The sequence below is a fragment of the Nocardioides sp. genome (genome assembly GCF_050699375.1).
Classification (GTDB): domain Bacteria; phylum Actinomycetota; class Actinomycetes; order Propionibacteriales; family Nocardioidaceae; genus Nocardioides.
The window spans coordinates 1-56,338 of record NZ_JBOHDN010000104.1 but is presented as its reverse complement, the minus strand read 5'-3'; the positions used below and the strand labels follow the sequence as shown (position 1 = coordinate 56,338).

The following is a 56,338-nucleotide window of genomic DNA, read 5'->3' as shown; positions in this document are numbered from 1 at the left end:
CGCCCGTCTGTCGTGCTGGCCGACGAACCCACCGGCGCGCTCGACGTCGAGACCGGGGAGCTGGTGATGAACCTGCTGGACAAGGCGACCTACGACTCCGGCGCCGCGCTCATCACGATCACCCACGATCCCAGCGTCGCCGCGATGGCCCGACGGCACTACCGGCTGGCCGAGGGCGAGCTGCACGTCCTCGACGAGGTAACGGCATGAAGCGGGCTTTCGGCGACGGGTTCTCGGGCTTCGCCGCAGCCACGGTCGAGGCCTGGCAGGAGCTGCGCATCCACCGTCTCCGGGTGCTGCTCTCCCTGATCGGGGTCGCGGTCGCGGTCGCCTCCATCACCGCGACGGTCGCGGTTGCGACCATCGGCGAGCAGGTGCTCGTCGAGCAGTACGAGCGCGAGGGCCGGCCCGCCCGGATCGTCGTCCACGGCTACGACGACCGAACCGGCAACCCCATCCCGTCCGAGCGGATCCGCCCCGCGTTCGAGAAGGTCGTGGAGGACTTCGACATCACGTACGCCTCGATGCGGATCTCCGAATACGAGTTCAAGGCGACGTACGCCGGGCAGCAGATGAACCTCGACCTGGCCGCCGTCGACCCGGACTATGCGGCGATCCACCGGGTGGTCGTACCCGAGGGGCGGTGGCTGACCGAGGCCGATGGTGAGAACCTCTCACCGACCGTGGTGGTCAGCCCGTCGCTGGTGAAGAAGCTCGGCCTGACCGATACCCCGCTGCCGTTCACGATCGACCTGACCGGCAGGGGCACGACCGTGACCGCGACCGTGGTGGGGATCGCCTCGCGCGGCGGCGACTCCCGGCGTGGGCAGGTCTACCTGCACCCGGACGTGCACGAGCGGTGGTTCGGGACGACGGCTCCGGAAGTGTCGTACGAGATGTGGGTGCCGGTCAAGGGTGCCAACCAGCTCGCGGAGGAGATCAGCCGAGCGATGCGGGCGGAGCTGCCTGGACTGAGCGTGAACGCCGGTCGCGAGGACTATCTCGCCTGGGGCGGAGAGGACCCGCTCGGCCCGGTCAAGTGGATCGTCATCGGGATCGCCGGGATCATCCTGCTCCTCGGCGCGCTCAGCCTGCTCAACATCGCGCTGGTGACCATCCAGCAGCGGATCCGCGAGATCGGCATCCGGCGCAGCTTCGGCGCCACCACCGGCCGCGTCTTCTTCTCGGTGATGATGGAGAGCGTGGTCGCGACCTTCGTCGCCGGTGTCGTCGGCGTGATGCTCGCCGTCGCCGCCATCAAGAACCCGTGGGTCGAGAAGTTGGTCCTCCAAGGCATCGACGACGTCCCACCCTTCCCTCTCTCCGCCGCCTTCCTCGGTCTCGCGGTCGCCCTCGCCGTCGGTGCGCTCGCCGGCATCCTCCCGGCGATGATCGCCGCCCGCGTACGGATCATCGACGCGATCCGCTTCTGAGGACGCGACCGGACATGCGACTGCCCCGGGTGCCAGGCACCCGGGGCAGGTCAGCGGCAGAGGGTCACTCGCCTCTGATGAACGCCTCCAGCTGGACGCGACCCTCGGTGTCCTCGATCTGCACCGGCGGGCTCTTCATGAGGTAGGCCGAGGCCGGGATGATCGGGCCGCCGATGCCACGGTCCTTGGCGATCTTGGCGGCACGCACGGCGTCGATGATGATGCCCGCGGAGTTTGGCGAGTCCCAGACCTCGAGCTTGTACTCCAGGTTGAGCGGGACATCACCGAACGCGCGACCCTCGAGCCGGACGTACGCCCACTTGCGGTCGTCGAGCCACTGCACATAGTCCGAGGGACCGATGTGTACGTTGCGATCGTCGATCTTGTCGGCCAGCTCGCCCTTGAGGTTCGAGGTGACGGCCTGGGTCTTGGAGACCTTCTTGGACTCCAGGCGCTCACGCTCGAGCATGTTCTTGAAGTCCATGTTGCCGCCGACGTTGAGCTGGTACGTGCGGTCCAGCGCGACGCCACGATCCTCGAACAGCTTGGCCATGACGCGGTGGGTGATGGTGGCACCGACCTGCGACTTGATGTCGTCACCGACGATCGGGACGCCCGCGGCCTCGAACTTCGCGGCCCACTCGGGGTCGGAGGCGATGAAGACCGGCAGCGCGTTGACGAAGGCGACGTCCGCGTCGATCGCGCACTGCGCGTAGAACTTGTCCGCCTCCTCCGAGCCCACCGGAAGGTAGGAGACGAGGACGTCGACCTCCTTCTCACGGAGCACCGAGACCACGTCCACGGGGTCGAGGCCCGACTCGGAGATGGTCTGCCGGTAGTACTTGCCCAGACCGTCGAGCGTGGGACCACGCTGGACCTCGATGCCCTTGAACGGGACGTCGGCGATCTTGATGGTGTTGTTCTCGGAGGCGTCGATCGCTTCGGAGAGGTCCTTGCCGACCTTCTTGTCGTCGACGTCGAAGGCAGCGACGAACTCGACGTCAGAGACGTGGTAGTCGCCGAACTTGACGTGCATCAGGCCCGGGATGCTGCCCGCCGGGTCGGCGTCCCTGTAGTACTCCACACCCTGGACCAGGGAGCTGGCGCAGTTGCCGACTCCCGCGATTGCTACACGAACCGAACCCATCGGGGCTCCTTCCAATTCTCCTGACCGGCTCACCGGTGAGGAGGTCATTTCTCATCCTCTTGGCTGCTGTGCGCTGCACCCTTGCGTGTTCCGTACTGCGGCGCGGTGCGCGAGACGTCCGCTTCGTCGCGGACGTCATCGTCATTCCCCAGACCCCTGCGTCCCGTTGCCCGCTCGTCGTTCGCAGGCTTGGGGTTGCGCTCGGCATCGATCAGCGAGGAGAGCCATCTGACCTCTCGCTCGACTGACTCGACACCGTGGCGCTGAAGCTCGCGGGCGTAGGAGTCGACCTCTTTCTGGGTCATGGCAAGCTCGCGCTGGACTCGGTCGAGGCGCTCCTGGAGCCGGCTGCGTCGTCCCTCGAGGACTCGCAGCCTGATCTCCATGTCGGTGCGACCGAAGAACGCGAACCTGATGTCGAAGTTGTCGTCCTCCCAAGCCATCGGTCCGACCTCGGACATGAGCTGGGTGAACTCACGCTCGCCGGCAGGCGTCAGCTGGTAGACGATCCGCGGCCGCCGGGTCACCGGCGTCACGGTCTGCGCCTCCTCTTCGATGAGGTGCTTGCGCAGCATCTTCTTCAGGGCGGGGTAGAGCGAGCCGTACGACAGCACCCGACCCCAGCCGAGCATCAGGTTGAGCCGCTTGCGCAGCTCGTAGCCATGCATAGGCGTCTCGTGCAGCAGCCCAAGGACTGCGAGCTCGATCGTCTCTGCGCGACGTGCCATGCGACCTATCGTACCGATATATCCATGACGGCAAATAGAGACCAAAGTCTTGTCTGAATACGCCCGAAATGGCCACTTCGATGCAACCGTCACCGAACTGTTGACGTCGGGTGACTTGGGGCGCGCTGGGCGTGGATGCATGGGCGCTAGCGTCGATTGCGTACGCTGATGGCTGCCGTTCGCCCACCCGTGGATCCACCGCGGGGAACGTCCGGCAAGCGTCGCGTCAGGTTGATGGGATCTCTTCGGGGGGATCCAGCGACGTCGGGGGATTGTCAGTGTCAGCCCGTCCGGTCACGTGCCGGGCAGTCACAGGAGCAGTGCAAACCCGTGAGCGACCCAACCGGCGGCGGCTTTTCGCAAAGGCCCAACCCGCGCAGGCCCAGCCCCCGCAGATCCGATCTCGGTGGGCTCCAAGGACGACCCCGGGGTGGACCGCGCCCTCCGCAGGGTGGTCCGTCCGGCGGTGCCGGTCGTCCACCTGCCCCACGCCGACCGCAGGGCGGCCCCCAAGGTGGCCCCCAGGGCGGTCCCCGAGGTGGGCCCCAAGGTGGGCCTCAGGGTGCTCCGCAGGGCCCGCGTCCCGGCGGCCGCCCGCAGCCCCCGCCCCGAGGCTCGGCCCAGCCGCCGATGCCCCCCGGTGGCGGCCGTCCCGGTCAGCGCCCGCCCTATCCGGGACCTCGCCGTCCCGGTGAGCCCCCGGTCGACCGGCTCGGTCAGCGACCCGCCGGCCCCCGTCCGAACGGCCCCGGCCGTCACGGCAGCCGGCTCGACGGGCTGAAGGACCGGTTCAGCGACCCCGACCGGGACAAGAAGGGCCTGGCGGTCAGGATCGGGAAGGTCGCGGCGATCTTCGCCCTGGTCATGGCGCTGATCGGCAGCGCCGCGGTGATCATCTCCTACAACATGATCTCGGTCCCCAGCGCCAACGAGGCGTTCCAGGCCGAGTCGAGCTTCGTCTACTACGCCGGCGGCAAGAAGGAGGTCGGCCGCTTCCAGGCGGGCGACCAGAACCGTGACGCGCTGAGCGTGGACGAGATGCCGGACCTCGTGAAGGACGCCGCTGTGGCGGCCGAGGACCGCAGCTTCTACGAGAACAACGGCATCGACCTCAAGGGCATCGCCCGCACCCTCTTCTCCAACGCCACCACCGGCAGCCAGGGCGGCGCCTCGACGATCACCCAGCAGTACGTCAAGAACCTCTACCTGACTCAGGAGCGCACCTACTCCCGCAAGGTCAAGGAAGCGGTCATCTCGCTCAAGATCAGCCGGCAGGAGTCCAAGGACGAGATCCTCACCGGCTATCTCAACACCGTCTACTTCGGCCGCGGTGCGTACGGCGTCCAGGCCGCGGCGAAGACCTACTTCCGCAAGTCGGCCAAGGACCTCAACATCAAGGAGGCCGCGGCGCTCACCGCGATCCTCAACAACCCGAACGGGTTCGACCCGGAGAAGTCCGGCAAGGACGCCGGCGGCACCGAGCTGCTGGGTCGCTACCAGTACGTCCTCAAGGGCATGGCCGACCTGAAGGCGCAGGGTAAGGCGCTCAGCGAGTACGACGAGGCCACCCTGGAGAAGTCCAAGGCAGCGCTGCCCAAGTTCCCCAAGCCGCGCGCCGACAGCCGCCTCGGTGGCCAGAAGGGTCACGCGCTCACGCTGGTGAAGACCGAGCTGAAGTCCCTGAAGAACGAGAAGGGCGAGCCCCTCTTCACCGAGGAGGAGATCGACAGCAAGGGTCTGAAGGTCACCACCACGCTCAGCTCGAAGGCCATGAAGACCGCGGAGAACGCCGTCAACGACGTACGTCCCGGTGACAAGAAGTCGGTCAACGAGAAGAACGAGAAGAACGCCCTTCACGTCGGAGCAGCGACCGTCGACGTGAAGACCGGCGCCCTGAAGGGCTTCTACGGCGGCCAGGACTACCTCAAGTCCCAGATCAACTGGGCGGCCAACGGTGGCATGGCGGGCTCGACGATGAAGCCGTTCACCATGGCGGCGGCACTCGACGCCGGCTACTCGTTGAAGGACACCTGGACCGGTGAGGGCGGTATGGAGATCCCCGGCACCGAGCTGGTCGTCCGAAACTCCGGTCAGTCCGACGCGGACCCGACCGGTCACTCGTATGGCGAGTACGTGACCGGGATCAAGGCGATGGAGGAGTCGATCAACACCTCCTTCGTCGAGATGTCGCAGGCGCTGCCCAACAACCACAAGGACGTATGGGAGCAGGCCGTCAAGGCCGGCATCCCCCCGATGGAGCAGTCGGCGAACGACGCACCCGCCGACTACCGCTCGATGCCGGCTTACTCGCCCGACATGGACCCGACCGACTACCTGGTCACCCTGGGCAAGGCGCAGGTCAGCCCGGTCAACATGGCCAACGCGTTCGCGACCATCGCCAACGGCGGCGTACGCAACACCGTGCACGTCGTCTCGAAGGTCGTCGACGCCGAGGGCGAGGTCGTCTACGAGTGGAACCAGCGCGACGGCGAGGAGCGGGCGATGTCCGAGGACGCTGCCGACGACACCTCGTACTCGCTCCAGGAGGTCGTCAAGAACGGCACCGGAAAGTCGGCCGGGGTGATCGCGCAACCTGCTGCCGGCAAGACGGGCACCGCGACCATGGGTTCGGGCGACGAGTCGTACGTCTCCTCGGCCTGGTTCGCCGGCTACACGCCGCAGCTCTCAACCGCCGTGATGTATGTCCGCGGCTCCGGTAACGGCCGGCTGGACGGTTGGCTCGACTCCTACTACGGCGCCAGCTATCCGGCTGAGACCTGGGCGGAGATCATGGGCACCTTGACCGATGACATGGACATCGAGGAGTTCCCCGAGCCCGCTTGGATGGATGGCGAGGCCCCGGAGGACGGCCACGCTCCGTCGCTGACCGCGACGCCGGACCCGACTCCCACGCCGTCGAAGGACTGCTCCAAGAAGGACGAGCGCAAGGGCCTCTGCATCCCGATCGAGGAGCCCGAGGAGAGCGACGAGCCGACTGGCGAGCCGACAGATGGTTGGCCGGGCCAGGACCCGTCGACGCCGGACGAGTCCGAGTCGACCGAGCCCAATCCCACCGAGACCGCCTGCGACTGGTTCGGCGATTGTGAGTCGTCCTCGCCGCCCGCTGATGGCAATAATGGCGGTGGCAACAACCCAGCCACCGAAGAGGGCACTACGCAGTGACTGATGGTCCAGTGACCGCCCCGGCGGCGGAGGATCCGGTCGTCAAGACCGCTTCCACCGCCGTGGGCGGTCCGCTCGGGGGACTCGCACACGGCCGACGGCGCTGGTTCAGCGCCGTCGGCCTGTTGCTGCTTCTGACCGCACTCACCTTCGCGATCGGGATGGTGTCCAAACAGACCTGCTACAACGCCACCTGGACCAACGGCGAGAGCAGATACACCAACTTCTGCTACTCCGACCTGCCCTATCTCTACGTCGACCGCGGTCTGGCCGAGAAGGAATGGCCCTACGCCTCCGATCCTGAGGTCCGGGCGCGCTACCCACAGGTGATGGAGTATCCGGTCGGCATCTCCTACTACGCCTGGGCGACGTCGTACGTCACCGATTGGCTCAGCGACACCCCGGACGAGGACGAGCGCCATCTCGAGGAGACCTCGGGCTTCTGGGACCTGGACGGCATGCACCACGAGATCCGGGTCTTCATGATCGTCAACGTGGTCGGGTTCGCGGTCGCGGCCCTGCTCTCCGTCTGGCTCCTGGCCCGTACGCATCCCCGACGGCCCTGGGACGCGGCCGCGTTCGCGCTCGCTCCCGTGCTGGCGGCGACCGGGGTCATCAACTGGGACATGCTGGCCGTGGTCTTCGTCGCCGGTGCGCTCTGGGCGTGGTCGCGCGACCGGCCGCTGCTGACCGGCATCCTGATCGGGCTCGGCTGCGCGACCAAGCTCTATCCGCTCTTCCTGCTCGGCGGGCTGGTCGTGATCTGCGTCCGGCGCCGCCGCTACTACGACCTGGCGGTCGCGTCCTTGGCGACGATCCTCGCCTGGGTGCTGGCCAACATGCCCGCGATGGCGACCGGGCTGGAGCAGTGGAAGGTCTTCTGGAGCTTCAACTCCGAGCGCGGCCCCGACCTCGGCTCGCTGTGGCTGGTGGCCCAGCAGGCCACCGACGCGACGATCTCGGCCCAGACGGTCAACCTCGTCTCCTGGGCCTTCTTCATCGCCTGGTGCAGCGGCGTACTCATCATCGGTCTGACCGCCCGCGAGACACCGCGGCTGGCGCAGCTCGGCTTCCTGATCGTCGCCGGGTTCCTGCTTGTCAACAAGGTGTATTCACCGCAGTACGTCCTCTGGCTGCTGCCGCTGGCCGTCCTCGCCGTGCCGCGCTGGCGTGACCAGCTCATCTGGCAGGCCGGTGAGCTCTTCTACTTCGTCGCGGTCTGGTGGTATCTCGCGGATCTGCTGGCCAGCGGGGCCGGTGACCAGCCGGCGTACTGGTTCGCGATCCTCGCCCGGGTGGCGGCGGAGGTCTACCTGGTCTCGGTCGTGGTGCGCGAGATCTACGAGCCGTGGCGCGACCCGGTCCGGTGGACCGAGGCGAGAGTGGGTCAGGACTCCAGGACGATCTCGTCGAACGAGGTCGCGGTGTAGCGCACCCGCACCTCGAGCTCCTCGCCGACCTCGGGCACGCGTGCGCCGGAGGGAAGCATGAGCATCGACTCCTGCATGTGCGGCGGCTCGGCGAACCAGAGCGCCTTGCCGTCGAGCGTGTAGGGCGAGCGGGACTGGCCGATGGCGTCGAGGCCGCCCCGGGCGACGGCGACGGCGCGTGAGCGCAGGTGGGTGTCGCCCAGCGGAGCCTCGAGCCCGATCCCGTGGGCGGTGCCACCGGTGGCGACCACCAGGTGGCCGGCGCGCATCGACGTGCGGCCGCGGTAGCCGTAGGAATAGCCACGCTCCAGCGGGTGCACGTCCTCGACGGTCGCGGTCACGTGGAGCGCGTCGCGGTCGCCGAGCCACAGCGCGGTGCCGACCCGTGGGCGGAAGGTGATGTCGCCGTAGGAGGCACGCAGCTGGGCCAGCTCGTTGGCGCTCAGGTGGGAGACCCAGACCGCCTTGGCCTCGGCGCCGACGACGGCGTCCATCTGGGCGCGTACCTCGGCGAGGCTCCCGCCGTCGAGGCCGAAGTGCATGGTGATGCCCTCGAAGCGAGCGTGCTCGCGGGCGATGGTGGCGCTCGGCCACAGGTCGCTCGGCGTCATGCCATGACGGCGCATCGAGGTGACCAGCTCGAGGATCACCCGTGCGTTCGGCTGCCGCTCGAGCAGCAGCGGCAGGTCCTCGGGGCGGCTGATCGTGTGGATCACCCGGTCGGCGATCTCCGGGTTGATCTCGGGGGAGTAGGGACGCCACGGGGTGAGGACGTAGATCGAGCCGCTGAACCTGGTCGCCACCTCCCACACCTCGTTGTAGGTGCCCACCGCGAGCGTTTCGACGCCGGTGCCGAGGCCATTGAGCCACTCGGTCTGGTGGGCGAGCTTGCGCAGGGTGAGGCCGTAGCCGTTGCCCTTCGCGACCGGGACCAGGCCGGGGGTCGCCTCGGCGAAGGTCTGGACGTGCTTGCGCCAACGGTCGGCGTCAACGGTCAGTTTCAGCGGCATCGGTCAGCGCCTCTTCATGTAGACATCGAAGGCCGTGTAGATCGGCTTGTTCAGCGGCAGGTCCCACTCGCCGGCGTACTCCACGGCCTGGCCACCGGTGCCGACCTTGAACTGGATCAGCCCCACGTGGGAGTCGTCGGTGGAGAGCGTCGGGGTGATGCCGCGCAGGTCGTAGCTGGTCGCTCCGGCGGCCATCGCGTCCTGGATCATCGCCCACTGGAGGGCGTTGGAGCCACGTACGTCCCGCTTCTCGGTGGAGGAGGCGCCGTAGGAGTACCAGGCGTACTGACCGACGCGCACCATGATCGTGGCCGCGACCACATCGCCCTCGTGGCGGGCGATGAAGAGCTTGATCCGCTCGGGGTCCTCCGCCGACATCGCCGCGAACATGGTCTTGAAGTAGTCGCGGCGGCGCGGGGTGAAGTGGTCGCGCTCGGCGGTGTGGACGTAGAGCTCGTGGAAGGCGCTCAGGTCCGAGTCGAACTCGCCACCGGCGGGCTTGGCCGGGGTCGCGACGGCGACCTCGACGCCCATCTTGGCGGACTTCTTGATGTTGCGGCGCCAGAGCTGGTTCATCCCCTTGAGGACCTCGTCCTCGGTCTTCGGGGTGCCGTCCTCGTGGGCCAACGGGATGACGAAGTTGTATTGCGGCTGGCCGGCGCCGAAGCCGTCCTCGGGGCTCTGCGGCTTCCAGCCGGCGGCCCGGAGCTGGCTGACCACGCGGGCGCCGGTGGCGTCGCGGTGGCTCGGGGTGAGCTGATTGAGCCGCTGGACGGTCTCGTCGGCGATGCCGTCCTTGACCTGCCCGGCACTCCAGACCGCGGTCGTGACCGGCGGTCCGATCCGGATGCCGAAGGCGCGGTTCTTCTTGAGGTACGTCGCCAGCGGCGTCAACCATGGCTGGAGGTCGCCAGACCAGTCGATGCTCGGGCCCTCGGGGAGGTAGGCGAGCGTGTAGCGCTCCAGCTTCGGCACCGGCCGGTGCAGCACCAGCGCGGCCCCGACGAGCGCACCGCCGCTGGTGCTGTCGAACCAGCCGATCGACTCCGAGCGCCACTCGGTCTTGACCCGCGCCCAGGAGGGGGTCTGGAGGAAGCTCACGCTGGGCTGCTTCTCGATGTAAGCGAGATGCTCCGCAGCGGTGATGGGGCGCACGGTGAGACTCACCCGCCGAAGGCTACCCGCTTCGACCACCGAGCTCGAACCGATGGTCGAAGCGGGTATCCGAGCCTGTCCAGAGCTCGCCGGGGACCCCTTCGCGTCGCCGAATATGGGCACGGTTGCTGCGAACACCTAGTGAGTCTGTTGCGTAGAGACGCTATTGTCGGCGGGCAGATGTATCACGGCCGGAGCGAGGGGCTCCTTCAAGGCGTGACAGCAACTATGACCACCACGATGGCGCGCCCGCGTGCCATCTGGCCCCCCACCGGCTCGGCGCCGATCCGGAGGCCGCCGGTCGAGGAGGAGACTGTGACACGGGTAGGCCGCGGGGTGGGTCACGCTGACGCGCCCGCGACCGTATGGTCCCGGGCCACCGCCGACTTCGACCGCTGGCTCAGCGGCGACTCCGCCGCCCTGGACGAGCTGGTCGCCACGATGACTCCGGTCCTGTGGCAGGTCGCCCGCTCCTACCGGCTCTCCCAGGAGCAGGCCGAGGATGTCGTCCAGAACACCTGGCTCTCCTTCGTACGCAAGCACTCCTCGATCCTCGACACCGCCGCCGTCGGCGCCTGGCTCACGCTCACCACGCGCCGAGAGGCGTGGCGCGTCGCGAAGCGATCTGCCCGCGACGTACCCGTGGAGGACGACGCCCTCGAGTCCAGGGTCCCGACACAGCGATCGGCGGAGTCCGTCGTCGTCGAAGGCGACCGCAACTCACGCATCTGGGCGGCCGTGGAGGGCCTGCCCGAGCGGTGCCGACGGCTGTTGCGCGTGGTCGCCTTCGACCACCGGCCCGACTATGCCGGTCTGGCCGAAGAGCTCGAGATGCCCATCGGCAGCATCGGCCCCACCCGCGGCCGCTGTCTCGGGAAGCTGCGGGACGCACTGCTCGACGAAGGGGAGGTGTCGTGATGGGTCGCTCGGAGGAGCCCACTCGCGATGAGTTGTTGGGTCTGGTCCGGCAGGCGTACGCATCGGGCGACCCTGTTCCCGGAGGCCTGATCTCCCGGATGCAGGCTGCCGCCGCCGGCGCCGCGGAGGAGTCCGGCCTCGGGCTCGATCTGGAGCTGATGCTCCTGGTCGAGTCTTCGTCGGGTGCCGAGGCCGCCGGCGTACGCTCCGCCGCCCCCGCCTCCGCCCGCTCGGCCTACACGCTGCGCTTCGCGCAGTCCGGCGTCGACGTGCTCGTGCGCGTCGCCTCCGACTCCGACACCACCGCCCGCCTCGACGGCTGGGTCGTCCCCGGCGCCCCAATGACCGTCCGCGCCATACGCGCCGACGACGTCCGTACGCCGATCGTCGCCGTCACTCTCGGAGCCTCGGGTCGCTTCGAGCTCACCTCGTTGCCCGCCGGCCTCATCCGGCTCCGCTTCGAGCCCGCCGACGGCACCTCGGCCTTCCTCACCCCCACGTTCGAGATCTGAGGAGAAGTTGTGAGTACAGCCCCCAAGCCTGGGCATCGCTGGCGAGAACCATTGCTGGAGATCACCTACGGCTCCCGCGAAGCTCGTGTGCTGAACCCGTCCCATGCGATAGCCGTCGACGGAGTGACAGCACATTCGACGGTGTACTCCTCGGCTGCTCTTCTCGTCTCGAAGTCCGCGAATCTAAAAGGCAGGTTCAGCCGCATAGAAAAGGCAGCTCGACGTCTGGGATGGCGGGCCGAACTCGAACCTGAGCCGGAGTGCGCAACCGGCCTACGATTCGGTGTCCGAAGGGTCCGGCTCGGGGTCATTCCCGGTCAAGCAGTCCAAGCCCCGGATGCGTGGACAGTTCTGCAGGTCCTGCGCGCTGACGGCCCAGACGGCGCGTACGGGGTCAGCTTGGAGCACGTGTTGACGCCGGATCCGACAGTCGGGTCAGATCCTCACAATCGCGGCACTCCTCACAACATTGGCACTCCTCACAACATAGGCACTCCGCATAACCGCGGTACAGGTGACGACGACTATGACCCCCTCGGCACAGGTGGGCGCCAACCCGTCGCGTTTGTAGGTCTGCCGCCTCGTCGTCGGAGCGATGATGAGCTGGATGGAGACCTCCGTCCGGTGGTGGCGGTTCTCGACACTGGATGCGGCCCTCATCCATGGCTCGATTTCGTCGAGTCCGATGCGCGCCTTGACGGTCATCCGATTGGTTGGCCCAGCTCCGCACCAGACTCGGAGATCGACGAGGATCAGGTCGGTCCCCTCGACGGTGTCATCGACGCGATGGCGGGCCACGGGACGTTCATCGCGGGGCTGATTCATCAGGCCTGTCCGGATGCCGAGATTTTGTCCTGGCGTATCGTGCCTCCGGACGGGCCGATCGCCGAGATGGACTGGATCACTGCGCTCGCTCAGATCGCAGAGCTCGTCCACCTCTATCGGGTCGGTGACCCACGCGGTCGACGCATCGACATCTTGAATCTATCGATGGGCTACTACCACGAGACGCCGGAGGACGCCCTCTTTGATCCCACGTTGTATGAGATCTTGGCCGATCTGTCCGCCAACGGGACGCTGGTCGTCTGTTCCGCGGGCAATGAGGCGACCGCCCGTCCGCTGTTTCCTGCCGCGTTCGCTCCTTGGAGTGACGGCCGTGGACCAGTCGATCCGCAGGCCGATGTTCTGCCCATCGTCTCGGTTGGGGCGCTCAATCCAAATCGGCGTACTGACGCGCTCTTCTCGAACGCGGGACCGTGGATCCGGGCACATGAGATCGGAGCAGGCGTGGTGAGTACCTTGCCGACTACCTTCGACGGCGGATATCAACCCGGTAAGGAGATCGAGCACATCGGTCGTGTCCGAGCGTCGCTCGATCCTGACGACTTCACCGGTGGCTTCGGCACTTGGAGTGGAACGTCCTTCGCGGCGCCATTGCTTGCTGGTCGAATTGCGCAGCACCTCCTCGAGAACGGACATCCCGGCGATCTGGAGCAGGATATGGGGCGCGCGTGGTCGGCGTTGGAGATGCTGACCACGCTCCGGCCAGTTACCGAGTAGTAACCATGGTTGAGGCAGAGGAACTGCATCGGCGGGCCGTTGAGGCCATGAACGCCGGCAATCTCAGCGAGGCGGTCGGCCTCCTAGAGGACGCACGTGCCACCGCGAACCAGCGTGCTGACCCTGTGCTTTCGGCACGCGTGGAGTCGACTCTTGCCTACATCGAAGCTGATCAGTCCGATGTCGATGAGGCGCTGGGAATGCTTGATCGGGCACTCGGATCCGATGGCCTTGCAGCATCGACCAAGGCGGCCCTTCTGCAACAGCGAGCCACCTTGCTAAGACGAGCAGGCAGAGCTGCCGAGGCTCTGGCCGTATTTACCAAGGTTATTGACGGCCTGACCGATAGCCCAGTTGATCTCGGGGCCGCGTATCTCAATCGGGGAACCGTCTACCTGGACCAACACGATCCTGCGATGGCCGCGGCTGACTTTTCCGCGGCTGCTGAGACCTATCGCACTATCGGAAACGATCTGGCGGCGGCCCAGGCCGAGCACAATGGGGCCTACGCGCTGTTCCTCTCCGGCGATCTGGTCGGTGCACTGGCGCTGATGGAGTCGTCGTACGATCTTCAGGCCGAAGCGGGGCCGCTGGTGAAGGCGGTGTGCGACGCCGACCGGGCAGAGGTGCTGATGGCGGCGGGCCTGACGCGGCAGGGTGGCGAGATGCTGCGGCAGGCGGCGGAGGCGTACGGATCGAAGGCTCAGCGGCAGCGGCAGGGGGAGGCGGAGCTCGTGCTCGCCTCGCATCTGGTGGCGACCGACCCGACCGAAGCGGAACGGGTGGCGCGCTCGGCGCTGGGGTGGTTCGAAGAAGCCAAGGCGCCGGGGCTGGCCCTGCGGGCGCGGGCGGTGGCGTTCGAGGCGGCGGTTACGGCCGGTGGTGCACCGTCCGACGACGGCGAAGAGTTGGCCGTCCCGCTCGAGGAGCAAGGCCTGAGCTGGCCGGCGTTGCGCGTGCGGATGCAGGCGCGCCTCGCGCGGATCCGGTCGGCGGAGACCGCCGGGCCGCCGAGAAGCAAGGCCGGGGGCAGGGTCATCGGCCCCGTGCCGCCGGAGGCTCCGATCGACGTCCGCCTCCTGGAGCGAGAGCTGCGCGCCGAGCTGGCAATGGCGTCCGGTCGACCCGCATCCGGCCTGCGCGAGCTCCGAGCGGGACTGGACGACTTCCATCTGTGGCAGAGCTCGTTCGGCAGTCTGGACCTCCAGACCAACGTGACCGGGCACGGCCGCACTCTGGCCAGGCGTGGCCTGGACCTGGCCGTCGAATCCGGTGAGACCGAGGTGCTCTTCGAATGGTCGGAGCGCGCGCGGATGCTGGCCTCGCGGGTCCAGCCCGTGCGTCCGCCGTCCGACCCCCAGCTCGCCGCCGACCTGGCCGAGCTCCGTGGTGAGGTGACACCCGAGCGTGAGAACGAGCTGCGTGAGCAGATCCGACAGCGTGCCTGGCGGGTCAAGGGGTCCGGCGAGGTCTCGGATCCCGTGACGCTTCCGGATCTGCGTGAACGCATCGGAGGTCATGCTCTCGTTGCCTATGTCGTGGCCGCCGGCCGGATCGTCGCCGTCGTCGCGACCGACGACGCCGCCACCCGGATCGACCTCGGCGACCATGCCGCACTCGGATCACTGCTGGGCGGCCTGCTGCCGGATCTCGATGTCGCCGCTACCGATCTCCCAGGCCCGCTCGGTGCTGCCGTACGCGGCGATCTGACCGCGAGACTCCGACACCTGTCGGCACTGCTCGTCGCACCGATCATGGAGCGGATCGGCGACCGGCCTGTCGTGCTGACTCCTTCTGCCGTATTGGCGACGGTGCCGTGGACGCTGCTCCCCGGATTCACCGGCCGCCCCGTGACGGTTGCCCAGAGCGCCACGGCCTGGCTGGACCGCGCCGAAGCTCCGTTGCGTACCAAGTCAGCCGGGTTCGTCGCCGGCCCACGAGTAATGCGCGCCGCAGACGAGGTCACCAAGAGCGCCACCGCCTGGCTCGGCGCGCTCACGCTCACCGGCGCCGACGCCACCGCAGCGGCCGTCTCTGCGCTGGCAGCCGAGGTCGACGTACTCCACCTGGCCGCCCACGGCCACCACTCCGCCGACAACCCACTCTTCTCCGGCCTCGAGCTCGCCGACGGGACCTGGTACGGCTACGACATCGACGGCCTCGCCTCCGTCCCCGACGTCGTGCTTCTCTCCGCCTGCGAGGTCGGACGGTCGAACGTCCGCTGGGGCGAGGAGCTGATCGGCCTGGTCGGCGCCTGGCTCCACGCCGGAGCCCGTGCCGTCATCGCCTCGCCCGCAGTGGTGGCGGACGAGGCCGCACACAACGTGTTCAGCCGTCTCCATGACGCCCTCGCGAAGGGCCTCGCGCCAGCCGAAGCACTCGCCGAGGCCCTCCCCGCGGCGACCGCGGACGCGCCCCCAGCGCCGTTCGTCTGCTTCTCGTAGTTCTGGCGAGGTGTGGTCGGCCACGCCGGCGACGCCCTGCGAGCAGCTCGACCCCTAGGAGCGCCAGTCACCGCATGCGTGCGTAGCGCTCCTAGGGTCGGTGCGCCGATTCGGCCGGGCACGAAAACCTTTCGAAGTCGGTGTATCAAGCCGCCCGCGGCGTACTCCTTGGGGCTGTCCGGGCCGGTATTCGGGGGAAAATCGGTTCGGACGCTTGCGCCGCAGTCTTTGGGGGAGGGCTGGCGGTTCCGGGCCGCGGCGCGGGACGGGCACGAGGGGGATGCCCGACCTGCGCCGAGCGGCCCGAGGCGTGGGCCGGGTGGGGCGGTGAGGGGATGCTGCCCCACCCGGCAACATTCGATTCTCCCGCTCGGCACCCGCTACGGCAATGGCTGGGGAGAGCGGGTCTCGGCAGTTCCGGGTCTCGACAAACTCGGGCCCCGACACGCTCGACCACCGGCGGCGCCGGGTTCTAGGCGGGACGGTCCAGGCGGCCGAGGCGGTGGCCGAGCGCCGGAGTGACCCGGTTGACCCAGGTCGCGGTGATGTGCGAGTCGTCGTAGTAGGTGACGGTGTCGCCGACCACGAGCGGGCAGCGCTCGGTGCAGACCAGATCGACGATGTCGACGTACGCCGCCCGGGTCCCCTCGAGCGCTTCTCGGGTCACCTCGTTGGAGTCGACCTCGGTGCCGTTGGCCGACACCACGCAGTCCTCGAGGAGGTTGCGGGCGTCGGAGAGGCACTCGCCGGGGTCGTTGTCGACGGCAGGGACATCGGCGAAGACGCGTACGTCCGGGGTGACCTTCTCGAAGGCGCCGACGCCCTCGCGTACGCCCTCACGCCACTGCTCCTCGGTCGAGACGCCGTCGCGCTCCTCCATGTCGAGCATGCCGCGGGCACCGACGACGATCGTGTCCGGATTCAGCGCGGCGATCTGTTTGTTGGTCCACGTCCGGAAGTCCTCGCACTCCTCGACGGTCATCTTCGAGGACTTCTGCTTCACTCCGTACGCAGCGCAACCGAGCTTCACGAACGGGACCAGCTTCACGTTCTGGCGTTCGGCGAGGGTGTCGAGCGCCGGCAGCCACATCCCGATGTGGGAGTCGCCGACGACGGCCACGGTCCGCTTGCCCTTGCCGTCGCCATAGACGCAGTCGCCGTCGAGCTTGGTCTCGCCGTAGCCCGCATAGCAGTAGCCGCCGCGCTCGGCCCAGGAGTCGGTGGCGTCGAACTCCGCCTTCGGGGGCAGCGGCGCACCGTCCTCGGCGGCCTTGATGGTCTTCTTCAGCACGCCCGTGACCGGCTTGTCCTTGGTCTCGAGAACCTCCGGGTTGTCGGCGAACCACTCTTCGGCGTTGGCCTTGGCGACGTCGACCTGGTAGCCGGCGTACGCCTGGGAGCTCGTGCCCGCGACCAGGGCGAGGGCAGCGGCGGCGGGCCAGAGCGCGAGCGCGCGGCGGCCCTTGGTCAGGTGCGGGAGCTTGTGGCGCTGGAACGGCATCTCGATCCAGTGATAGCTGGCTGCGGAGGCGGCCAGGATGAGCGCCATCATGATCAGCAGCTGGCGGGTGCCACCGCCGGGGATCGCCTCGGGAGCGAGGATCAGGATCGGCCAGTGCCACAGGTAGAGGCTGAACGAGATGTCGCCGAGGTAGCGAAGCGGCTGCTTCGAGAGCAGCCAGCCGGTCGGGGTGTTGGGGCCTGCCAACAGGAGGGCGACGGTGCCGCCGACCGGGACCAGGGCGTGCCAGCCGGGGAACTGGGTCGCTTCGCTGAAGTTGGCGGTGGCGTAGACGAGCGCGCCGACGCCGGCGATTCCGAGGCCCGCTGCGACGAGGCGCCCGCGTTTGGTCGAGCTTGCGGCCCCGGTGGTCGAGCTTGTCGAGACCCCCGCGACGCAGGCGAGCAGGGCGCCGGCCGCGAGCTCGAAGGCGCGGGCAGGGGTGGAGAAGTAGGCCGCGGCCGGGTCGACGCCGGTGATGTGGAGGGACCAGGCGAGGCTGATCACCGCCACCAGCGCGGCCAGGGCGGTGATCGCGCGGCGACGGTGGTGCTTCGGGATCCAGAGGGCGACGGCCAGCACCAGCAGCGGCCAGACGACGTAGAACTGCTCCTCGACCGAGAGCGACCAGTAGTGCTGGAACGGCGAGGGCGCGGCGTTGTGGAAGTAGTTGACGGCCTCGCTGGCGAAGTGGACGTTGGCCATGAAGACCGCTGCCCAGCCAGCGTCACCGGCGATCTGATCGGTGCGGGTCTGGGGGAGCACGATGGCGCTGTAAGCGAGTACGACCAGCATCGTCGCCGTCGCCGCCGGCAGGATCCGGCGGGCGCGGCGGGCGTAGAACTGGCTGATGCTCACGCGGCCGCTGCGGTCGGTCTCACGCAGCAGGAGTGTGGTGATCAGAAACCCGGAGAGGACGAAGAATACGTCCACTCCGACGAATCCACCGTCGAATCCCGCGAGCCCCGCGTGCCCTGCGATCACCAGACCGACAGCGACGGCACGGAGCCCCTGAACATCGGCGCGCCAATTCGAACCCATTCGGAGAACAATATGTCAATGGCCCGGTTGGGTCATAGTCGTCGGTCCGGTGGGTGGTTCTTCTCGCCGAATCTTCAGCGACCTCTCAGCGGGTCCTTGTTTACGGCGACGGCGTTGGTCTTCAGAGCCTCTCGCGAAGCCAGGCGAAGTCGCTCTTGTGCTCGTCCGTGCCGCCCGGGGTCTCACAGATGACCGGCGCGTCGGCGTCACGCACGACGCCTGCCAGGAGGTCGGGATCGATGCGCCCGGAGCCGAAGTTGGCGTGGCGGTCGGCGCCGGAGTCGAACTCGTCGCGGGAGTCGTTGCAGTGGACCAGATCGATGCGGCCGGTGATCTTGCGGACGTCCTCGACGACCGTCTCGAGCGGGTTGCCCCCGGCGTGGGCGTGACAGGTGTCGAGGCAGAAGCCGACGTCGTCGAAGCCCTCGGCCTTGCTGATCGCGTCCCAGACACCCGCGATCCGCTCCAGGTAGCGTGCCATCGCGTTGTCGCCGCCGGCGGTGTTCTCGATCAGCAGCGGGACCTTGATGTCGGTCGCCTCGATCGCCTTGCGCCAGTTGTCGAAGCCCTTCTCCGGGTCGTCGTCCTTGCCGACATGGCCGCCGTGGACGATCAGGCCCTTGGCGCCGACCTCGGCGGCGGTGTCCATGTGCTGCTGGAGGAGCTTGCGGCTCGGGATCCTGATCCGGTTGTTCGTCGTCGCGACGTTGATGATGTAGGGCGCGTGGACGTAGAGATCGACTCCCGCGTCCTCCGCCTTGGCCTTGAGCGCGGCCGCACCCTCGGCGTACGTCACCACCGGGCCCTTGTAGGACTGCGGGTCGCCCAGGAAGAACTGCACCAGGCCCGCCCCGCGTGCGGTCGCCTCGGCGACGGGGTCGGTCTGGTCTACGTGGGCACCGATCGTTACAGCCATGGGTCCAGTCTAGGGGCCGTGCCGACACTTTCTGCTTGACTTCATACCTTACGGGGGTATGGTAGATCGCATGGACGAGCACACCGGGCACGAAGGCCACGCGGACCACGGCTACCTCCACAACAAGAACAAGGAGGCCTACCTGAAGCGTCTCAAGCGCATCGAAGGTCAGGTGCGCGGCCTGCAGCGGATGGTCGAGGACGAGGCCTACTGCATCGACATCCTCACTCAGGTCTCCGCCTCCACGAAGGCGCTCCAGGCGGTCGCGCTCGGGTTGCTCGACGAGCACCTCGGCCACTGCGTCGCCGGCGCTGTCCAGGGCGGCGGCGCCGAAGCCGACGAGAAGCTCGCTGAGGCTTCTGCCGCGATCGCTCGCCTCGTCCGGTCTTGATTGTCAACAATCCTACGAATTCAGGAGACCCCATGAACACCCAGAGCTTCACCGTCGTCGGCATGACCTGTGGCCACTGCGCCTCTTCCGTGACCGAGGAGGTCACCGAGATCGCCGGCGTGAGCAACGTCGACGTCGACCTGGCTTCCGGCAATGTCACTGTCACCGCTTCTGAGCCGATCTCCGACGACGCCATCCGCGCTGCCGTCGAAGAGGCCGGCTACTCGCTGGCCTGAGTCCGATGACCGCTACCGCCGCGACCCCCACCGAGCAGCAGCTCGAGATCGAGGGCATGACCTGTGCGAGCTGCGTGCGCCGGGTCACCAAGGCCATCAGCCGTGTCGACGGTGTCGAGGATGCCAATGTCAACCTCGCCACCGAGTCCGCGCTGGTGCACTTCGATCCGGCCCGCACCGACCTCGCCGAGATCAGCGCCGCTATCGAGAAGGCGGGCTATCAAGCGTCCACCAGATCGTTGACTGTCGACAATCCGCAGGAGCCGGAGGTCGAGGCCGACCGGGACCTACGCCGCGAGGCAGAGCTCGGCCGGCTCAGGCGAAAGTGGATCACGGCCCTGGCGGTAGGGCTCGGCCTGATGGCCCTGATGTACGTCCCGCTTCCGGTCAACGCCATGGAGCCGGTGATGTCGCTGGTGCTCGTGGTCGCCGCGGTCACCCAGTGGTGGGCCGGGCGCGACATCTATATGGCGGCGGTCAGAGGGCTGCGCCACCGCTCGGTCGACATGAACACCCTGGTCACGCTCGGCACCGGGATCGCCTTCGCCTACAGCGCGTTCGTGACCCTGTGGATGGGGCAGGCCGAGGCGTGGGGCCTGCCGCTGCACCTCTACTTCGAGACCGCCCTGGTCATCGTCGCGCTGGTGCTGATGGGTCGCTGGCTGGAGGCACGGGCCAAGTCGCGTACGGCGGATGCGGTCAAGGCCCTCGTCGGCCTCATGCCGGAGACGGCCACGGTCGTCCGGGACGGTAGAGACGTCTCGGTGCCGGTGGCGAACCTGCAGGTCAACGACAGGATCCGCGTCCGTGCCGGAGAGAAGATCCCGGTCGACGGCCGGGTCGTCGCCGGCGCTTCGTACGTCGACGAGTCCATGCTCACCGGCGAGAGCGACCCCGTCCGGAAGACCGAGGGCGACATTGTCATCGGCGCCACGATCAACCAGACCGGGTCGTTCGAGCTCGAGGCGACCGCGGTCGGCTCCGAGACGACGCTGGCGCAGATCATCGCGATGGTCGAGTCGGCGCAGGGCTCCGGCACCAGGCTGCAGCGCTTGGCGGACCGGGTCTCCGCGGTGTTCGTACCCGCCGTACTGGTCGTCGCCGCGCTCACCTTCGTCGCCTGGCTGGTCTTCGGCCCGGACGCCGAGCGCCTCACCAGCGCCGTCACCGCCGCCATCGCGGTGCTCATCATCGCCTGCCCCTGTGCCCTCGGCCTGGCGACGCCGGCCGCGGTCATGGTCGGCGCCGGTCGCGCGGCCGAGCTCGGCGTGCTCGTCGGCTCGGGCGAGACCCTCGAGCGCGCCCGCTCCGTGACCGCCATCGTCTTCGACAAGACCGGCACGATCACCCACGGCAAGCCCGAGGTCTCCGAGATCGTCCCCGCCCCTGGCTGGACTCCGGGCACCCTGGTCCGGATCGCCGCCGCCGCCGAGACCGGCAGCGACCACCCCCTCGCCACCGCCCTCCGAGCCCGAGCCAACCCTGCCGAGGCGTCACCTCTGCAGGCCGAAGCGTCAGTTCTGCAGGCCGAGACGTCACAGGCTGGTGGTGAGCCCGGGTCAGATGCCCGCTCGGCCAGCACAAGTGACGTCTCGATCCGCATAGGTGACGTCTCGGCGTTCGAGGCTCACCCGGGCCGCGGGATCAGCGCGGTGGTGGATGGGCGGCGCGTGGTCGTTGGAAATTCGGCGATGCTGGCCGAGGAAGGCATCGAGGTCGCGGACAACGGCTCGGTGCTGGTCGCGGTCGACGGTACGTACGCCGGGTCGATCCGGGTCGCGGACCAGGTCCGCGACGAGGCAAAGGAGACCGTGCGTCTTCTCGAGGAGTCGGGCGTCGAGGTGCACATCCTCAGCGGCGACGCGGCCGCGACGGTCGCGAAGGTGGCCGAGGAGGTCGGGGTACGTCACGCCGCCGGCGGTCTACTGCCCGAGCAGAAGCTCGCCCGGATCCAGCAGCTCCAGGACGACGGCAAGGTCGTCGCGATGGTCGGCGACGGGATCAACGATGCCCCGGCGCTGGCCCAGGCCGACGTGGGGATCGCGATCGGGACGGGCACCGACGTCGCCCTGGCCGCCTCCGACATCACCTTGGTCGGCGGCGACCTCCGCGGTGTGGTGACCGCGCTCGCGCTCTCCCGCCGCACGGTCGCGACGATCAAGCAGGGCCTGTTCTGGGCCTTCGCCTACAACGTGCTCCTCATCCCCGTCGCCGCTCTCGCCCTTCTCGACCCGGTCCTCGCCGGCGCAGCGATGGCGATGAGCTCGGTCAGCGTGGTCACCAACGCGCTTCGCCTGCGTGGGTTCCGTCGCCCCGAGACACCCGAGGAGTACGCCGGCCGTGGCCTCCGCACTCGTGTCCGCGATGGTGGGTACCTCCTGGTCACGGGCGTGATCGCGATCTCGATCGGTGCGGGCCTGACCTATCTGTCGCGCACCGAGCCCGCGCAGCGCGGCATGAACGGCATCCTGGAGTGGGCCCAGGGGATGAGCCCGATGCGTCCGTCGATGACGGAGATGCACGAGGTCGACATCGCTCCGGCGCCATCCGAGGACGCTGGCATCGACGTGGCGATCACTCGGCGCGAGGGTGGGCTTCGGTTCCTCGTCACGGACGCCACGACCGGCGATCCGGTGTCCGACCTCGGTCGCACCCACCAGGCGTGGATGCACGTGATCGTGACCAGCGAGGACCTCTCCTGGTTCCGCCACCTGCACGCCGAGCCGACCGGGCGTCCGGGCGAGCTCGAGACCGACGTGACCTTCCCCGCGGGCGGGACCTACCGTGTCGACACCGAGTTCCGGCGACGTGCCGACATGGCCGACGTCCTCGACCGCCAGCAGCTCGAGATCGAAGGTACGCAGCCTCCGGCCGTTCCGCTGAAGGCCGGGCCGAGATCGTCGACTGTCGACAATCGAGACAATCTCACCGTCTCGCTCGAAGGAACGCTGGCGGCTGACCAGGAGAGCGACCTGCACTTCAAGTTCACGGACAGCACCGGGAGGATTGTCGACGATCTACAGCCATACCTCGGAGCGGCCGGTCACGTCGTAGTGATGAGCGCGGACGGCGAGACGTTCGTGCACGGTCACGCCGAAGGTGAAGAGCTGGCGGTCCCCGGAGCGACATTCGGGCCCGAGCTCGGCCTGCACCTGGACGTACCGAAGCCTGGTCTCTACCGCCTGTGGGCACAGTTCCGGCTCGCCGACGGAAAGGTCGCCACGGTGCCGTTCACCGTCGAGGCCGTGGATTCGGCCGAGGAAAGCGCTGGTTGATACGCTGACGCGTCCCTCTCCACAGATGGAGATGGGACATCGCATCAGCCCTCCTGCCATGGAGAGACCATGGCCGCCGAGTCCGTAGGAGGTGGAGAACGCTATGCGCGCCTATGAAGTAATGGTGATCCTCGAGCCCAGCCTCGATGAGCGCACCGTCGCCCCGACCCTTGACAAGTTCCTGAAGGTCGTCACCACTGATGGTGGCACCGTCGAGAACGTTGACGTCTGGGGACGTCGTCGCCTGGCCTACGAGGTCAACAAGAACGCCGAAGGCATCTACGCGGTCGTCAACCTGACCGCCGAGCCCAAGACCGTTCAGGAGCTCGACCGCCAGTTCGGCCTCAACGAGCAGATCCTGCGTACGAAGGTCATCCGTCCGTCCAAGTGACGCGCGGGTGTTCCCGTCGGAAATGTCGGTAGCCGCCCCTATGTTTGGGGCCTAGGTCCTTTCGAAACGTTTGGCTCCTGAACCGACACCGACACCCCAGATCAGACTCAAGGGAGATCTCATGGCTGGCGACACCATCATCACCGTGGTGGGCAACCTCACCGACGACCCGGAGCTTCGCTTCACGCCCTCCGGTGCCGCGGTTGCCAACTTCACCATCGCGTCCACTCCGCGCAGCTTCAACCGGCAGAGCAACGGCTGGGAAGACGGGGAGACCCTTTTCCTGCGCTGCTCGATCTGGCGGCAGGCCGCGGAGAACGTCGCCGAGTCCCTGCAGCGCGGCATGCGTGTCGTCGCTCAGGGTCGCCTGAAGTCGAGGTCCTACGAGACGCGTGAGGGCGAGAAGCGCACTGTCTTCGAGCTCGAGTGCGACGAGATCGGCCCGTCGCTGACGTGGGCCACCGCCAAGGTCACCAAGGCGAGCCGGCAGTCCGGCGGCCAGGGTGGCGGCGGCGGTTACAACCAGGGTGGTGGCTACAACCAGGGAGGCGGCTACGGCGGTCCCCAGGGTGGTGGCCAGCAGCAGGCTCCGGCCGGTGGCAACGACCCGTGGGCATCCCCGGCTCCGCAGCAGCCCGCCAACGCGGGCGGCGGCGGACCGCAGGGTGGCGGCGCTCCTGCCAACGACCCGTGGGCGACCCCGGGCGTGGGCAACGACGAGCCTCCCTTCTGATCACCAGCAACTAATCCGAATCCTCACCATTCCGGCGCATGCCGGGCTTCTAGAAAGGAAGCACCACAATGGCCAAGGCAGTGATTCGCAAGCCGAAGAAGAAGGTTTGCCAGTTCTGCAAGGAGAAGGCGACCGGCGTCGACTACAAGGACGCCACCCTGCTCCGTAAGTTCATCTCCGACCGCGGCAAGATCCGTGCGCGTCGCGTGACCGGCAACTGCGTCCAGCACCAGCGCGACGTAGCCATCGCCGTCAAGAACGCCCGCGAGGTTGCTCTGCTGCCCTACACCTCCACCGGTCGCTGAGGAGGATCGACATGGCTACCAAGATCATCCTTCAGCAGGAAGTCACCGGTCTGGGCTCGGCTGGCGACATCGTCGAGGTCAAGGACGGTTACGCGCGTAACTACCTGATCCCGCGCGGCGACGCCCTCCGTTGGACCCGCGGCGCCGAGGCGCAGGCCGAGGCCAGCAAGGTTGCTCGCGCGGCTCGCTCCGTGCGCGACGAGGCCCACGCGGCCGAGGTCAAGAGCAAGCTCGAGGCCAACACGGTCAACGTGAAGGTCCGCTCCGGCAAGGACGGCCGCCTCTACGGCGCCATCACCGCCGCCGACATCGCCTCCGCGGTCACCGAGACCACCGGCGAGTCGATCGACAAGCGCGCCATCGCGCTGGGCAACCCGATCAAGTCGCTCGGTGCCCACGAGGTCTCCGTCAAGCTCCACGACGAGGTGTCCGCCAAGCTGGCCCTCAACGTGGTCCCCGCTTGATCTAGGGATTCGCGACAAGCCCGCCTCCTCAGGAGGCGGGCTTGTTCTATTTCGCCGAGTTCAGAACCGGTTCGCCAGGGCGGTCAGCTTGGCGACGTACGCCGGCCAGTCGTACTCCGGCGGGATGTTGTCGCCGGACCTGCGCCAGCCGACGGCGCCGTCGGCCCCTTCTCGGAGGATGTCGGCCTGACCGCCGTGACCGGCGAGGTCGGCGAAGAGATGCACCAGCATCTGGTGGAGGGTGACCTCCTCGCCGCCCCAGTGCGGCACATGGCCGATCGCGTCCAGCGGCAGCGCGTCGATCGTCTCGTTCCCGTGGGCGATGACTCGACGGTAGAGGTCGACGATCCCGCCGATGGTCTCGTCCTCGGTGGCGTACCAGTCCGCCTGCGGGTCGGTCTCGAACCGGGCATCCGGGATCAGTTCCTCGGGATGAGGGAACGGGCGCCCGAACGTCGCCCCGAGATAGACGGCCTCGACCCCGGTGACGTGCTTGATGATGCCGAGCAGGTTGGTGCCGGTCGGTGTACGTGGCAACCGGGCGTCTCGCTCCGAGAGGTCCTCGACCTTGGAGATCAGCGCCTCGCGCCGAGCGTCGAGGTAGGTCCTCAGGGTGGTCTTCGGGTCAGCGGCCATGACAAGACCTTGGCCTGGCGCCGGTTCGGACACAAGTAGATAAGTATGTGGGACCGATCGTCCAGAAACCTTTCCGAACCGTGGCGGTTTCAATAACGTGTTCCACTGCGGATCACCGGGGATCCGCTGGAGGCCAGTCGGGAGGTCGCCTTTCATGCTGGATGATGACAACGGAGCTGCGCTGGACCCGCTCGAGAAGGTCAAGCCACACTCCAGATGGATCCTCGGCGAGACACTCGAGGTGATGCTGCACAACGGCAGCTTTCGGCCGGCCGACGTGTCGGCCTGGATGCAGCTGCCGCCATCGACGGCCGCCTATCGCGTACGCCTTCTTCGGGAGCTCTTCGGCGAGGAGCTGCACGATCCTGGTCCCAGGCTCGCCATGATGCGTGCCCTGCGCTCGGCCCTGCCGCGCTGGCGGGCAGAGGCGGCCTACGTCAAACGGCGCCGGTCGGCACGTGGCGGGGACACATGTTGTTGATATGAACGAAATAGTGCTGGTCCCTTACAGAGTCGGATCCGCAAGGTGCCCAACCCTCTTAGCGTGATCGGTGGCCGAGATTCATCGGCCACCCCACCACCAGAGGAGCGTGTCATGTCAAGCATGTCCAAGCTGGCCAGATTCACCGTCGTACCCGTCGCAGCCGTCGCCGCGATCGGACTCGCCTCCCCAGCAGCGTTCGCAGCCTCCAGCTACAACCTCAGCGCCGGATCCGCGGCCGCCGGATCGAGTGTCGCCTTCGGTGCGCAGGGGACTGGCATCACTTTCAATGACGAGACCGCAGGATCCTCGGTCACCTGTGCCGGCAGCACGATCGCGGGCTCCGCGGTCGTCGGCGAGGGCCTCAGCGGCACCGGGATCGCCGGCCTCGACGGCTCCAGCGTCACGTTCTCCGACTGCACCGGACCGGCGGGCATCGAGTTCACGGTCACCGGATCGGGCACCTGGTCGCTGGACGCCACCGGCGACACCGACGCCAACGGTTCCACCGCGGGCACCATCAGCGGGATCTCCGCCTCAGTCAGCGGATCCGGCTGCTCGTTCGACGCGACCGGCTCCGTGGCCGGCGCCTACGCCAACGGCGACTCGTCGGGGACGCTCACCCTCCCGGGTGCCGAGCCCACGCTGACGCTGTCCAACGTGTCGGGATTCCTGTGCGGCACGGCCGGGATCGCGAACGGCGACCAGGTCTCCTTCGCGGCGACGTACGCGGTCACCGCCGACGACGCGGCCAACAACCCGATTCAGGTCACCAGCAACCCGTGATCGATCTGGCTGGTCGCCGGGGCGCTGGTTCTCAGACCCCGGTGACCAGCCAGCGGTCCGAGCGCGCCCGGAGGGTCAGCACCACGAAGCGCGCCCCCATGAAGCCGATCGCGAACGTGATCCAGACCCACACGAGCCCACCGCCGAGGGCTACGGCGAGGGCGACCAGCGGTGTGTAGGCGACCAGCGTCCAGATCCCGCCCCAGGCGAGATAGCGGCCGTCGCCCGCGCCGATGAGCACCCCGTCGAGCACGAAGACCACTCCCGCGATCGGCTGGGCGATGGCAGCAACGATCACCACCGGCACCAACAGATCGCGCACCGCCTGATCCTGGGTGAAGATGGCGCCGAGGAACGGCGAGAGAGAAGCCAGAAGTACGCCGGCCCCGACCCCGATCACGACGCCCCACCACACCATCCGGGCTGTGATGGCCCGGGTCTCGGAGGTGTCAGCGGCTCCTAGCGATCGCCCGGTGAGCGCCTGTGCGGCGATCGCGATCGCGTCCAGCACGAACGCCAGGAAGGTCCACAGCGTGAAGGCGATCTGATGGGTCGCCAGCCCGACGGCCTGGTCACCGACGGCGAGATGGGTGACGGCGTACGTCGTGACGAGCAGCGCCACTCGCAGGGTCAGGGTGCGGACCACCAGCGCGACCCCGGCCCGTGCGGCCGCCCGGATCCCCGGCAGGTCGGGGCGCAGCGGTGCGTCCTGCTTGCGCGCGGCCCGCACGACGACGTACGTCAGCAGCCCGGCCGCCAGCACCTGGGCGATCACCGAGCCGATCGCCGAGCCGGCGATCCCGAGCCCGGCGCCATAGACGAGGGCGAGGTTGAGCACGATGTTGAGCAGGTTGCCGACGACCGCGGCCACCAGCGGCGTCCGGGTGTCCTGCAGACCGCGGAGCACACCGGTGGCGGCCAGCATCATCAGCAGCGGTGTCACACCGAGGACGGCGATCCGGAGGTAGGTGGTTGCCGGGCCGACCACCTCGTCGCCCGCGCCGACGGCTCGGCTGAGTGGTTCGGCGAGAACCATCACCGGGACCGTGACGATGACCCCGATGAGGACGGCGAGCCAGATTCCGTCGATCCCCTGACGAAGCGCGCCCTGGGTGTCGCCCGCGCCGATACGGCGGGCGACGGAAGCTGTCGTGCCGTAGGCGAGGAAGACGCAGAGACCGACGATCGTCTGGAGCACGACGCCGGCGACCCCGAGGCCGGCGAGCTCGCGGGTGCCGAGGTGACCGACGATCGCAGAGTCCGTCAGCAGGAAGAGCGGCTCGGCGACCAGGGCCAGGAACGCCGGGATCGCGAGCCGCCAGATCTCCTTGTCGAGGCCTCGGCGGTCCGTCTTCGAGGGGGTGTTCGCATCCGCCGGGGTCGTCACGGTCTCAAGGTTAAACACCGTCGGTCCAGGCCGCCGACGCCGATCCCGCGGAGAAGGACGGACGCCCCTCCCAGGCCAGGTGGAAAACCTGTGGAAAACGTCGCTGGACCGCTATGTCGACAAAACGCCCGGAGACGTAACGCTGTCTCGGCGGGGAACCTGAATGGTCAACGAACTTTCTTTCGTCCACAGCACGTGGAAAGCAAAATAGCAGGTCAGGAGTGCATTTACTGTCGGGAGTCAACAGTTATGCACAGCCGCCTCCCCAGGCTGTTCACAGTGACCGGGGTGTCGTCCACCGCTATCCCCCGGTTATCCACATGGCCTGTGGATAACCTGCTGTCGCCGATGCGGCTCGCGACGTAGGGTCGCGGAGACTTGAGGCATCGTCGAGGGTCGGCCCGGCCTGCTCACCGCACAGACTGTCGGTGCTCGTCCGTACCGTGAGTCGCAACCCGGATCGACGATCCGCAGACACAGAGGGGGCATGGGAGTGAGCGTCACCGAGACCGGCTCGACGAACGGTCGGGGCGACTTCCCGGAGCCACCGTTCGAGGAATGGGGCGACGGCCCCGCTCCGTACGAACCGGGCAACGCCCCCCGTGCGACCAACGACCGTACGCCGCCGCAGGACATGGCCGCGGAACAGGCCGTCCTCGGCTCGATGCTGATCTCGAAGGATGCGATCGCCGACGTCTCCGAGACCTTGCGCGGTGCCGACTTCTACCGCCCGATGCACGAGACGATCTATGACGCGATCATCGACCTCTACGGTCGAGGCGAGCCCGCCGACATGGTCACCGTCGCTGACGAGCTGCGCCGGAAGGCCGAGCTCGACCGCATCGGCGGCGCCCCTTACCTGCACACGCTCGCCTCCAACGTCCCGATCGCGGCCAACGCGGGCTACTACGGCGAGATCGTCCGCGAGAAGTCGGTCCTGCGCCGCCTGGTCGAGGCCGGCACCAAGATCGTGCAGATCGGCTACGCCGGTGAGGGCGAGGTCGACAACATCGTCGACGAGGCCCAGGCCGAGGTCTTCAAGCTCACCGACAAGCGTTCGGGGGAGGACTACTCTCCGCTCGCCGACATCATGGACGGCGTCCTCGACGAGATCGAGGCGATCTCCAACCGTGAGGCGGGCCTCTACGGTGTCCCGACCGGCTTCGCCGACTTCGACGAGCTCACCAACGGCTTCCACTCCGGCCAGATGATCATCGTCGCGGCCCGCCCGGCTATGGGGAAATCGACGCTTGCCTTGGACTTCTGCCGCGCGGCCTCGATCCACAACAACCTGACCAGCGTCTTCTTCAGCCTGGAGATGAGCCGCTCCGAGATCACCATGCGCCTCCTCTCAGCCGAGGCGAAGGTGCCGCTCAACCACATCCGCAACGGCAACATGTCCGACGATGACTGGAACAAGCTGGCCCGCAAGATGGGCGAGGTCTCCAGCGCGCCGATGTTCATCGACGACAGCCCCAACATGACGATGATGGAGATCCGCTCCAAGGCCCGCCGCCTCAAGCAGCGCCATGATCTCAAGCTGATCGTCATCGACTATCTCCAGCTGATGAGCTCGGGCAAGAAGGTCGAGTCCCGCCAGCTCGAGGTCTCGGAGTTCTCCCGCCAGATCAAGCTGCTGGCCAAGGAGCTCGAGGTGCCGATCATCGCGTTGTCGCAGCTCAACCGTGGTTCCGAGCAGCGCTCCGACAAGCGCCCCGCGGTCTCCGACCTTCGTGAGTCGGGATCGCTGGAGCAGGACGCGGACATGGTCGTCCTCCTCCACCGCGACGACGTCTACGAGAAGGAGTCGACCCGCCCCGGCGAGGCCGACGTGATCATCGCCAAGCACCGAAACGGACCGACTCGCGACCTCGTCGTCGCGTTCCAGGGCCACTACAGCCGCTTCGTCGACATGGCCCACTGACCCTGTCGTCGTTGTCGAGGTGGAGCGAACATCGAAAGTTCCTTCTCGTTGTCCAACAAACTGCGTGTCGTCGGCCGGTGACGGGCGTGCGTACCTGACTTCAGATTGAACGGGCGGGCACGACGGTGCGAGACCCGATCCGCCAGCCGTCGACCGTGAGCGACACGTCGTCCTCGTAGACGACCGTGCCCGCCCGGCCGTCTGCCATCACTGAGAACCCCTTCGAGCGCACCCGGGCACGGTCGTCTCTCACGGGGTCCTCTGTCACGACCACGTTGGTTACGTGATGTCCAACGGGTTGCTCTCCCGGCGCTGACGAGAACAGTTCGATCAGCGCTGGGAGGCCGCGGACGACGCCCAGGCCATATGCGGTCACGTCGTACGATGCGTCGGGTGTCAGCAGCAGGCCGAGATCACCGGCCCGCCGGTCGTCCGCGAGGTGCCCGTGCAGCGAGACAAGCTCGTGGATCGCGACCCGGTCTGTGGTGGTGAGTGGCATCTGAGCTCCTGAGCGCCGGATGGGGAAGGATGGGGGCGTGAGCCACTCTAACCGGGGCGCACGCCCCGCTTCAACGAGAGCACTTCGCTCCGACGCATTCGTCAACCGCGCCAAGGTGGTGGCGGCGGCCCGTGAGGCATTCGCGTCCGAGGGGCTCGACGTATCCCTGGACGAGATAGCCAGGCGAGCCGGGGTCGGCGCGGGCACTGTCCACCGGCACTTCGCGACCAAGGCCGAGCTTGTGGACACGGTGCTCGCAGCGGCAGTGGAGGAACTCGTCGTCGCGGCAGCGGCCTACGCCCAATCGGAGGATGTCGGCGGAGCTTTGCGGGACTTTCTGATGCACCTGGTCACGGAGGGTGCGGCCGCCCACGAGCTCGCCGCTCGGCTTCAGGCCGGCGCCGACGACCTGAACGCGGCCATGGCAGGGCCGGTCGCCGAGCTCGAACGTGTGATGGGCGACCTGCTGGACCGCGCTCGTCAGGCGGGCGCAGTACATGAGGAGATTGATGAACGAGACCTGGCCGCGATAGTTGCGGCCGCGCACGCGGCCTACGTGCATCCGGCTGGCGGCGACCGCGCGGTGAAGCTGGTGCTGCGCGCGCTCGACTAGCTGCCCCCGAAGGGGCGAGCTTCATTGACACGAATACCGCGACCGGTGGTCCGCTGGCGCAGACGCAAGGTCAGTTGCCGTTGACTCCCGCCGCGATCCGGTCGCCGAGGGTCTTGTCGACGTTCCGCCAATACTCGACGGCTCGGGCCAGGACCTGGGGCGAGACGCCGTCCGAGAGGTGGCCGACGATGTTCGAGACCAGACGGTCCCGAGCCGCGTCATCCAGCACCTCGCGTACGAGGGTGCCGGCCTGACCCCAGTCGTCATCATCCGAACGCAACGTGTAGGCCGACCGCACCATCTCGCCGTCGCTGGCCCACACCGCGGTCTCCGGGTAGCGCTCCGGGTCGGCCTGCGGACCGCCGTACGAGTTCGGTGCGTAGACCGGGTCCGAGACGTTCTGCATCCGCATCGCGCCGTCCTTGGAATAGCTGTGCACCGGCGCCTTCGGCTGGTTGACCGGGATCTGCTGGTAGTTGGTGCCGAGCCGTGCGCGGTGCGCGTCGGCGTAGGAGAACCCGCGGGCCAGCAGCATCTTGTCGGGACTCAGGCCGGTGCCGGGGACGAGGTTGTTCGGCTGGAACGCGGCCTGCTCCATCTCGGCGTGATAGTCGGCGACGTTGCGGTCCAGCGTCATCTTGCCGACCTCGACCAGTGGGTAGTCGCCGTGCGGCCACACCTTCGTGAGGTCGAACGGGTTGAACCGGTAGGTGGTGGCGTCCTCGAACGGCATGATCTGCATGTGCAGCGTCCATGACGGATGGTTGCCGGCCTCGATCGAGTCGTAGAGGTCGCGCTGGTGGTAGTCGCCGTCCGCCCCGGCCAGGTGGTCGGCTTCGTCCTGGGTGAGGAACTCGATGCCCTGGTCTGTCTTGAAGTGGTATTTCACCCAGAACCGATCGCCCCCGGCGTTGACCCACAGGTAGGTGTGGCTGGAGTAGCCGTTCATGTGGCGCCAGCTCTTCGGGATCCCGCGGTCGCCCATCAGCCAGGTCACCTGGTGGGCCGACTCCGGGGAGAGGGTCCAGAAGTCCCACTGCATGTCGTGGTCACGCAGGTTGTTCGCGGCGCGTCGCTTCTGGGACCGGATGAAGTGCTGGAACTTCATCGGGTCGCGGATGAAGAACACCGGCGTGTTGTTGCCGACCAGGTCGAAGTTGCCCTCGCTGGTGTAGAACTTCAGCGCGAACCCGCGGGGGTCACGCCACGTGTCGGGGCTGCCTCGCTCGCCGGCGACAGTCGAGAACCGCGCCAGCAGGTCCGTCGTGCTCCCGGGCTGGAAGACGGCGGCCTTGGTGTAGGCGCTGACGTCGCCGGTGACCTCGAACCGGCCGAACGCGCCACCGCCCTTCGCATGCGGCTGTCGCTCCGGGATCCGCTCTCTGTTGAACTGCGCCATCTGCTCGATCAGGTAGTGGTCCTGAAGCAGGATCGGCCCGTCCGGTCCGACCGTGAGCGAGTGCTCGTCGCTAGCGACCGGGACCCCCGCGTCCGTGGTCGTGGGCTTATTGTCCGTCATGCCCGTGCCTCCTCGATCGACAAGGAAGTCGCGACTCTCGGTGCGCCCCTGTCGTAGGCCTCCATGGTCAAAAGCCACGTTGCTCCGCAGTCCGGAGCCTGTCAAGCGTTCTGGGCTCCGGCGTGACCCGAGCCTCCACACTCCGGGTTGTCACATCCGACAGGCCTCCGGGGTCCTATGGCCGTGATCTCAAAGACTCGAATCATCGGCCTCGCGTTCCTGACCCTGACAGCGTGGTACGTCGGTGTCTGGGCGACCTTCCTGCCGCAGTCCTTCTACGACTCCTTCCCGGGATTCCACCGGATCTGGGTCGGAGTCGACGGGCCGTTCAACGAACACCTCATCCGTGACGTCGGCAGCCTCTACCTCGCGCTCGCCGTCGCCGGTGTCCTGGTGCTGGTCTGGCGCACCTACCGCGAGTCGGCGCTGGTCGCGGCGGCCTGGGTGACCTTCTCGATCCCGCACTTCTGGTACCACGTGAACCACCTTCACGTGTACGACACCGTCGACAAGGTCGCCAACGTGATCGCCCTCGGCGGGACCGTCCTGATCGCCCTCGCGCTCCTCATCCCACCGCGCGGCCGGGGCGCCACGTCCACCACCGCCCGCTGACCAGAAGAACCGACGACAAGAAGAAGAGGAAGAACCATGAGGATCGCCGTAGCCGGAGCCACCGGTGCCGTCGGGTCGCACGTCGTCACCGAGCTCGAGAAAGCCGGCCACGAGGTCGTACCCCTGGCCCGCTCCACCGGCGCCGACCTGAGGACCGGGGCGGGCCTGGTCGAGCGCCTCGAGGGCGTCGACGCGCTGATCGACTGCATCAGCATCAACTCGATGAAGGCCGAGGAGTCCCGTGACTTCTTCACCGCCACGACGACCAACATGATCGAGGCCGAGCGCAAGGTCGGCGTCGCCCACCACGTCGTCCTGTCCATCGTGGGCATCGACAAGGTCCCCACCGGCTACTACCAGGGCAAGGTCGCCCAGGAGCGCGTCGTGCGTGAGGCCGGCCAGCCGTACACGATCCTGCGCGCCACCCAGTTCCACGAGTTCGCCGAGCAGATGCTCGTACGCGGCAAGGTCGGCCCCTTCCTGATGGCACCCAGGATGCTCTCGGCGCCCGTTGCCGCGGTCGAGGTCGCCCAGGCTCTGGTCGAGCTGGGCGCAGGCGAACCTCACCACGCGACCATCGAGCTGACCGGTCCCGAACAGCTCGAGATGGTCGACATGATCAGGGCCGTCGCGAAGGACCGAGGCGTGACCTCGCCGATCATCCCGGTTCCGCTCGGGCTCGGCGCCGCCGCCAAGGCCGTACGCAACGGCGACCTGGTCTCCAAGCGAGCCTGGCGGGTCGGGCAGCAGACCTTTCGGGAATGGCGGCGGGAACGCCGCTGAGGGAGTCGATCCGCCGGGTCTGACTGCCCGATCAGTCCTGCGGCGCCCGCGCGAAGACGATCGCCCCGGGAAGCTCGTCGTCAGGTCGAATGACGAGCTCCGCCTCGATCGTGAACCCGGCCTCCCGCAGCCAACGGGAGACCGTCTCGGGCCGGCGCCGATGGGAGTCGACGCTGATCGGGCGCCCGGCGTATCCCGTAGACGAATGCCGGGTTTCGTCGCCGACGTGGAACCCGACCAGCAGCGGACCGCCCGGACGCAGCACCCGCCGGAACTCCTCGAACACCCCCGGCACCGCGGGGTCAGGAATGTGGATCACCGACCAGAACGCGAGTACGCCGCCGACTGATCGGTCGGCCAGCGGGAGGTCCGTCATGCTCCCGACCTCGAACCCGAGATCAGGATGGTCGTGCCGAGCGATGGCGACCATCTCGGGGGAGAGGTCGATCCCGAACGCCTCCACCCCGAGGTCGTGGAGGTGCCGGGTGACGTACCCCGGACCGCAGCCGACATCGGCCACCGCCCCGCCGCAGTCGCGCACCGACTCGGCGAACACCGCCAGGCCCGCGCGCAGATACGGATGCATGTCCAGCAGACCGCGCACCTTCTCGGCGTAGCCGGCGGCATCGGTGTCGTACGACTCGCGGGTGTCGTTCAGCCAGTCATCGGGCATCGGGATCCCTCCCTCAGGGCAGATCCGACGAGGTGACCGGCCGGCAGTCCTGCCCGCAACCGCCGTCGGAGACGGGCTCAGAGGCGTGCGATGCCGGCCGATGCAGCACGGCACCGGTCGGCGTGACGACCACGTCGGAGCCCTCGACGCGACCGGTGCCGTCGATGATCAGCGCGAAGTCTCGCGGGGTGAGCGGGGCGTACGTCAGGGTGAGCTGTGGATTCGCGGAGAGGTTGGCCCGGGTGCCGCCGCCAGGATCCGAGATCCGCAAGGACGAGCCCTCGACGACCGGGTCCACGACCACGACCTTGATCCGCTCACCCGCGGTGGTCAGCAGGAAACCGCTGCCGAACCGCTCGAGTGCCTCAGCGAGATCGGGCAGCGCAACCGGGATGCTCATGTTCGCCACAGTAGTCCGGCCGCCGGGCAGCTCTTGGCACGTCGTGGAAACCGGATCACCGAGCCACCGGTCGAGACATCGCCACCCGGGGCCAGCGGTCGAGGCCCAGATGGGCCTCGTGGTCGCGGACCTGGCGCAGCCCATCGCCGAGGTCCTCGCCCGGGACGACCCGAAAGCCCAGTCGCTGATAGTAGGGCGCGTTCCACGGCACTTCGGCGAACGTCGTCAGGGTCAGCATGGTGAGCCGGTGATGTCGAGCCCAGCTCTCCGCCTCGTCGATGAGCGCCGCGCCCAGTCCGAGACGGGCATGCCTCGGGTCGACGGAGACCTGCTCGACGTGAGCGGCGTCGTCGACCGTGTCCGCGACCAGATAGGCGACCGGTCGATCCGCTTCCTCGGTCGCGACCCACGCCCGCCCGCCGAGGATGTAGTCCTCGAGCACCTCGGCGCTGGGCGGGTCGTCGTCGGCGATCGCGGCCATGTCGAGATGACGGAAACCCACACCCGCGGCCACCTCGATCTCACGCAGGCGGGCCACGTCGTCGGTGCGGGCCGGGCGGATCCGGTGGCGGTCACTCACGACATACGTCTCCTCGGTGGTGTGCAACCCGGGTAAGTCGGGTCAGGCACCTGAAACTAGTGCCCGCCGCAGGGCCGGTCGATCGGAATCACGATCGGGTGGGTTGCCTGCCGGGACCATCGAGCGTTATAGAGCATCGCTCTGTTACTCTCGACGCACAAGACGCGAAGCACAGAGGCACGAGCCGAAGGAGCATCAAGCATGGTCACCATCTCCAGCGACGGACCGGTGTGGACACTCGACCTCGGGAACGACGAGAACCGCTTCTCGCCGGACTGGCTCCAGGCCGTCGGGGAGGCGCTCGACCAGATCGAGGCCACGACCGAGCCGGCGGTGCTGGTCACGATCGGCGGCGGCAAGTTCTACTCGAACGGGCTCGACCTCGAGTGGCTGGGGCAGAACCTCGATCAGCACGACACGTACGTCCAGCGGGTCGAGGACCTCTTCGCACGGATCCTCACCCTGCCCGTCCCGACGGTCGCGGCGATCAACGGGCACGCGTTCGGTGCGGGCGCGATGCTGGCGATGGCTCACGACTACCGGGTGATGCGCGAGGACCGCGGCTACTTCTGCTTCCCCGAGGTCGACATCCACATCCCGTTCACCCCGGGCATGAACGCGCTGGTCACCAGCAAGCTCACTCCGCGCACAGCGCTCGACGCGATGGCGACCGGGCGGCGCTACGGCGGGGGAGACGCCGCAGCCGTCGGGCTTGTCGACGCCGCCGCCTCGTCGGAGAAGCTGGCCGAGACGGCCGCCGGTCTCGTACGTGACCTGGCCGGCAAGGACCGGGCCACGCTCGGCACCATCAAGGCCAGGATGTTCGCCGCCGTGGTCGGAGCCCTGCGGCCCGCCGCCGACGGCACCTCCGCCTGAGGCCGCCGTGGGACGTCCGCGGCAGTACGACCTGGACGAGCTCCTCGGGCACGCCCGGAGCCTCTGGATCGAGCGAGGCGTGGGCGGGCTCACGATCAGGGCTCTCAGCGCAAGGTCGGGTGCGTCCAACGGAGCGGTCTATCACGCGTTCGGGTCCCGCGACGGTCTGCTGGCGCGGGTCTGGGCGCAGGAGGCAGGCCGCTTCCTCGCCTTCCAGCGGGAGCGGGTGGAGGAGGCGATGGAGGAGGGTGACCCCATCTCCGCCCTCGTCGTGGCGGCGCTCGCGCCCGCTGCGTACGCGGGTCATGACGCCGACGGCGCCCGGCTCCTGCTCGCGGCCAATGCCGACGACCTGCTGGCCTCCGACCTCGATGACGAGGGACGTACGCACCTGGTCCGGCTCCGTGAGGAGCTCGGCGCGCTCCATCTGGAGCTTGCCTCCGCGCTGTGGGGACGGACGGACCGGGTGGCCGTCGCATCGGTACGCCACTGCGTCGTCACCCTGCCCGCCGCGCTGCTGCTCCAGTCCACGAGGGTCGCCGACCCGGTCGCGAGGCATGCCCTCGAGCACGCGGTCCGCGGCATCGCGTCGGTGACGCCGCCGACCTAGCCGGCCGGCAGAAGCGAGCTCACTATGCTGACCTGATCCAGCCTGTGGGTGGGCGATAGTGGCAGTCCGGACCCGGGTGCCACAATCGCCCACTCGTGTTGGAACAGCCGAGCGTCGCGGTGCCGCTCGGATTCGGGTAGTTGCCAAAGCCGTACGCACTGGTGCTTTGGTCTCCAAGCGAGCTTGGAGGGTCGGGCAGCAGAATTTTCGGGAATGGCGGCGGGAGCGCCGCTAGCTCTGATCTGCTTCCTTGCCTGTGGCCCCGCGGTCCAGATTGTCCTGCGCCGCCCGAATCGCATGGCCGATAGATGCAGCGGCGTAGTCCTCAGCGATCTCTGTCTCCAATGCTCGGATCTCGCGATGGGTGGCAGAGTTCGGGCAGAACATCACGGCGAGCAGACGCAGCTCGTCAGCGTTGGGGGCGCCGATGTGTTGCAGGAAAACCGCAGTTGCCTCTGATGCAAGGTTCTCTGCGAACGCATCCTTGACGCCATGGACAACTGCAGCGTGGACGGTGCGAGGCCGATTTGGCAGGAAAAGGGCCGCCTCGATGAACTCACCGACGTCCGGGTCAGCGCGTCCTGAAGTCCGGCAGCCGCCTGATGGGCCATCCAGAACAGCGTGCACAAGAGGTGAAGCTCCAGCTCCTTCGCCGCCCTGTCGTGCGCCGTGTTCCCGGCGACACCGTCGTGTGCCATCAGACTGTTCACAGCCGAGTCGACCAGTTCCTGGGTCAGGTCGCCTCTGACCAGTCCGGCCACAATCAACTTGGACGCTGCCGCCGACTGTGTATCGAGGTCACACTTTGCCAGGCGGAGCGCCGCCGAGTAACCCAAGACAGCGCTGCGATCGGCGGCTAGCGAGGTGGGCCACTTATCGGAACGAGCGACCTCGGCCAAGATTGGTTCCCGGGCGCGAGCCACCTGCGTCGGGCTGAAGTACCCGCTCGACGCGCCATGCAGAGAATGCTGGCATGAGCACTTGCATCGGGGATTCGTTGCGTTTGCGCAATGAGCGGTGTGCGCCATCATGGCCCCTTCCCTCTTTTCCAGGGTAAAGGCGTCGGTGGTCTGGCGGGCTGCTTCGCGTTGAGCCGGGACTTTGAGCCCAGTGGTCGAGCCAGCGGACCGGGTGGCCGGGTTAGTTCTCGTCGCCCGGCAACTGAGTTGGTCCCTGACGGTTCGGCCCATTACTCCCGAGTAGATGGGCCGAACCGTCAGGGACTATCCGCCTGCTGCCGAACGGTCCTGGGTGGGCGAGGCACGCCCGCCCCGTGAGATCAGGCCAGCGTGGCGGTGTCGATCACGAATCGGTAGCGCACGTCGGAGGCCAGGACCCGGGCGTACGCCTCGTTGATCTGGTCCGCGGAGATGACCTCGATCTCGGAGCCGATGCCGTGCTCGGCGCAGAAGTCGAGCATCTCCTGGGTCAGCGCGATGCCGCCGATCATCGAGCCGGCGAAGTTGCGCCGGTTGGTGATCAGCGAGAACACGTTGACGCTGAGCGGCTCCGCGGGCGCCCCGACGTTGACCATGGTGCCGTCCACGGCGAGCATGCCGAGGTAGGCGTCGAGGTCGATCTTCGCGCTGACGGTGTTCACGATCAGGTCGAACGAGCTGGCCAGCTGCTCGAACGTCGCCGGGTCGGAGGTGGCGTAGTAGTGGTCAGCGCCGAGTCGCAGCCCGTCCTCCTGCTTCTTCAGCGACTGCGAGAGCACGGTGACCTCGGCACCCATCGCGTGCGCGATCTGGACGCCCATGTGGCCCAGCCCGCCGAGGCCGACGACCGCGACCTTCTTGCCCGGGCCCGCACCCCACTTCTTCAGGGGAGCGTACGTTGTGATGCCGGCGCACAGCAGCGGCGTCGCGGCCGCCGCGTCCATGCCCTCGGGCACCTTGAGCGCGAAGTGCGCGTCGACGACGACGTGGGTCGAGTAGCCGCCCTGGCTGAACGAACCGTCGCGGTCCTTCGCGGCGTACGTCCCGACCCCGCCGCCCGGGGTCGAACAGTGCTGCTCGTCGCCGTTGCGGCAGTTGTCGCACTCGCGGCACGAGTTCACGAAGCAGCCGACACCGACGCGGTCGCCGACCTTGTGGCCGGTGACGGCCGCGCCGACCTCGGTGACGCGGCCGACGATCTCGTGGCCGGGCACGACCGGGTACGGCTGCGGGCCCCAGTCGCCGTTGACGGTGTGGATGTCGGAGTGGCAGATGCCGGCGAACTCGATCGCGATGAGGACGTCGTTCGCGCCGACCTCACGGCGCTCGATGGTGGTCTTCGCCAGCGGCTCGCCGGCGGAGGGTGCTGCGTACGCGTTGACGCGCATAGGTGTTTCTCCTGAGTCTGAGATGGGTGGTGGTTACTGGCTCTCGCGGCTGCGGATCTTGTCGGCCAGCTTGTGCGCCTGGTCGCCGATCTCCTCGGCACGCACCTGATCGCCGGCCGCGACGGCACGCCAGTAGTCGGTCTTGAGACCGACGTACGTCCGTCGCAGCTCGAGATGCTCGGCCTCCCGGGCGAGGCGCGCGGCGTGCTCGGTGAGCATGTCGATCTGCTCGCCCGCACCGTCGCTCCCGAGACGGCTGTTGGTGACGTACGTCCTCATGTCATCGATCGAGAGGCCGATCGCGGCGAGGCAGGCGACCCCGGTCAGCTGGTCCAGGTCGGTCTCGTCATAGACCCGATGTCCGCTGCTGGCGCCGCGGCCGACCGGCGAGATCAACCCGATCGTCTCGTAGTAGCGCAGCGTGCTGGCCGGGAGCCCGGTCAGCGTCGCCACCTCTCGGATCGTGTATGTCCGAGTCGTTGATGCAGTCACACCGAAGACGCTAAGAACTTCAAGTACTTGAAGTCAAAGGGATGATTTATCGATCGTTGCCGCGTCGGACCAGGCCCAGCGGAGATAGATCGAAACTTCCGCTTGACCTTGACCCAGGGTCAACCCTCGACGCTTATCGACATGAACCCGACATCAGCAATCCAGATCGCCGGACTGACCAAGTCCTACGGTGACCTGAACGTCCTCCAGGGCGTCGACCTGAGCGTCGAGAAGGGGAGCATCTTCGCCCTTCTCGGCTCCAACGGCGCCGGCAAGACCACGGCCGTGAAGATCCTGACCACGCTGCTCAAGGCAGACGGCGGTCAGGCGACGGTCAACGGCTTCGACGTCAAGGCCCAGGCCCAGGACGTACGCAGCTCCATCAGCCTCACCGGTCAGTTCGCCGCCGTCGACGAGATCCTGACCGGTCGCGAGAACCTGATCCTGATCGCCAAGCTGCTCCGCCGGAAGAACCCGGGCGCGGTCGCCGACGAGCTCCTCGCCCGGTTCTCGCTCACCGAGGCCGGCAACCGCAAGGTCGCGACGTACTCGGGTGGCATGCGCCGCCGGATCGACATCGCGATGAGCCTGATCGGCAACCCGCCGGTGATCTTCCTCGACGAGCCGACCACCGGTCTCGACCCGGAGGCCCGGATCGAGGTCTGGCAGGCGGTCAAGGACCTCGCCGACAACGGCACGACCGTCCTGCTCACCACGCAGTACCTCGAGGAGGCCGAGCAGCTCGCCGACCGGATCGCGATCCTCCACGAGGGCCGCATCATCGCCAACGGAACCCTCGCCGAGCTCAAGGCGATGTTCCCGCCCGCGAAGCAGGAGTACGTCGAGAAGCAGCCGTCCCTCGAGGAGATCTTCCTCGCCATCACCAGCAAGTCCAACGGCAGGTCCGCCAGCTCGAACAACGTGAAGGAGTCACGATGACCACCCGATTCTTCGGCGACACCGCCGTCCTGCTCGGCCGCTCCCTGCGACACATCGGCCGCAGCCCCGACACCATCGTCACCACCGCGATCACGCCGGTCGCCATGATGCTCATGTTCGTGTACGTCTTCGGCGGCGCGATCGACACCGGCTCCCACGAGAGCTACGTCAGCTATCAGCTACCCGGCATCTTGTTGATCACGATCGCCTCCGGCATCGCCTACACCGCCTACCGCCTGTTCCAGGACAAGAACGGGGGCATGTTCGACCGGTTCCAGTCGATGCCGATCGCCCGGTCCGCGGTGCTGTGGGGCCACGTGCTGACCTCGGTCGTCGCCAACATGATCTCGCTGGTCGTGGTGGTGCTCGTCGCCCTGCTGATGGGCTTCCGCACCGGCGCGAGCGTGCTCGACTGGCTCGCCGTCATCGGCATCCTGGCCCTGTTCACCCTCGCGCTGACCTGGCTCGCGGTGGTTCCGGGACTGACGGCCGGCACGGTCGAGGGAGCCAGCGCGTTCTCCTACCCGCTGATCTTCCTGCCCTTCCTCAGCTCGGCGTTCGTACCGACCGACACCATGCCCGGCCCGGTACGAGCCTTCGCGGAGCACCAGCCGGTCACCTCGATCGTCGACTCGATCCGGGCGATCTTCGCTGGTCAGGACCTGGGCAACGAGCTGTGGATCGCACTGGCCTGGTGCGTCGGCCTGCTGGTCGTCGCGTACGTCCTGGCCAACGGCGCCTACCGCCGCAAGTTCGCCTGACAGATCCAGAAGCATCAACACAGCTCGGTCATCAAAATTCAATAACGGAGACAGCCAAGCGGTTCGTTGCCAGGATTCGGCAATGCTCACGATCAGCCAGTTGGCGACCTCAGCCGGTGTCACCGTCCGGGCCGTACGCCACTACCACGCCAAAGGGTTGCTGGTGGAGCCCGATCGTGACCACTCGGGTTACCGACGCTACGACGCCGCCGCTGTCGTGGACCTGATCAAGATCCGCATCCTCGCCGACGCCGGCGTCCCGCTCTCCCGTGTCAAGGAGATGCTGGGCGCCGGCGACGACGACTTCAAGAAGGCGGTCGCCGAGATCGACAAGCGCCTCCGCCTCGAGATCCGCGAGCGCCAGGGCCACCGCGAGCGGATCGCCCGGCTCGTCCATGGTGACGGGCTCGCTCTCCCGCCGGAGGCGGTCGCCTATCTGGAACGGATGCGGGAGCTCGGCATCCCGGAGCGGATGATCGAAGGCGAACGCGACGCCTGGATCCTCGTCGCCGCCCAGCAGCCGCAGAGCATGGAGGCCTTCATCCGCAGCAAGGTCGGCCAGCTCGAGGACCCGTCGATCGTGGAGACCTATCGCGAGCTCGAGGCCATGCTCGACTGGCAGCCCGGCGACCCCCGTCTGGAAGGGATCGCCGACCAGATCGTCGCCCAGCTCGATGCGCTCTCCCCCGCGGACTGGGCCGCCTACGTCGACGCCGACCAGGCCATGCCCCCCGAGCTCGTCGCCCTGCTCGACTCGATGTTCGTCGAGCAGGTCCCCGTCGCCCACGACCTCATGCGCCTGATCGAGAGGCGCGGCTACACCGGCTGGACCAAGCTGGAGCGCATCTCGGAGAAGGCCTCGAGCTGACCCAGCCTCAGAAGACGTACTTCGCGGGCTCGCCGTGCGTCAGTGCGTTCTCGTCCCAGGTCTCGGTGATGTTCACAGCCCGGGTGGGGGTTGTCTCTGACATGACTCCTCCGTCACTTTCGTCGAGGACCTGACCAGGGAGCACATGCGCCAGGCTCCCATCTCGTGGCGAGGCTGTGGACCATCTACAGCTGATCTGCGCGCCATCGACTCGGGCTGCAGCCGTACCTGCCGCGGAACCATCGGGTGAAGTTGCTCGGGGCGGAGAAGGACAAGAGCTCGGAGATCTCCGTCAGCGTGTAGTGCCCACCGGCGAGCATGCGCTCGGCGAGCGCTGCGCGGGTCTCGTCAAGGACCGAGGAGAACGTCAGGTCGTACGCCGCGAGCCGGCGATGGATGGTTCGACGGTTCACGCCGAGGCTGCGAGCGACCTGTTCGATCGAGCAGCGTCCGGTCGGCAGCAGGACCTCGATCAGCTCGCGCACCCGGTCGGGGACGGTGCCCGATCGGGACGGCTCGACCGACTCCAGGAGGTGGTAGGCGTACTGGTGGAGGCCGGGGTCGGCCATCCGGTTGGGTGCGGCGAGCTCGGCGGCGGAGAACACCAGCCCGTGGAACTCGTGGTCGAAGGTGACCGTCGTGCCGAACACCCGTCGGTGAGCGGTGGTGTCGGCCGGCGGGTGGTGGGCGAAGCAGACCGCGATGGGGCGCCAGTCCGCCCCCAGGAACCCACGCAGCAGGCGGTGCACCACGGCGACGGCCAGCTCGATCGCCTGGCGCGACTCGGCCGGCTCGCCGAGGTCGAGCTCGACCCGGATCGTCGCAGTGCCCCCGGACTCGGTGAGGCGGGTGCGCAGCGACTCGTTGTACATGTGTTCGTAGCGGCTCAGGATGCGCAGCATGCTGCGTACGTCCGGCTCTTCTCGGACCACCAGGCTCACGGGGCCGAGGTTGGAGAACCGTCGTCGCTCCGCCAGCTGCAGCCCGAAGTCCTCGTGGCCCGACTCCCGCGCCGAACGCTCGAGGAGAGCTGCGACGGCGACCGCGGGCACCCACCGATCCGGCATTCCGAGGCCCGCCGGGTCGAGGCCGCAACGACGCAGCAGGTCGCCCGGATCGAGACCGAGCGACCGGCTGAGGTCGCCGTACCCGTTGAGTGCCGCGTAGCGGGCGAGTGGCTTCACGTGTCCCCTTTGGTGTCCCTGAATGACAAGCAATCTGTCCCGTCAGGATAAGCGAAGACGGGCCACGGTCCCTAGTGTTGCGTACGTCACATTGTCAGTCGGAGGAGGTCAGAAGTGGCACACGCCGTACGGATCGAGAAGCCCGGAGGGCCCGAGGTCATGCGTTGGATGCCTGTCGAGGTGGGCGCCCCGGGACCCGGCGAGGTCAGGGTCCGCCACGCCGCGGTCGGGCTCAACTTCGCCGACACCTACTTCCGCACCGGGCTCTACCCGGCCCCGCTCCCGAACGGGCTCGGTGTCGAGGGCGCGGGGGTCGTCGAGGCCGTGGGCCCGGGGGTTGCCGAGTTCGCTCCGGGGGACCGGGTGACCTACACCGGCAGCCCGCTGGGTGCGTACAGCACCGAGCGGGTGATGCCGACCGACTCGTTGATCAGGCTTCCCGACGGCATCGAGTTCGAGACCGCCGCGGCGATGACCATGCGTGGGCTGACGACCGCCTACCTGCTGCGCCGCATCCACCCGCTCGAGGCCGGTGACACCGTGCTGCTGCACGCCGCGGCCGGTGGGGTTGGCCTGATCTTCTGCCAGTGGGCCGCCCTGCTGGGGATCCGGGTGATCGGCACGGTCTCGACGCCTGAGAAGGCAGAGGTGGCCCGGGCTCACGGCTGCGCCGAGGTCATCCTCTATCGCGAGCAGGATGTGGCCGCCGAGGTACGCCGCCTCACCGACGGCGCCGGTGTGCCAGTGGTCTACGACAGCATCGGGGCGACCACCTTCGAGACCTCTCTGGACTCGCTGGCCCGCCGGGGCCTGCTGGTCTGCTTCGGCACGTCCTCGGGCCCGATCCCTCCGATCAACGCGATGGACCTGGCCATCAAGGGGTCCGTGTTCGTCACCCGGCCGGCGCTGGCCGACTACATCGCCGACCCGGCCGAGCGCGCCGAGCTGGCCGGCGAGCTCTTCGACCACGTCGGATCCGGCCGGATCCGCGTCGAGATCAACCAGCGCTACGACCTGGCCGACTGCGCGCAGGCCCACCGTGACCTGGAGGCCGGCCGCACCGTCGGCTCCTCGGTCTTCAAGGTCTGAGGCCACCGCCCGACATCCGCCCGGGCCGAACAACGACGAGGCACCCGGCCTCGCCGGCGGTCGCCCCTACCCACAGACCGATCCACAGACAGAACGATCCACAGACAGACCGACCACAGACAGACCGACCACAGACAGGAGAGACAGCCATGAACACAACCACGTACGCCGGTCCCGACCGTCTCGCGACGGCTGCCGAGCCGGGGGCGAGCTTCGAGGTCGAGCCGCTGACCTGCAGCATCGGCGCGGAGCTGTCGGGAGTCGACCTCGCTGAGGTCGCCCGTGACGAGGCGCTCTTCGCGGAGCTGAAGGCGCTGCTGCTGCGCCACAAGGTCGTCTTCTTCCGCGACCAGGACATCTCCCGCGCCGAGCACGTCGCGCTGGCCGAGCGGTTCGGGCAGCTCGAGGATCACCCGGTCGTCGGCTCCGACCCCGAGCACCCCGGCCTGGTCCGGATCTACAAGGACCTCGACAGCCCGCCCGAGCGATTCGAGAACGCCTACCACTGCGACGCGACCTGGCGGGTGAACCCGCCGATGGGCAGTGTCCTGCGATGCGTCGAGGGACCCGAGGCGGGCGGGGACACGATGTGGGTCAACATGGCGCTCGCCTACGAGCAGCTGCCCGACGAGGTCAAGGCGAAGATCGCCGGTCTCCGGGCGCGACACAGCATCGAGGCGACCTTCGGCGCCCGGATGCCGCTCGAGGAACGGCTCGCGCTCAAGGATCGGTTCCCCGACGCGGAGCATCCCGTGGTGCGTACGCATCCGGAGACCGGCGAGAAGGTCCTGTTCGTCAACAGCTTCACCACTCACCTGACCAACTTCCACACCGCCGAGAACGTACGCACCGGCATCGACTACGCGCCGGGCGCCGGTGAGCTGCTCCGCTACCTCACGAGCCGGGCGAGCATCCCCGAGTACCAGGTGCGCTGGCGCTGGACCCGGAACAGCTTCGCGATCTGGGACAACCGCTCCACCCAGCACTACGCCGTCCAGGACTACTGGCCGGCGGTTCGAAGGATGGAGCGCGCCGGGATCGTCGGCGACCGCCCCTTCTGAAACCCAAGCCCCGAGCCACAACGAAACCACCCCGGAAAGAGAGAACGATCATGCACTTTCACGACGACGCCCTGTTCCCCGAAGCTCAGGACAAGCTGGTCATCACCGCCGCCCCGTACGGCCCCGAGTGGGAGCCGGACGACTTCCGCGAGGACCTGCCGCTGACCATGGAGGAGCACATCCAGCAAGCGGTGGACTGCTTCGAGGCCGGTGCCACCGTCCTCCACATCCACGTCCGCGAGCTCGACGGCAAGGGCTCCAAGCGACTCTCCAAGTTCAACGAGCTCCTCGCCGGGCTGCGCGAGGCCGTCCCGGACATGATCCTGCAGATCGGTGGTTCGATCTCGTTCGCGCCGGAGGGCGAGGGTGCGGATGCCAAGTGGCTCTCCGACGACACCCGGCACATGCTCGCCGAGCTCGACCCGAAGCCCGACCAGGTCACCATCGCGATCAACACCAGCCAGATGAACATCATGGAGCTGATGACGGCCGACGACATCGCCGGCACCTCGATGGAGCGCCCCGAGCTCGCCGAGGCGTACCGCGAGATGACCGTGCCGGCCGGCCCGGCCTGGGTCGAGGAGCACCTGCGACGCCTGCAGGCCAACGGCATCCAGCCGCACTTCCAGCTCTCCAGCATCCCCCAGCTGGAGACCGTCGAGCGGCTGATCCGCCGCGGCGTCTACACCGGCCCGCTCAACCTGACCTGGGTCGGCATCGGCGGCGGCTTCGACGGCCCCAACCCGTACAACATCATGAACTTCATCCAGCGGGTCCCCGACGGCGCCTGCCTGACCCTGGAGACCCTGATGCGCAGCGTCCTCCCGGTCAACGCGATGGCCATCGCGATGGGCCTGCACACCCGATGCGGCAACGAGGACACGATCTGGGGCCGCAAGGGGGAGAAGTACACCTCGGTCCAGCAGATCAAGCAGCTGGTCCGGATCGCCGCCGAGCTCGGGCGAGAGGTGGCCGACGCCAAGGACGCCCACGACCTCTACCGGATCGGCCAGACGTACGCCGACGCTGATGAGACTCTGGCGAAGCTCGGCTACGCACCGAACCGCCTTCCCGGCCAGGTCGGCTTCACCCACCACGCCTAGGGACATGTCATGACGACGCATAATGCTGTTGTGACCGCGTCGGTCCAGGTGCCGGGCCCGTCCCGGCGAAGCGCCTACCCCTGGATCGTGTTCGCCCTCGCCTTCGGGCTGCTGCTCTCGGACTACATGTCCCGCCAGGTCCTCAGCGCCGTGTTCCCCGTGCTCAAGACCGAGTGGGCTCTCTCCGACTCCCACCTGGCGTCGCTGAGCAGTGTCGTCGCGCTGATGGTCGGGCTGCTCACGCTGCCGCTGTCCATCGTGGCGGACCGCTGGGGACGGGTCCGGAGCCTCGTGCTCATGGCCGTGCTGTGGAGCATCGCCACGCTGCTCTGCGCGCTGGCCGCCAACTACGAGCAGATGCTCGCTGCGCGGTTCCTCGTCGGCGTGGGTGAGGCCGCGTACGGGAGCGTCGGCATCGCGCTGGTGCTCAGTGTCTTCGCGCCGCGGCTGCATGCGACGCTGAGCGGCGCCTTCATGGCCGGCGGCTCGTTCGGGTCCGTCGTCGGGGTCGTTCTGGGCGGCGTCATCGCCACCCAGCTCGGCTGGCGCTGGTCCTTCCTGGCCATGGGCGTCTTCGGTCTGCTCCTGGTCGCGGTCTTCCGGCTCGTGGTGAGCGAGCGGAGGCTGGCCGCACACAGGGCCGAGAAGGACATCGAGGAGACCGAGCCTGGGATGTCCTCACGCCGGCTGCGGGCACCGCTGTCGAGCCTCTACACCAATCCCGCGGTGTTGTGCGCCTACGTCGGTGGTGGCCTGCAGATGTTCACCGCCGCGGTGATGCTTGCCTGGATGCCCAGCTTCTTCAACCGTTACCACGGTATGGCCACCGATCGGGCCGCGATGGCCGCCGCAGGCTTCGTCCTGCTGATCGGCAGCGGCATGGTCGTCTGCGGGATGATCACCGATCGGGTGGGACGCGGCGACGTCACTCGCAAGTGGCTCGCCGCGGTCGCCTTCTGCACCATCTCGCTGGTCTGTCTCCCGGTCGGCTTCCACCTGGACAACGGGACCTGGGCGTCAGTCCTCATCGGGCTGGGCGCGTTCTTCGCGGCCGGCTCCTCCGGTCCGACCGCCGCCATGGTCGCGAGTCTCACCCACGCCTCCGTGCGCGCCACCGCGATGGGCACCCTGACCCTCTCCAACAACCTGCTCGGTCTGGCCCTCGGTCCGTTCGTGGTGGGGGTCCTGGCGGACCAGGTCGGCCTGCTGACCGCCCTGCAGTTCGCTCCAGTCATGTACCTGCCTGCCATGGCGGTGCTCCTGCTCGGCCGCCGCCTGCACCCTGCCGGCGTACGACGGCTGCAGACAGTGACCGCGGCGACCGCTTCCTGACCGCCCCACCCGTAAGGAGAAACTCATGACCTCCGCCGACTCCCCGACGATCGTGATCGTCCCCGGGCTCCGCGATCACGTCGCCGAACACTGGCAGACGCTGTACGCAGACCGGCTCGACACGGCGCGGATCGTGCCACCCCTCGAGCACGACGTGCTCAGCCTCGCAGCGCGTGTGGCCGCCCTCGACGAGGTGCTCCACGCGATCGACGGCCCGGTCGTCCTCGTGGCGCACAGCGCCGGTTGCCTGATCACGGTGCACTGGGCGCAGACGGGTACGCGGCCCGTCCGCGCCGCGCTGCTGGCGGCGCCACCCGACTTCGAGGTGCCGCTGCCCGACGGCTATCCCGCGCAGGCCGAGCTCCACGCCAACGGCTGGGCCCCGGTACCGCGGCGCCGGCTGCCCTTCCCGACAACCGTCGCGGCGAGCCGGAACGACCCGCTGGCCCGCTTCAGGAGGGTCGCCGGCATGGCTGAGACCTGGGGTTCGCGCCTCGTGGACCTGGGCGAGGTCGGCCACCTCAACCCTGCCTCGGGTTACGGTGCGTGGCCCGGGGTGGACGACCTCGTCGCGGACCTGCTCCATCGGTCCGCGCCGAGGGACCGAAGTGAGCTGATTCGGTCGTGACCGGCCCCGACGACCGATCCGAGGACGTGCCGTCGCCGGACGGCGTGGTCTCGGCGATGCGCGCCGCCGGGCAGTGGAACGGCCTGTGGGACGGGCTCGCCGAGCTCGACCCCGAGTGGACCGAGAAGTACCTGGGACTGGCCACCCAGTCCTGGCGTAACGGTGTTCTCTCCCCGAAGGTCGTCGAACTGCTCTGCATCGCGGTCGACGCCGCCTGCACGCACATGTACGCCCCCGGCGTACGTCGCCATATCCGGGCCGCGCTGGAGCTGGGGGTCACCGGCGAGGAGATCCTCGAGGTGCTCAAGCTCGCCACCGTGGTCGGCATCCACTCGTGCAACGTCGGGGTGCCGATCCTCGTCGAGGAGCTCGCCTCGCACCGGGATGGCAGCGCAGTCGAGGAACCCCCGCAGACAAGCGCCTGAACGGCCCGCGGCCCCCGGCCGGGCTCAGACGCCGGCGATCCCGAGGAGGTCGCGCACGGGTCCGGCGGGGGGCCGCGCCCCGCCGACCCAGACCGCCCGGAACTCTCGCGACAGGTCCAGATCAGCCACCGGAACGATGACGAGGGTGCCCAGGTCGACGTCGGCCTGGGTCGCCCGGCTCGACACGAACGCAGGGGACCCGCCGGCACGTACGGCGGCCAGGATCGCGGTGTTCGTCGCGAACTCCACCTCGGGATCGGCCAGGCGCTCGCCCACGGCTGCCAGCGCGGACTCCACGACCGCCCGGGTGCCGGACCCCTGCTCGCGAGATGTCAGCGGACGGGTCGCGAGCTCGCGCGGGCCGATCCCCGCGCGGCGGCGGGCCCAGCGGTCATCGGGGGCCGCGACCAGCACGAGCTCGTCGACCCCGACCCGCGCCGTCGAGAGCCCGGCGGTGTCGACCGGGCCCTCGACGAAGCCCAGGTCCGCCTCCCCGTGGCGTACCGCGCCGACGACCTCTTCGGAGTTGGCGGCGCGGAGACTCACCGCAACCCGCCGCTGCTGCCGCAGGCGGACGAGCCAGCGCGGCAGCAGGTACTCCGCGGTCGTCATCGAGGCCTGTACGTGCAGCTCGTCGGAGCGGCCGCGGCGAAGCGTCTGCAGGGCGTTCTCGATCTCGTCGGCGCGTTCGAGCAGGTCACCGCTCCACTCGACCAGCAGTGTCCCTGCCTGGGTCAGCGTCGATCCGCGGTGAGCCCGCTGTACGAGCACAAGGCCGACCTGGGTCTCCATCGCCCGCAGCCGTTCCGAGGCCGACTGCTGCGACATCCCCGCGGCGCGCCCCGCGGCTCCGATGCTGCCCAGCCGGGCGACGTCGACGAGCAGGCGGAGTGACGGAATGTCGGGCAGCATGGTCACAGGGTATCCCTGTGAACCCACAGTCACGTGGGTGCTACCGGCGTCTGCCAGTGGTGGCGAGCATGGAGGTATGAGGCTCCCCTATGGTCCGAACTGGTACGCCGCCACGATGGGCACCGGCATCGTCGCCGTCGTCCTGCCCGGACTTCCCTTCGATATCCCGGGAGCGATGCCGCTCGCGTTGGCGTTCTGGCTGGCAGCAGGCCTTCTCCTGGTGGCCACGGCGACGGTGATGCTGCTCAGCATCTGGCAGGAGCGCTCGCTGCTGCGTCGCCAGTACGACGACCCGGTGATGTCCCACTTCTACGGAGCCCCGGCCATGGCGCTCATGACCGTCGGCGCCGGCACGGTCGGGGTCGGCCACGAGGTCCTCGGTGCCACGGCGGCGATCGGGCTGGGTGCGGTGCTGTGGACCGTGGGCACGCTTCTCGGCCTCTGGACCGCGATCGCCGTGCCGTACCGGGCGATCACCTGTCACGAGGTCGCCGACGACAGCGCCACCGGCGGCTGGTTGATGCCGGTCGTGCCCCCGATGGTCTCGGCCACGACCGGTGCTGGGCTCGTGCCTCACCTGCCTGCCGGCCAGGCCCGCGAGACCCTGCTGATCGTCTGCTACGCCTTCTTCGGTCTGACCGTCATCGCCGGACTTCTCGTGCTCAACCAGCTCTGGCAGCGGCTCGTACGCCACGGTGCCCTCGCCCCGGCGGCATTGCCCACCGTGTGGATCGTGCTGGGCTTCCTGGGGCAGTCGACCACAGCGGTCCAACACCTCGGCGAGATCGCCCCATCCGTGGTGCCCGTCTACGGGCACGCGCTCAGCATGCTCGCGGTGTGCTACGGCGTGCCGGTGTGGGGCTTCACGGTGCTGTGGACCGTCCTGGCGCTCGCGCTGACGGTGCGTCAGGTCCGTGCCGGGATGCCGGTGGCACCGACCTGGTGGTCGTTCACGTTCCCGATCGGGACCGTTGCCACGGGCAACAGCGCCCTCGCCGCCGCGACGGGCCTGGGGGTCTTCGAGGTCGGGTCCGGGATCGCCGCGATCGGGTTGTTGGCAGGTTGGGTCGCCGCTGCGTACGGAACCGTCCGCTTGTTCACGATGCCGGTTCGCCCCACGCGACGGCCAGCTCTACAGCCCGTCTCCAACGGGTGAGCTCGGCGTCGCGCACCGCTGCCGACATGGCGGGCCGCCACTCGGCGGCGCGCCGCCAGTGCCGCCGCAGGACCTGACGGTCCGGCCAGTAGCCGGCCCCGAGCCCGGCCGCATAGGCGGCTCCGCGGGAGACGGTCTCGGCCACCATCGGGCGTACGACGGGGATGTCGAGGAAGTCGGCGATGGTCTGCATGAGCAGGTTGTCAGCGGTCATGCCACCGTCGACCGCGAGCTGTCGCAACGGCACGTCGGCATCGGCGTTCATCGCGTCGATGACCTCCCGGGTCTGCCACGCGGTCGCCTCGAGGACGGCGCGACACAGGTGCGCCTTGGTGACGTACGACGTCAGCCCGACGATCACGCCACGGGCCTCGGGCTCCCAGTGCGGTGCGTACAGACCGGTGAACGCCGGGACGACATAGCAACCACCGTTGTCGGCGACCGTGAGCGCCTGGGTCTCGATCTCCGCGGCCGACCGGATCAGCCCGAGGCTGTCGCGGAACCACTGCACGAGTGCACCGGCGACGGCGATCGACCCCTCCAGGGCGTACGCCGCGGGCTCGTCCTGCATCTTGTGCGCGACCGTCGTGATCAACCCGTGCTGTGACCGCACGGGCGTGGAACCGGTGTTGAGGAGCAGGAATCCGCCGGTTCCGAAGGTGCACTTCGCGTCGCCGCGGTCGAACCCCGCCTGCCCGAACAACGACGCCTGTTGGTCGCCGATCACCGCCGTCAACGGGATCCCGGCGATGGGAGCGACGGTCGTCCCGAACGACCCGACCGTCGCCCGGATCTCCGGCAGCATCGCCCGCGGCACCCGCATCGCCTCCAACAGCTCTGGATCCCAGTCGAGCGTGGTGAGATCCATCAGCATCGTGCGGCTGGCGTTGGTCACGTCGGTGACGTGCAGCCCGCCTGAGACCCCGCCGGTGAGGTTCCAGACCAACCAGGAGTCGACCGTGCCGAACAGCAGGTCCCCGCGCTCCGCCCGTGCCCGCAGCGACGGGTCCTGCTCGAGCAGCCAGCGCACCTTCGGCCCGGAGAAGTACGTCACCAGCGGCAGCCCGCACCGATCCTGGATCTCCGTCTCGGGCATCTCCGCGGCGATATCGGCGAGCACGGAGGACGAGCGGGTGTCCTGCCACACGATCGCGTTGTGCACCGGCCGGCCGGTGTGCCGGTCCCAGACCACGGTCGTCTCGCGCTGGTTGGTGATCCCGAGCCCGACCACCTGATCGGGCGACGCACCGGCGTCCGCGAGCGCCTCCGGCACGAGCCGGCACACGATGTCCCAGATCTCGAGGGGGTCGTGCTCGACCCAGCCTGCCCGTGGATAGTGCTGATGGTGCTCGCGCTGGGCCAGCGAGACCATCCGGCCCTCGCGGTCGAAGAGCATGCACCGCGTCGACGTCGTGCCCTGGTCCAGCGCCGCGACGTACTGACGCCCGCTCATGCCGCCTGACGCCCTCTCATGCGACCGCGGCCCGGCCATGACCGAGCGCCCGTGAGATCGACCGGGCGACACCTGTCACCTGCTCGACCAGATCGGCACGGGGGTTGCCCCGGGGGTCGCACAGCCGTCGCACCGGCCCGGCGATCCCCACGGACGCGACGACGTACCCGCCCCGGTCACGCACCGGCGCCGCGATCCCGGCCAGATCCGGGAGCACCTCCTCCACGGCGGCGGCCCACCCGGTGTCCCGGGCGTCCGCGAGCGCCCGCAGCAGCTGCGAGCGGTCGGTGATGGTCCGGAACGTCAGTCGGTCCAGCTGCCGCCCGACGACGCTGCGGGCGGCGCCGGGGTCGAACGCGACCAGCACCTTCCCGAGTGCCGTGGCGTGCAGTGGCAGCGAGGTCCCGGTGCCGGCCAGCTGGGCACCGGGTCCCGAGCCGAGGACGTGATGCGCGATCACCGCGCTCCCCTCGCGGTAGGCGGCGATCCGAGCCTCCTCGCCCGTACGCGCCGCCAGCGTGTCCACCCAGTTGAGCGTCACCGACCGCAGCTCGTTGAGGTCGAGGGTGACGGAGCCGAGATGAAGCAGGCTCCGTCCCACCAGATAGCGGCCGGTGACCGGGTCGTGGTCCACGAAACCGGCCACCACCAACGTACGCAGCAACCCGTGTGCCGTCGGCTTGGCCAGTCCCACCGCACTCGCGAGCCGCCCGAGCGCCATCGGCTCGCTCTCGGCGGAGAGCACGCGCAGCAGCGCGGCAGCCCGCTCGACGGATTGCACGGTCCGAGACATCGGTAAAAGCGTAGGGGGCCCGCCATAGGCGTACGTCACTTTCGATCAATCCCGGGAAGCGGCCGTTCCGCCATGCTGAACGGCGCCCGTTGTGACGCACATCACCCGTCCCTACGGTGCTGAGGTCCGCCAGACCCCACACGGCAGGAGCAGCGCATGTTGAAACGTCGAACGCTCATCGGAGAGCTCAGTGCGGAGTTCGCCGGGACGGCGATCCTGATCCTGTTCGGAGTCGGAGTGGTCGCGCAGGTCGTGACCGGCGACGGCGGCCTCGGAGACCACGACTCGATCGCCTGGGGCTGGGGGATCGGGGTGATGCTCGGCATCTACACCGCCGGGAGGATCAGCGGCGCCCACCTCAACCCGGCCGTCAGCCTCGCGATGGCGGTGTTCAGCGACTTCGAGTGGCGCAAGGTGCTGCCCTACAGCGTCGCCCAGATCCTCGGAGCCTTCGTCGCGGCCCTCATCGTCCGCTTCGCCTACGGCGACGCGATCACCAGCGTCGACCCCGGCCACACGCACGCCACCCAGGGCATCTTCTCGACGCTCCCGGGCAACGGCGACGCCGGGCTCGGCATCAGCCTCACCACCGCCTTCGCCGACCAGGTGATCGGCACCGCGATCCTGCTGTTCCTGATCATGGCGATCACCGACGCGAAGAACTCCGCCCCGCTCGCCTGGTTCTCCCCGGTCGCGATCGCCTTCGTCATCGTCGGCATCGGCATGGCCTGGGGCACCAACGCCGGCTACGCCATCAACCCCGCCCGTGACTTCGGACCGCGCCTGGCCTCCTTCGTCACCGGCTACGACGGAGCGTGGGTGACCGCCGCCGGAGACCTCTACTTCTGGATCCCGATCCTCGGCCCGCTGGTCGGCGGGCTCATCGGCGCCGGAGCGTACAAGGTGTTGATCTCGCGTTTCCTGCCCGCGGAGGAGGAGGCTGAGGAGGTCGGCACCCTCCCGCAGGAAGCCGACGAGGAGAGCCTGGAGCCCGAGCGCAGGACCGCCTGACCGAGAAGACCGACCGGAACCCCCACAGACCCAGAGACACGAAGAGACACGAAGAGACACAGAGAGGACCGACGACATGCCCGACTACGTAGCAGCCGTCGACCAAGGCACCACCAGCACCCGCTGCATGATCTTCGACCACGGCGGCAACGAGGTGGCCCGCCACCAGCTCGAGCACGAGCAGATCATGCCGAAGGCGGGCTGGGTCGAGCACAACCCGGTAGAGATCTGGGAGCGCACCAGCGCGGTGATCCAGACCGCGCTCGGCCGCAAGGGCCTGACCGAGAAGGACATCGCCGCGCTCGGCATCACCAACCAGCGCGAGACCACGGTCGTGTGGAACAAGAAGACCGGACGCCCCTACTACAACGCGATCGTCTGGCAGGACACCCGCACCGACCGGATCGCCTCCGCCCTGGACAAGGACGGACGAGGCGACATCATCCGGCAGAAGGCCGGTCTCCCGCCCGCCACCTACTTCGCCGGCGGAAAGATCCAATGGATCCTGGAGAACGTCGACGGCGTCCGCGAGGCGGCGGAGGCAGGAGACGCCATCTTCGGCACCACCGACAGCTGGGTCGTGTGGAATCTGACCGGCGGCCCCAACGGCGGCGTGCACATCACCGACGTCACCAACGCCAGCCGCACCATGCTGATGAACCTCGAGACCCTCGACTGGGACGACGAGCTGCTCGGCTTCTTCGACATCCCGCGCCAGATGCTCCCCGAGATCCGGCCGTCCTCCGAGCCCAAGGCCTACGGCACGACGCTCAAGAACGGCCCGATCGGTGGCGAGGTCCCGATCACCGGCATCCTCGGCGACCAGCAGGCCGCCATGGTCGGCCAGGTCTGCCTGGAGGCCGGCGAGGCCAAGAACACCTACGGCACCGGCAACTTCCTCCTCCTCAACACCGGCCAGGAGCTCGTACGCTCCAAGAACGGCCTCCTCACCACCGTCTGCTACCAGTTCGGCGACGAGCCCCCGACGTACGCCCTGGAGGGCTCGATCGCCGTCACCGGTTCCGCGGTGCAGTGGCTGCGCGACCAGCTCCGGGTGATCAGCAACGCCGCCCAGTCCGAGACCCTGGCCAAGGAGGTCGAGGACAACGGTGGGGTCTACTTCGTCCCGGCCTTCTCCGGTCTCTTCGCCCCCTACTGGCGCTCGGACGCCCGCGGCGTGATCGTCGGCCTGTCCCGGTTCAACACCAGCGGCCACATCGCCCGCGCGACCCTGGAGTCGATCTGCTACCAGAGCCGCGACGTCGCCGACGCGATGGAGAAGGACTCCGGCGTACGCCTCGAGGTCCTCAAGGTTGACGGCGGCGTCACCGTCAACGAGCTGTGCATGCAGATCCAGGCCGACGTCCTGGGCGTCGAGGTCAGCCGACCGGTGGTAGCCGAGACCACCGCCCTCGGTGCCGCCTATGCGGCCGGTCTGGCGGTCGGTTTCTGGAAGAACACCGACGAGCTCCGGCAGAACTGGAACGAGTCGAAGCGCTGGTCGCCGGCGTGGAGCGAGGAGCAGCGCGAGACCGGCTACGCCGGCTGGCGCAAGGCCGTCGAGCGCACCCTCGACTGGGTCGACGTCGACTGAGCCTCCGCCGAGTCGGCTCATCCTGACCAAAACCAGCGCCGAGTCGGCTCGTCATGACG

Annotated in this window: 55 protein-coding genes (1 of these 55 cut by a window edge); 35 read left to right on the top strand and 20 right to left on the bottom strand. The window is 68.3% G+C overall.

The features are described from left to right. A protein-coding gene (locus ACRDPS_RS07640; RefSeq protein ID WP_431501028.1) for an ABC transporter ATP-binding protein crosses the window boundary here: on the top strand, positions 1-210 show its 3' portion. 492 nt of this gene lie to the left of the window's left edge; only the last 210 of its 702 coding nucleotides appear in the window; its start codon lies beyond the left edge, outside the window; its stop codon occupies positions 208-210. Next, a complete protein-coding gene (locus ACRDPS_RS07635) occupies positions 207-1,433 on the top strand; it encodes an ABC transporter permease (protein WP_431501027.1) in 1,227 nt (408 codons plus the stop codon). Before ACRDPS_RS07640 ends, ACRDPS_RS07635 begins: the two co-directional genes overlap by 4 nt. 64 nt (positions 1,434-1,497) lie before the next feature. Here ACRDPS_RS07635 and ACRDPS_RS07630 read toward each other — a convergent pair whose 3' ends face one another. Together ACRDPS_RS07630 and ACRDPS_RS07625 are read right to left on the bottom strand one after the other, a co-directional pair. Beyond that, positions 1,498-2,580, bottom strand: coding sequence for an inositol-3-phosphate synthase (locus tag ACRDPS_RS07630; RefSeq protein ID WP_431501026.1), 1,083 nt, complete (start codon positions 2,578-2,580; stop codon positions 1,498-1,500). 44 nt (positions 2,581-2,624) lie between these two features. Then, on the bottom strand, positions 2,625-3,308 hold the full coding sequence (locus tag ACRDPS_RS07625; protein ID WP_431501025.1) for a PadR family transcriptional regulator: 684 nt from the start codon (positions 3,306-3,308) through the stop codon (positions 2,625-2,627). Between the two features lie 630 nt (positions 3,309-3,938). Between ACRDPS_RS07625 and ACRDPS_RS07620 the strand changes: the two genes are divergently transcribed. Next, positions 3,939-6,491, top strand: coding sequence for a transglycosylase domain-containing protein (locus tag ACRDPS_RS07620; protein WP_431501024.1), 2,553 nt, complete (start codon positions 3,939-3,941; stop codon positions 6,489-6,491). After that, positions 6,488-7,921, top strand: coding sequence for a glycosyltransferase family 87 protein (locus ACRDPS_RS07615; protein ID WP_431501023.1), 1,434 nt, complete (start codon positions 6,488-6,490; stop codon positions 7,919-7,921). The genes ACRDPS_RS07620 and ACRDPS_RS07615 overlap by 4 nt, the downstream gene beginning before the upstream one ends. On the opposite strand, the gene ACRDPS_RS07610 is transcribed toward ACRDPS_RS07615, so the two are convergent. Both ACRDPS_RS07610 and ACRDPS_RS07605 read right to left on the bottom strand, forming a co-directional pair. Then, positions 7,879-8,931 (bottom strand): alanine racemase, encoded by a 1,053-nt coding sequence (locus ACRDPS_RS07610; protein ID WP_431501022.1) that lies wholly within the window; start codon positions 8,929-8,931, stop codon positions 7,879-7,881. The two genes, ACRDPS_RS07615 and ACRDPS_RS07610, sit on opposite strands and share 43 nt — an antisense overlap. Positions 8,932-8,934: 3 nt before the next feature. After that, complete coding sequence (locus tag ACRDPS_RS07605) at positions 8,935-10,098, bottom strand: lipid II:glycine glycyltransferase FemX (protein ID WP_431501021.1); 1,164 nt, start codon at positions 10,096-10,098, stop codon at positions 8,935-8,937. A 303-nt stretch (positions 10,099-10,401) separates the two neighbouring features. Between ACRDPS_RS07605 and ACRDPS_RS07600 the strand changes: the two genes are divergently transcribed. From ACRDPS_RS07600 to ACRDPS_RS07585, 4 genes are all read left to right on the top strand, one after another. Then, positions 10,402-11,004, top strand: a complete 603-nt coding sequence (locus tag ACRDPS_RS07600; RefSeq protein ID WP_431501020.1) for an RNA polymerase sigma factor — start codon at positions 10,402-10,404, stop codon at positions 11,002-11,004. Continuing rightward, positions 11,004-11,516, top strand: a complete 513-nt coding sequence (locus ACRDPS_RS07595; protein WP_431501019.1) for a hypothetical protein — start codon at positions 11,004-11,006, stop codon at positions 11,514-11,516. Before ACRDPS_RS07600 ends, ACRDPS_RS07595 begins: the two co-directional genes overlap by 1 nt. A 627-nt stretch (positions 11,517-12,143) precedes the next feature. Continuing rightward, on the top strand, positions 12,144-13,076 hold the full coding sequence (locus ACRDPS_RS07590) for a S8/S53 family peptidase (RefSeq protein WP_431501018.1): 933 nt from the start codon (positions 12,144-12,146) through the stop codon (positions 13,074-13,076). A 416-nt stretch (positions 13,077-13,492) separates the two neighbouring features. Continuing rightward, positions 13,493-15,520 carry a CHAT domain-containing protein gene (locus ACRDPS_RS07585; RefSeq protein WP_431501017.1) on the top strand — a complete coding sequence of 676 codons (2,028 nt, stop codon included), beginning with the start codon at positions 13,493-13,495 and terminating at the stop codon, positions 15,518-15,520. A gap of 472 nt (positions 15,521-15,992) precedes the next feature. Here ACRDPS_RS07585 and ACRDPS_RS07580 read toward each other — a convergent pair whose 3' ends face one another. After that, the gene (locus ACRDPS_RS07580) at positions 15,993-18,062 is read right to left on the bottom strand and encodes an acyltransferase family protein (RefSeq protein WP_431501016.1); all 2,070 of its coding nucleotides are present in this window, start codon (positions 18,060-18,062) and stop codon (positions 15,993-15,995) included. Positions 18,063-18,183: 121 nt separating this feature from the next. Further along, a complete protein-coding gene (locus ACRDPS_RS07575) occupies positions 18,184-18,978 on the bottom strand; it encodes a deoxyribonuclease IV (protein WP_431501015.1) in 795 nt (264 codons plus the stop codon). A 70-nt stretch (positions 18,979-19,048) separates the two neighbouring features. On the opposite strand from ACRDPS_RS07575, the gene ACRDPS_RS07570 reads away from it, so the two are divergent. From ACRDPS_RS07570 to rplI, 7 genes are all read left to right on the top strand, one after another. After that, positions 19,049-19,369: a metal-sensitive transcriptional regulator gene (locus ACRDPS_RS07570; RefSeq protein WP_431501014.1), complete on the top strand. Its 321-nt coding sequence runs from the start codon at positions 19,049-19,051 to the stop codon at positions 19,367-19,369. Positions 19,370-19,401: 32 nt separating this feature from the next. Continuing rightward, a complete protein-coding gene (locus ACRDPS_RS07565) occupies positions 19,402-19,605 on the top strand; it encodes a heavy-metal-associated domain-containing protein (RefSeq protein ID WP_431501013.1) in 204 nt (67 codons plus the stop codon). Between the two features lie 5 nt (positions 19,606-19,610). Beyond that, a complete protein-coding gene (locus ACRDPS_RS07560) occupies positions 19,611-22,880 on the top strand; it encodes a heavy metal translocating P-type ATPase (RefSeq protein WP_431501012.1) in 3,270 nt (1,089 codons plus the stop codon). A 103-nt stretch (positions 22,881-22,983) separates the two neighbouring features. After that, a complete protein-coding gene (gene rpsF, locus ACRDPS_RS07555) occupies positions 22,984-23,271 on the top strand; it encodes a 30S ribosomal protein S6 (protein WP_431501011.1) in 288 nt (95 codons plus the stop codon). 121 nt (positions 23,272-23,392) lie between these two features. Further along, positions 23,393-24,004, top strand: coding sequence for a single-stranded DNA-binding protein (locus tag ACRDPS_RS07550; RefSeq protein ID WP_431501010.1), 612 nt, complete (start codon positions 23,393-23,395; stop codon positions 24,002-24,004). Between the two features lie 68 nt (positions 24,005-24,072). Beyond that, positions 24,073-24,309 carry a 30S ribosomal protein S18 gene (gene rpsR, locus ACRDPS_RS07545; RefSeq protein WP_008355445.1) on the top strand — a complete coding sequence of 79 codons (237 nt, stop codon included), beginning with the start codon at positions 24,073-24,075 and terminating at the stop codon, positions 24,307-24,309. Between the two features lie 11 nt (positions 24,310-24,320). Further along, entirely contained in the window at positions 24,321-24,773 is a 453-nt protein-coding gene (rplI, locus tag ACRDPS_RS07540; RefSeq protein ID WP_431501009.1) for a 50S ribosomal protein L9, read from the top strand. A gap of 60 nt (positions 24,774-24,833) precedes the next feature. Here rplI and ACRDPS_RS07535 read toward each other — a convergent pair whose 3' ends face one another. Continuing rightward, positions 24,834-25,409 (bottom strand): DinB family protein, encoded by a 576-nt coding sequence (locus tag ACRDPS_RS07535; protein ID WP_431501008.1) that lies wholly within the window; start codon positions 25,407-25,409, stop codon positions 24,834-24,836. Between the two features lie 154 nt (positions 25,410-25,563). Between ACRDPS_RS07535 and ACRDPS_RS07530 the strand changes: the two genes are divergently transcribed. Both ACRDPS_RS07530 and ACRDPS_RS07525 read left to right on the top strand, forming a co-directional pair. After that, positions 25,564-25,890, top strand: a complete 327-nt coding sequence (locus ACRDPS_RS07530; RefSeq protein ID WP_431501007.1) for a hypothetical protein — start codon at positions 25,564-25,566, stop codon at positions 25,888-25,890. A 114-nt stretch (positions 25,891-26,004) separates the two neighbouring features. After that, positions 26,005-26,676, top strand: a complete 672-nt coding sequence (locus tag ACRDPS_RS07525) for a hypothetical protein (protein ID WP_431501006.1) — start codon at positions 26,005-26,007, stop codon at positions 26,674-26,676. A 31-nt stretch (positions 26,677-26,707) separates the two neighbouring features. Here ACRDPS_RS07525 and ACRDPS_RS07520 read toward each other — a convergent pair whose 3' ends face one another. Beyond that, entirely contained in the window at positions 26,708-28,063 is a 1,356-nt protein-coding gene (locus ACRDPS_RS07520; protein ID WP_431501005.1) for an MATE family efflux transporter, read from the bottom strand. Between the two features lie 493 nt (positions 28,064-28,556). Here ACRDPS_RS07520 and dnaB point away from each other — a divergent pair, with 493 nt between their 5' ends. Continuing rightward, entirely contained in the window at positions 28,557-29,987 is a 1,431-nt protein-coding gene (gene dnaB, locus ACRDPS_RS07515; RefSeq protein WP_431501004.1) for a replicative DNA helicase, read from the top strand. Between the two features lie 100 nt (positions 29,988-30,087). Here dnaB and ACRDPS_RS07510 read toward each other — a convergent pair whose 3' ends face one another. After that, positions 30,088-30,486, bottom strand: coding sequence for a nuclear transport factor 2 family protein (locus ACRDPS_RS07510; protein WP_431501003.1), 399 nt, complete (start codon positions 30,484-30,486; stop codon positions 30,088-30,090). Between the two features lie 37 nt (positions 30,487-30,523). On the opposite strand from ACRDPS_RS07510, the gene ACRDPS_RS07505 reads away from it, so the two are divergent. Beyond that, positions 30,524-31,099 (top strand): TetR/AcrR family transcriptional regulator, encoded by a 576-nt coding sequence (locus tag ACRDPS_RS07505; RefSeq protein ID WP_431501002.1) that lies wholly within the window; start codon positions 30,524-30,526, stop codon positions 31,097-31,099. 70 nt (positions 31,100-31,169) lie between these two features. Here ACRDPS_RS07505 and ACRDPS_RS07500 read toward each other — a convergent pair whose 3' ends face one another. Continuing rightward, positions 31,170-32,618: a catalase gene (locus ACRDPS_RS07500; protein ID WP_431501001.1), complete on the bottom strand. Its 1,449-nt coding sequence runs from the start codon at positions 32,616-32,618 to the stop codon at positions 31,170-31,172. A 183-nt stretch (positions 32,619-32,801) separates the two neighbouring features. Here ACRDPS_RS07500 and ACRDPS_RS07495 point away from each other — a divergent pair, with 183 nt between their 5' ends. Next, positions 32,802-33,230, top strand: coding sequence for a hypothetical protein (locus tag ACRDPS_RS07495; protein ID WP_431501000.1), 429 nt, complete (start codon positions 32,802-32,804; stop codon positions 33,228-33,230). 36 nt (positions 33,231-33,266) lie between these two features. Further along, positions 33,267-34,013, top strand: a complete 747-nt coding sequence (locus tag ACRDPS_RS07490) for an SDR family oxidoreductase (RefSeq protein ID WP_431500999.1) — start codon at positions 33,267-33,269, stop codon at positions 34,011-34,013. A gap of 31 nt (positions 34,014-34,044) precedes the next feature. On the opposite strand, the gene ACRDPS_RS07485 is transcribed toward ACRDPS_RS07490, so the two are convergent. The 3 genes from ACRDPS_RS07485 to ACRDPS_RS07475 are packed head-to-tail and all read right to left on the bottom strand — an operon-like array spanning position 34,045 to position 35,666. Further along, a complete protein-coding gene (locus ACRDPS_RS07485; RefSeq protein ID WP_431500998.1) occupies positions 34,045-34,686 on the bottom strand; it encodes a class I SAM-dependent methyltransferase in 642 nt (213 codons plus the stop codon). A gap of 13 nt (positions 34,687-34,699) precedes the next feature. Continuing rightward, positions 34,700-35,086, bottom strand: coding sequence for a pyridoxamine 5'-phosphate oxidase (locus ACRDPS_RS07480; protein ID WP_431500997.1), 387 nt, complete (start codon positions 35,084-35,086; stop codon positions 34,700-34,702). Positions 35,087-35,141: 55 nt separating this feature from the next. Continuing rightward, positions 35,142-35,666 carry a GNAT family N-acetyltransferase gene (locus ACRDPS_RS07475; RefSeq protein WP_431500996.1) on the bottom strand — a complete coding sequence of 175 codons (525 nt, stop codon included), beginning with the start codon at positions 35,664-35,666 and terminating at the stop codon, positions 35,142-35,144. Between the two features lie 201 nt (positions 35,667-35,867). Here ACRDPS_RS07475 and ACRDPS_RS07470 point away from each other — a divergent pair, with 201 nt between their 5' ends. Together ACRDPS_RS07470 and ACRDPS_RS07465 are read left to right on the top strand one after the other, a co-directional pair. After that, complete coding sequence (locus ACRDPS_RS07470; RefSeq protein WP_431500995.1) at positions 35,868-36,542, top strand: enoyl-CoA hydratase/isomerase family protein; 675 nt, start codon at positions 35,868-35,870, stop codon at positions 36,540-36,542. A gap of 7 nt (positions 36,543-36,549) precedes the next feature. Next, positions 36,550-37,152: a TetR/AcrR family transcriptional regulator gene (locus ACRDPS_RS07465; RefSeq protein WP_431500994.1), complete on the top strand. Its 603-nt coding sequence runs from the start codon at positions 36,550-36,552 to the stop codon at positions 37,150-37,152. Positions 37,153-37,383: 231 nt separating this feature from the next. Here ACRDPS_RS07465 and ACRDPS_RS07460 read toward each other — a convergent pair whose 3' ends face one another. The 3 genes from ACRDPS_RS07460 to ACRDPS_RS07450 form a co-directional block, all read right to left on the bottom strand. Further along, positions 37,384-37,779: a hypothetical protein gene (locus ACRDPS_RS07460; RefSeq protein WP_431500993.1), complete on the bottom strand. Its 396-nt coding sequence runs from the start codon at positions 37,777-37,779 to the stop codon at positions 37,384-37,386. 652 nt (positions 37,780-38,431) lie between these two features. Further along, positions 38,432-39,478, bottom strand: a complete 1,047-nt coding sequence (locus tag ACRDPS_RS07455) for an NAD(P)-dependent alcohol dehydrogenase (protein WP_431500992.1) — start codon at positions 39,476-39,478, stop codon at positions 38,432-38,434. A gap of 33 nt (positions 39,479-39,511) precedes the next feature. Further along, complete coding sequence (locus ACRDPS_RS07450; protein ID WP_431500991.1) at positions 39,512-39,970, bottom strand: MerR family transcriptional regulator; 459 nt, start codon at positions 39,968-39,970, stop codon at positions 39,512-39,514. A 141-nt stretch (positions 39,971-40,111) separates the two neighbouring features. Here ACRDPS_RS07450 and ACRDPS_RS07445 point away from each other — a divergent pair, with 141 nt between their 5' ends. The 3 genes from ACRDPS_RS07445 (at position 40,112) to ACRDPS_RS07435 (ending at position 42,538) form a co-directional block, all read left to right on the top strand. Then, entirely contained in the window at positions 40,112-40,909 is a 798-nt protein-coding gene (locus ACRDPS_RS07445; protein WP_431500990.1) for an ABC transporter ATP-binding protein, read from the top strand. Beyond that, the gene (locus ACRDPS_RS07440; RefSeq protein WP_431500989.1) at positions 40,906-41,670 is read left to right on the top strand and encodes an ABC transporter permease; all 765 of its coding nucleotides are present in this window, start codon (positions 40,906-40,908) and stop codon (positions 41,668-41,670) included. Before ACRDPS_RS07445 ends, ACRDPS_RS07440 begins: the two co-directional genes overlap by 4 nt. 82 nt (positions 41,671-41,752) lie before the next feature. Further along, the gene (locus tag ACRDPS_RS07435; protein ID WP_431500988.1) at positions 41,753-42,538 is read left to right on the top strand and encodes a MerR family transcriptional regulator; all 786 of its coding nucleotides are present in this window, start codon (positions 41,753-41,755) and stop codon (positions 42,536-42,538) included. A gap of 185 nt (positions 42,539-42,723) precedes the next feature. Here the strand turns inward: ACRDPS_RS07435 and ACRDPS_RS07430 are convergent, their stop codons facing one another. Further along, positions 42,724-43,722, bottom strand: coding sequence for an AraC family transcriptional regulator (locus ACRDPS_RS07430; protein WP_431500987.1), 999 nt, complete (start codon positions 43,720-43,722; stop codon positions 42,724-42,726). Positions 43,723-43,836: 114 nt separating this feature from the next. On the opposite strand from ACRDPS_RS07430, the gene ACRDPS_RS07425 reads away from it, so the two are divergent. From ACRDPS_RS07425 to ACRDPS_RS07400, 6 genes are all read left to right on the top strand, one after another. Beyond that, complete coding sequence (locus ACRDPS_RS07425; RefSeq protein WP_431500986.1) at positions 43,837-44,811, top strand: quinone oxidoreductase family protein; 975 nt, start codon at positions 43,837-43,839, stop codon at positions 44,809-44,811. A 149-nt stretch (positions 44,812-44,960) separates the two neighbouring features. After that, entirely contained in the window at positions 44,961-45,872 is a 912-nt protein-coding gene (locus ACRDPS_RS07420; protein ID WP_431500985.1) for a TauD/TfdA dioxygenase family protein, read from the top strand. Between the two features lie 50 nt (positions 45,873-45,922). Beyond that, positions 45,923-46,975: a 3-keto-5-aminohexanoate cleavage protein gene (locus ACRDPS_RS07415; RefSeq protein ID WP_431500984.1), complete on the top strand. Its 1,053-nt coding sequence runs from the start codon at positions 45,923-45,925 to the stop codon at positions 46,973-46,975. Positions 46,976-46,984: 9 nt separating this feature from the next. Further along, complete coding sequence (locus tag ACRDPS_RS07410) at positions 46,985-48,307, top strand: MFS transporter (RefSeq protein WP_431500983.1); 1,323 nt, start codon at positions 46,985-46,987, stop codon at positions 48,305-48,307. 25 nt (positions 48,308-48,332) lie between these two features. Continuing rightward, positions 48,333-48,935, top strand: a complete 603-nt coding sequence (locus ACRDPS_RS07405) for an RBBP9/YdeN family alpha/beta hydrolase (protein WP_431500982.1) — start codon at positions 48,333-48,335, stop codon at positions 48,933-48,935. Continuing rightward, positions 48,932-49,360, top strand: a complete 429-nt coding sequence (locus ACRDPS_RS07400) for a carboxymuconolactone decarboxylase family protein (protein ID WP_431500981.1) — start codon at positions 48,932-48,934, stop codon at positions 49,358-49,360. The genes ACRDPS_RS07405 and ACRDPS_RS07400 overlap by 4 nt, the downstream gene beginning before the upstream one ends. Before the next feature lie 24 nt (positions 49,361-49,384). On the opposite strand, the gene ACRDPS_RS07395 is transcribed toward ACRDPS_RS07400, so the two are convergent. Then, positions 49,385-50,272: a LysR family transcriptional regulator gene (locus tag ACRDPS_RS07395; RefSeq protein ID WP_431500980.1), complete on the bottom strand. Its 888-nt coding sequence runs from the start codon at positions 50,270-50,272 to the stop codon at positions 49,385-49,387. A gap of 76 nt (positions 50,273-50,348) precedes the next feature. Here ACRDPS_RS07395 and ACRDPS_RS07390 point away from each other — a divergent pair, with 76 nt between their 5' ends. Beyond that, positions 50,349-51,428, top strand: coding sequence for a TDT family transporter (locus tag ACRDPS_RS07390; protein WP_431500979.1), 1,080 nt, complete (start codon positions 50,349-50,351; stop codon positions 51,426-51,428). Here the strand turns inward: ACRDPS_RS07390 and glpK (ACRDPS_RS07385) are convergent. Together glpK (ACRDPS_RS07385) and ACRDPS_RS07380 are read right to left on the bottom strand one after the other, a co-directional pair. After that, complete coding sequence (glpK, locus tag ACRDPS_RS07385) at positions 51,370-52,881, bottom strand: glycerol kinase GlpK (RefSeq protein WP_431500978.1); 1,512 nt, start codon at positions 52,879-52,881, stop codon at positions 51,370-51,372. The genes ACRDPS_RS07390 and glpK (ACRDPS_RS07385) overlap by 59 nt on opposite strands. Before the next feature lie 16 nt (positions 52,882-52,897). Continuing rightward, positions 52,898-53,674, bottom strand: coding sequence for an IclR family transcriptional regulator (locus tag ACRDPS_RS07380; protein ID WP_431500977.1), 777 nt, complete (start codon positions 53,672-53,674; stop codon positions 52,898-52,900). A 156-nt stretch (positions 53,675-53,830) separates the two neighbouring features. Here ACRDPS_RS07380 and ACRDPS_RS07375 point away from each other — a divergent pair, with 156 nt between their 5' ends. Further along, positions 53,831-54,685, top strand: a complete 855-nt coding sequence (locus ACRDPS_RS07375; protein WP_431500976.1) for an MIP/aquaporin family protein — start codon at positions 53,831-53,833, stop codon at positions 54,683-54,685. Between the two features lie 76 nt (positions 54,686-54,761). Continuing rightward, entirely contained in the window at positions 54,762-56,279 is a 1,518-nt protein-coding gene (glpK, locus tag ACRDPS_RS07370; RefSeq protein ID WP_431500975.1) for a glycerol kinase GlpK, read from the top strand. Positions 56,280-56,338: the final 59 nt, after the last annotated feature.

Bases quoted from the DNA above. Each gene is read 5' to 3' on its own strand.
- ACRDPS_RS07635 (WP_431501027.1), top strand. From the start codon at position 207: ATGAAGCGGGCTTTCGGCGACGGGTTCTCGGGCTTCGCCGCAGCCACG.
- ACRDPS_RS07630 (WP_431501026.1), bottom strand. From the start codon at position 2,580: ATGGGTTCGGTTCGTGTAGCAATCGCGGGAGTCGGCAACTGCGCCAGC.
- ACRDPS_RS07625 (WP_431501025.1), bottom strand. From the start codon at position 3,308: ATGGCACGTCGCGCAGAGACGATCGAGCTCGCAGTCCTTGGGCTGCTG.
- ACRDPS_RS07620 (WP_431501024.1), top strand. From the start codon at position 3,939: ATGCCCCCCGGTGGCGGCCGTCCCGGTCAGCGCCCGCCCTATCCGGGA.
- ACRDPS_RS07610 (WP_431501022.1), bottom strand. From the start codon at position 8,931: ATGCCGCTGAAACTGACCGTTGACGCCGACCGTTGGCGCAAGCACGTC.
- ACRDPS_RS07595 (WP_431501019.1), top strand. From the start codon at position 11,004: ATGGGTCGCTCGGAGGAGCCCACTCGCGATGAGTTGTTGGGTCTGGTC.
- ACRDPS_RS07585 (WP_431501017.1), top strand. From the start codon at position 13,493: ATGGCCGCGGCTGACTTTTCCGCGGCTGCTGAGACCTATCGCACTATC.
- ACRDPS_RS07580 (WP_431501016.1), bottom strand. From the start codon at position 18,062: ATGGGTTCGAATTGGCGCGCCGATGTTCAGGGGCTCCGTGCCGTCGCT.
- ACRDPS_RS07575 (WP_431501015.1), bottom strand. From the start codon at position 18,978: ATGGCTGTAACGATCGGTGCCCACGTAGACCAGACCGACCCCGTCGCC.
- ACRDPS_RS07570 (WP_431501014.1), top strand. From the start codon at position 19,049: ATGGACGAGCACACCGGGCACGAAGGCCACGCGGACCACGGCTACCTC.
- ACRDPS_RS07565 (WP_431501013.1), top strand. From the start codon at position 19,402: ATGAACACCCAGAGCTTCACCGTCGTCGGCATGACCTGTGGCCACTGC.
- ACRDPS_RS07560 (WP_431501012.1), top strand. From the start codon at position 19,611: ATGACCGCTACCGCCGCGACCCCCACCGAGCAGCAGCTCGAGATCGAG.
- rpsF (WP_431501011.1), top strand. From the start codon at position 22,984: ATGCGCGCCTATGAAGTAATGGTGATCCTCGAGCCCAGCCTCGATGAG.
- ACRDPS_RS07550 (WP_431501010.1), top strand. From the start codon at position 23,393: ATGGCTGGCGACACCATCATCACCGTGGTGGGCAACCTCACCGACGAC.
- rpsR (WP_008355445.1), top strand. From the start codon at position 24,073: ATGGCCAAGGCAGTGATTCGCAAGCCGAAGAAGAAGGTTTGCCAGTTC.
- rplI (WP_431501009.1), top strand. From the start codon at position 24,321: ATGGCTACCAAGATCATCCTTCAGCAGGAAGTCACCGGTCTGGGCTCG.
- ACRDPS_RS07535 (WP_431501008.1), bottom strand. From the start codon at position 25,409: ATGGCCGCTGACCCGAAGACCACCCTGAGGACCTACCTCGACGCTCGG.
- ACRDPS_RS07530 (WP_431501007.1), top strand. From the start codon at position 25,564: ATGCTGGATGATGACAACGGAGCTGCGCTGGACCCGCTCGAGAAGGTC.
- ACRDPS_RS07525 (WP_431501006.1), top strand. From the start codon at position 26,005: ATGTCAAGCATGTCCAAGCTGGCCAGATTCACCGTCGTACCCGTCGCA.
- ACRDPS_RS07510 (WP_431501003.1), bottom strand. From the start codon at position 30,486: ATGCCACTCACCACCACAGACCGGGTCGCGATCCACGAGCTTGTCTCG.
- ACRDPS_RS07500 (WP_431501001.1), bottom strand. From the start codon at position 32,618: ATGACGGACAATAAGCCCACGACCACGGACGCGGGGGTCCCGGTCGCT.
- ACRDPS_RS07490 (WP_431500999.1), top strand. From the start codon at position 33,267: ATGAGGATCGCCGTAGCCGGAGCCACCGGTGCCGTCGGGTCGCACGTC.
- ACRDPS_RS07485 (WP_431500998.1), bottom strand. From the start codon at position 34,686: ATGCCCGATGACTGGCTGAACGACACCCGCGAGTCGTACGACACCGAT.
- ACRDPS_RS07480 (WP_431500997.1), bottom strand. From the start codon at position 35,086: ATGAGCATCCCGGTTGCGCTGCCCGATCTCGCTGAGGCACTCGAGCGG.
- ACRDPS_RS07470 (WP_431500995.1), top strand. From the start codon at position 35,868: ATGGTCACCATCTCCAGCGACGGACCGGTGTGGACACTCGACCTCGGG.
- ACRDPS_RS07455 (WP_431500992.1), bottom strand. From the start codon at position 39,478: ATGCGCGTCAACGCGTACGCAGCACCCTCCGCCGGCGAGCCGCTGGCG.
- ACRDPS_RS07445 (WP_431500990.1), top strand. From the start codon at position 40,112: ATGAACCCGACATCAGCAATCCAGATCGCCGGACTGACCAAGTCCTAC.
- ACRDPS_RS07440 (WP_431500989.1), top strand. From the start codon at position 40,906: ATGACCACCCGATTCTTCGGCGACACCGCCGTCCTGCTCGGCCGCTCC.
- ACRDPS_RS07435 (WP_431500988.1), top strand. From the start codon at position 41,753: ATGCTCACGATCAGCCAGTTGGCGACCTCAGCCGGTGTCACCGTCCGG.
- ACRDPS_RS07420 (WP_431500985.1), top strand. From the start codon at position 44,961: ATGAACACAACCACGTACGCCGGTCCCGACCGTCTCGCGACGGCTGCC.
- ACRDPS_RS07415 (WP_431500984.1), top strand. From the start codon at position 45,923: ATGCACTTTCACGACGACGCCCTGTTCCCCGAAGCTCAGGACAAGCTG.
- ACRDPS_RS07410 (WP_431500983.1), top strand. From the start codon at position 46,985: ATGACGACGCATAATGCTGTTGTGACCGCGTCGGTCCAGGTGCCGGGC.
- ACRDPS_RS07405 (WP_431500982.1), top strand. From the start codon at position 48,333: ATGACCTCCGCCGACTCCCCGACGATCGTGATCGTCCCCGGGCTCCGC.
- ACRDPS_RS07395 (WP_431500980.1), bottom strand. From the start codon at position 50,272: ATGCTGCCCGACATTCCGTCACTCCGCCTGCTCGTCGACGTCGCCCGG.
- ACRDPS_RS07390 (WP_431500979.1), top strand. From the start codon at position 50,349: ATGAGGCTCCCCTATGGTCCGAACTGGTACGCCGCCACGATGGGCACC.
- glpK (WP_431500978.1), bottom strand. From the start codon at position 52,881: ATGAGCGGGCGTCAGTACGTCGCGGCGCTGGACCAGGGCACGACGTCG.
- ACRDPS_RS07380 (WP_431500977.1), bottom strand. From the start codon at position 53,674: ATGTCTCGGACCGTGCAATCCGTCGAGCGGGCTGCCGCGCTGCTGCGC.
- ACRDPS_RS07375 (WP_431500976.1), top strand. From the start codon at position 53,831: ATGTTGAAACGTCGAACGCTCATCGGAGAGCTCAGTGCGGAGTTCGCC.
- glpK (WP_431500975.1), top strand. From the start codon at position 54,762: ATGCCCGACTACGTAGCAGCCGTCGACCAAGGCACCACCAGCACCCGC.